Here is a 55,442-nt window from a genome sequence, read left to right as displayed (position 1 = left end):
GTGCGGAGGCGACGGTGTCCCAGAAGGCGCCCAGCCGGGACAGCGGCACATGGGAGAGCCAGAAGGCGAAGAAGACCGTGTCGTAGCGGCGCGGCGGCTGCCAGTCGAACACGTCGGCCGGGGCGAACCGGACGTTGGCGAAGGCGGCCCGTTCCCGGGCGATCTCCAGTACCTCGGGCGAGGAGTCGACCGCGGTCACCGAGCGCGCCCGCGCGGCCAGCACCCGGGTCCACTGACCCGTTCCGCAGGCCAGCTCCAGGACGTCCCCGGTGATCGGGAGGCCGTCGACCTCGGTCAGCAGCTGGCGCAGGTCCTCGCGCTCGGCGTAGACCCGGTCGTACTCGGGGGCGCGGGCCCGGTAGTAGGCAATCTGCTCGGCCAGAAGGGCTTCGTCCTCGATTGTCATGCCCTCGAAGCTAGCGGTTCCGGCAGACCGGGTTCCAGGCCGGCTACCGGCCGGAATCCAGGAAGGGGTTCACCGGGGTCGCGCGGGGCGGCAGCGTCGCCGCAGATGATCGCGGCGGCCGGGCCGCCGTAGTGCGAACTCGCCGCGTCGAGCACGAACCGCAGGGTCCTCGACCACCGGCAACCGCCACCGTGAACCGGTTGTCCAGATTTGCCAAGCCCCCCAGGCCCTCTGGATCACCTGGTCCTGCGGGCCACACCCCCGTAGATGCCGATCTCCTCGGACCCCTCCGTCGGCGGGCCGTCGGGGCGCCAGAACGGGACCTGGGTCAGGCCGGGTTCGACCAGTTCGAAGCCGTCGAAGAACCGCTCCACCTCCGCGCGCGGGCGCAGGTTCAGGGTGGCGGTGGCCTTTCTGCTGTACTCGGCCTGGGCGTCCGTGCGGTCCGCGAAGTCGCCCGTGGCGTGCGAGAGGACCAGGAAGCTGCCGGCCGGCAGTGCGTCGCGCAGGGTGGCGAGGATCTCCCCGGGCTTGTCCGCGTCGGCGAGGAAGTGGACCACGGCCACCAGGAGTAGCGCGACCGGCTCGGCGAAGTCGATGATCCGGCGGACGTCCGGGTGCTCCAGAACGGCTCGTGGGTCGCGCAGATCCGCGAGCGCCGTGCTGGTCCCGCCGCCCGAGCGGCTGAGCAGCGCGTCGGCGTGTGCCTTCACGATCGGGTCGTTGTCGACGTACGCGACCCGCACCTCCGGCACCAGCCCCTGGGCCACCTCGTGCACATTCGGTGAGGTGGGCAGGCCGGTGCCGATGTCGAGGATCTGGCGTACGCCGTTGCCGACCACGTGCCGGACCGCGCGCCGCATGAAGGCACGGTTGGCCCGCAGCCCGATCCGCACCTCGGGCGCGGCGGCGGCCAGCGCCTCCCCGGCCTGCTGGTCGACCACGTAGTTGTCCTTGCCGCCCAGCAGATAGTCGTAGATCCGGGCAGGGTGCGGCCTGCTGGTGTCGATGTCCTCGATCCGGACGTGATCCTGGCTCACCCTGCGGTCCTCCCGGTCGGCTTCGGTGTCGACTTCGGTGTCGGCTTCTGTATCGGCCTCGGCCTCAGTTTCAACTTCCGTTTTCGTGAGGGTAGTTCACGGCGACAGGGACTCGACGAGGCACGTCGGCATCGCTCCGGCCTCTCCCTGCCGTCGCCGTCTCCACCGCGCGCCGACGTATTCGATCGCCGTCGGCACCCGACCCGCTCGCAGCGGACCCGCTCTGCCCGGATCTCTTCGGGCGCCGTCTCGCCAGCCTCCGGCCCAGTGCCTGCCCCGGTGCCTCGATGTACCGGTAGCTCAGTACGCACAGCGGCAACAGGACGGCGAAGAAGGCCACTTCGAGCAGGGGAGTGTTGTGCCGCTGTCGGCCGATCGTGCCGTCGCTCGCCATCAGCAGCAGTGGGTGCAGCAGGTAGACCGAATAGCTGATCGTGCCCAGGCCGATCAGCAGGAGCGGTACACGGCGGTGGCGCAGCGCCAGTCCGGTGCCGAAGGTGAGGACGGCCAGCAGGAACGCCGTGATCCAGCCGCGCCGTGTGAACTGGGACCCGTCGCCGTGCCCGTACGCGCTCCCCACGGCGCAGACGACGACCACGACGGCCATACAGGCCGCGTACCACCAGCTGCTCCGGCCGTGTTCGGCCCGGTGGACGACCGTGCCGAGGAACATCACGGCGAGGATCACCAGGCCCTCCCACACCGGGACCGTGCCGTTGAAGAGGACCAGCACGAGGGCGAGGGCCGCGCCCACCCCGCCCCCGAACACCTGGAGCCGGGGCGACCTGGCGCTCGTACAGCAGATGGCTGCCGTCAGGGCGATCGCGGTGAGCGTGACCAGGGTGCCGGTGCCGACCGCGTCGGAGAGGGCGGAGACCGGGAGCACGACCCCGGTCGCCACGCTCACGGCGGCGAGCACGGCCAGGGTGACGGCGACCGGCGCCGGCCGTTCGTGCCGGCGGACCGTGAAGAGGGCGACGACCAGGAGGTAGAACGCCATCTCGTAGGAGAGCGTCCACAGCACGAGGAGGAGGTTGGGGGTGCCCAACAGCTCCTGGAACAGGGTGAGATGGGCGAGGGCGGTGGTGGCGGCGCCGAGGTCGGTACGCGGCTCCGCGATCCCGAGGAGGCCGAGGACGAGGACGGTCGCGATGGCCGCCACGCACAGGGGGTAGATGCGGAAGACCCGCCCGATCCAGAACGTCCGTACACTGCCCCGGCGTTCGAGCGACGCCGGGATGATGTAGCCGCTGACCAGGAAGAACACCATGATGCCGTACCGGCTGGTGTTGAACTCGGGGACCAGCTCCCGGCGGAACTCCGGCAGGAACGAGTACGCCGAGTGGTCGAACACGACGACGAGCGCCGCGATGCCCCGCAGGGCGTCCAGCCAGCCCAGTCGGCCCACCCGCCCCTGCGACGGGCTCGGCGGGGCGGTCATGGGGTGGGCTTCACGGGGACGCAGGGCTCGGACTCGGTCTCGGTCGTGGAGGAGTCGAGCGTGTACCGGTCGATCTCGTATGCGTGTACCGCCTGCGGTTCGGCGCTGCCCTCACTGTTCTCGAAGACCAGCACGTTCCCCCGGCTCAGGGTGACCCGCACGGGCACGGTCCAGGAGTGGACGGGTGCACTGACGATGTCGTCCTTGCCGACCGACACGAGCCGGAGGGCGGCGGCCTTGCCCCACGGCTTGCAGGTGTACCCGGGCGGGAGCAGCTCCACGTCCACCACGATGCCGTTCGGGCGCAGTTCCCGCGCGAGGTCGTACTGGGCATCGAGGTCGATCCCGCCCTGGAGGGTGAGCGTGACACTGCCGTCCCCGTGGCTCTCCACCGCGTACGCCACCGAGTCGGTCGGTGAACCGGGCACGACCACCGCGGCGAGCCCGGCCACCGCACAGACCGCTGCGGCGAGGGAGATCCGGCGGGGGGTGAGCAGACGCCGTACGGAGGTGGTCGCCCCGCCCTCACTCGTTTCGGCCTCCGTCGACACGCTCTCCCGCAGCTCGATCTCCCGCTGCAGCTCCTTCAGCAGCCGGTCCTCGAACGACGTCCTCCTCGTGTTCATGCCTCGCCCTTCCTGACGTACAGCAGTGATGTGTCCGGCGTCGTCTCTACAGCCCTCCGGCCCGCCTCCCCGCGCAGCGCCTTCCGCGCCCGGTGCAGTCGGACCCTGGCCGTGACCGGGCGGATGCCCAGCGCGGACGCCGCCTCCGGGATCGTGAGCTGGTCCACCACGATCAGCTCCAGGACGGCCCGCTCGCCCTCGGGGAGCCGTTCGAGAGCGGCCAGTGCGCGTCGACCCGGACTCTCCGCGTCGAGCCTGTCCTCGATGCGGGCGATGTCGTCGGCCTCCAGCAGCCGCCGCCCGGAGAACCGACGGTCCCGCTCCGCCTCCCGGGCGACCCGGCGCCGCTCCGACGACACGACGTTGCGCGCGATCCCGTACAGCCAGGCCGTCTCGCTGCCCAGGCGCGGTTTGTACGTGTGGGCCGAGTCGAGCACCGCGAGGAAGATCTCGGCCGTCAGGTCGGCCGCCGTGTGGGGGTCGTCGACCCGTCGGGCCACGAACCGCAGCACGGCGTCGACATGACGCCGGTAGAACGCCTCGAAGAGCGCCGGGTCATGGACGGCATCGGAGGGCCCACTCCGTAACCTTTCCGCCTCCGCACCATCCACTGGCATCTCCTTCGCGTCCTGCTCGTAGCGGCCTTCGCTCTTCACCTGTTCTTGGACGGAGATCCGAAAAGCGTTACAAGCCGCCCACCGGCAAACGCCCACCCACGCCGACCCACGTCCACCGACAACGCCCGTCGGCAAACGCCCACCGCCAACGCCCATCGACAGCACTCACCGGCAACGCCCATCAGCAATACGGATTCCGGCCGACATCCGACCGGTATCCGGCTGGCGTCGGACAGGCCCGGAGGCGGTGGATCCGCCCCGGATCCGTTCCGTTCCGCCCCTCGAACGAACCTGTCGATGACACCACGGGCCACTCTGGAATCCCGCGTTCCGATTCACTCGAACTGGATTCCGGTTAGCGAAATCCGGACCCCCGTGAAGGTCGATCTGGCGTTCGAAGGCGGTCTAATCGCCACTGCCGCACTTCGGCCGATTCCTGTCCATTAATGCCGCATATTCGGCAATTTCTGAAGTGCTCCTGGTCACTATTGGTTGATCCTAGAAGCACAATGGGCATCTTGATCATCATGACCACCGAGACACGCACACCCCATCCAGTCCTCGATCAAGCCACCATCACGAGCCTCCTCTTCCGCGACGGTTCGGACGGAAACAAGATCCACGGCCGCTGGCGCAAGGCGGTCTCGAACGACCTGTTCCGGTACCGTCCCGGACTCGGGACCCAGCAACGCTGGCAGCTCGCCTACGAACGGCTGCGAGCGCTGAACGACGAGGTTTCCTCGCCCGAGGAATTCGCCAGTGACCCGCGCGGACTTGCGGCGTTGCACGAGTGGACCTGCCCGGTGGACGGCGCCACCGTCACCGTGGCCGGGATTCACTACAACCTTTTCCTCGGCAGCGTCGTCGACGACAAGGTGTCCCCGCCCCGCGAGTTGACGGACTTCACCTCCATGACGCGCATGGGCACGTTCCTGTGCACCGAGCGCGCGCACGGGAACGACGTACCGGCGCTGGAGACCGTAGCCCGCTACGACCGGGAGAACGACGAGTTCGTGCTCCACACCCCGCACCCCGGGGCGCAGAAGTACATGCCCAACACCAGTTCCTCGGGCGGCCCCAAGACCGCTGTGGTCGCCGCGCGGCTCATCGTCGACGACAAGTACCTGGGCGCCTTCCTCTTCCTCACCCCGCTGAGCGACGAGTACGGCACCCTGCCCGGCATCACCGTCACCCAGCTGCCCGAGCGCATCGGCACCTCGGTGGACCACTGCGCCACCAACTTCGACCAGGTACGGCTGCCCCGCAGCGCCCTCATCCAGGGTGCCCACGGACAGCTCCTGCCCGACGGATCCCTCGTCAGCTCCGTCGGCAGTCCGCGAAAACGGTTCATCCACGCCATCAGCAGAGTCACGGCGGGCAAGCTGTGCATGAGTGCGAGCGGGCTCGGAGTGGCCCGTACGGCACTCGCCATAGCCGTCCGGTACTCCTACACCCGGCACATCTCCGGGCCGGTCGCCGGGCAGCGCGTCCCGCTCGCCGCCCATCGCAGCCACCACTCCCGCCTCCTCGACCACACCGCCACCGCCTACGCCATGACCTTCCTCCACCGGGCGGCCACCGAACGCTGGGTCACCCACACGCCCGAGGGCCGCGCGGACGCCGAACGGCTGGTCGCCGTCACCAAGGGGTGGGTCACCTGGCAGGCCCGCGAGATAGCGACCGAGAGCCGGGAACGGTGCGGCGCGCGCGGGCTGTTCCTCGTGAACGGGCTCGCCGACCTGGCCGGCAACATGGACGGCGCGATCACCGCCGAGGGCGACAACCTGGCGATCTGGTGCAAGGCCGGTGCCGAGATGATCTTCGGCCACGAGCTGGCGCCCGAGCCCGTCCCCGCCACCGGCGACGAACCGCTCACCGACCCCGGCCTGCTGCGCCGTGCCCTCACCGCCGCCGAGCGCTACTGGCACCTCGCCGCCCGGCGCGACCTGCGCGGCGGAGACGGCGGCGACGCCCTCGGCCGCTGGAACAACGCGTCCGACGCCGCCCTGAACCTCGTCGAGGTGTACGCGGTCGGCCAGGCCGCCGACGCCTTACTCACTGCTTGCGCCCGCGTCTCCGACCCGATCACACGTGCCGTCCTGGAGGACCTCGGCGCGCTCTTCCTGCTCCGCCAGGTCAGCGCCCGCAGCGGTCTGCTGCTCGCCGAACAGGCCCTCACCGCCGACCAGGTCCGCGCGATCCCGGCGACCCTGAACACCCTGACGACCCGGCTCGCCCCGCACCTCAGCACCCTGACGCAGGCCTTCGACGTCCCGGAGGAGCACCTGTCGTCGCTGCCGATGCTGAGCGGTGTGTGAGCCTTCCGGTCCGCGTTCTCGAACCGCGACGAGGCGGCTCCTGACCTAAGAATGACGTGCGCATGACTCTCGGTTGAGGCAGAGGCTCAATTGAGGCAGAGGCTCAGTTGGGGTAGAGGCTCAGTTGGGGTAGAGGCTCAGTCGGGGCAGACGCTCGACCGAGACAACCGATCAAGCGCGCCGGGCGTGTGGGGGATGTACGCCCGGCCGTTCGTGAGCGGAGCTCAGTCCGCCCGCCGCAGCACCCGGTACAGCGCCGCACTCACCGCGAACCCCACCAGGCACGTGATGTCACCGAAGGCCGGCCACTGTTCCGGCACCCAGCCCACGTACTTCTCCTGGTTCGAGAAGAGCGGCACCGACACCGCGATGCCCGCCAACAGGGCGCCGATCCCAGGCCAGTTGGCGAAGGACCGGTCGGACAGCCGCGCTTCCAGCGTCTCCACCGGCGTCCGCGCCTGAAGCCACCGCTCCACCAGCACCACACCGAGCCACGGCCCCACCCAGTAGGCGATCACCAGCAGAAACGCCTCGTACGCGTGCCCCGCGTCCTCCAGCGCCGACCAGGCCGCCGCCGTACCCGCGAGCCCGCACAGCACGACGATCGCGCTCCGTCCCAGCCAGACGGGCAGTCGCAACCCCAGAGAGGTGATCGACATCGCCGACGAGTAGACGTTGATGGCGTTCGCCGAGACCGCGCCCAGGATGATCGCGAGCAGCACCAAGTTGCTGAGCCAGCCCGGGAGATGACCCGTGAAGGCCCCCGTCGGGGACGCGCCCTCGGGAGCGACGATCGTCGCCGAGGCCGCGCCGATCAGCGCCACGACGGCGACGGACACGAACAGGCCCACCGCCGGGTAGAGCACGGTCCGGAAGCGGTCGGCCGTACGGGGAAGGTAGCGGGAGTAGTCCGAGGCACCCGGGTTCCAGCCGGCCGTGTACCCCCAGGCCGCGCTGAACGCCAGCAGGAACCCGCCGATACCGCCGCCCGCGCCCGGCGCGCCCAGGTCCGCCTCCTTGAACGTCCAGACACCGGCCAGCAGGAACACGACCGCCAGCGCCGGGAACGCGTACTTCTCGAAGGCGTGGACGAAGTTGTGGCCGATGAAGCCGATCACGATCTCCGCCGCCACCACCAGCAACAGAGAGGGGAGCGGACGCAGTCCGGTCAGCGTGTTGAGCGCGAAAGCGGCGCTCACACTGTTGACGGCGAACCAACCGACGCCCGCGACAAGCGCGTTCACACCGGCGGGCAGCAGATTCCCCTGGAACCCGAAGGCGAACCGGCCGATCGCCATCTGCGGTACGCCGAACCGGGGCCCGTCGAGCGAGAGGATCCCGTGCGTCAGCGAACCGAGCGCGGTGCCCAGCAGCAGGGCCGCGGACGCCTGCCAGAAGTTCAGCCCGAAGAAGAGGACCGAGATCACACCGATGTAGACGGTCGCGAACTCGATGTTCGGCGAGGCCCAGGTCCAGAGCAACTGGAGCGGACCGCCGTGCCGTTCGGCGTCCGGAATGGGTTCCGAGCCCGCCGTCTCCACGGCGATGACCTTGTCGCCGTACGCGGGGGCAGGTGGGGGACTGGTGGTGCCGGCGGGAGCAGTCGTCATGCGAGGTAAGTGTCCGGCCCCCGTCCCCTCTGGCCCAGGGGCGCATTGTCCGCTTCGGGGGGCTCGTCGGCGTACAGCTTGTACGGGGGCTGCCGGCAGCCCCCGTGGGCATCAGTCCTTCGGCTCCTCTCCGTTCTCCTTGCGCTTCAGTTCCTCCTCGCGGCGGCGCAGGTCGGCCTCCCAGTCGCGGAGGTGGGTGTCGTCGTCCTCCACCGGCTCGGCGGGGTCGGATTTCTCGGCCTTCTCGTCCTTGAGGGACTTCAGGAACTCCGGGTTGTCGTCCGGGGCGACCCACTGGCCGCCCGAGGCGGAGCCCATGCGCCGGGAGGTGGCGCGGTCGCGGCCGATGATCAGCCAGGAGATGGAGCCGACCAGCGGGAACAGCAGGATGAGCAGGGCCCATACGGGCTTGGGCATGAAGCGGACGTCCTTCTCCTGCGTGGTGACGCAGTCGATGAACGCGTAGATGCTCAGTGCGAGAGGCACCAGGATGAGCAGCACCCGGAGCATGTATCGGTCCCCTTGAGTCGCTGTCCGGGCGCGCTGACGGTCGCGTCCGGCCCCCGCTGACGGGTCCAGGGTAGTCCGTAACGGATACTGGAACGCATGGCTTACGACGATCTTCGCTCCCTGCTCAGGGCGCTGGAGCGCGAGGGTGACCTCAAGCGCATCAAGGCCGAGGTGGACCCGTACCTGGAGGTCGGGGAGATCGTCGACCGGGTGCAGAAGGCAGGCGGGCCCGCGCTGCTCTTCGAGAACGTGCGCGGGTCGGCGATGCCGCTGGCGATGAACGTGTTCGGCACCGACCGCAGGCTGCTGAAATCCCTCGGACTGACGTCGTACGAGGACATCAGCGACAAGATCGGCGGGCTGCTGAAGCCCGAGCTGCCGCACGGGTTCGTGGGCGTGCGCGAGGCCTTTGGCAAGCTCGGCGCGATGACGCACGTACCGCCGAAGAAGGTGAAGTCCGACAACGCGCCGGTGCAGGAGGTCGTCCTCAAGGGCGACGAGGTGGACCTCGACCGACTGCCCGCCCTGTTCACGTGGCCGCAGGACGGCGGCTCCTTCTTCAACCTGGGGCTGACGCACACCAAGGACCCGGAGAACGGCGTACGCAACCTCGGGCTCTACCGCCTCCAGCGGCACGACAAGCGCACGATCGGTATGCACTGGCAGATCCACAAGGACAGCCGGAACCACTACCAGGTCGCCGCGCGCAAGGGCGAGCGGCTGCCGGTCGCCATCGCGTTCGGGTGTCCGCCCGCCGTGACGTACGCGTCCACCGCACCCCTCCCCGGTGACATCGACGAATATCTGTTCGCCGGGTTCATCGCGGGCAAGCGGATCGAGATGGTCGACTGCAAGACGGTGCCCCTGCAGGTGCCGGCGCAGGCGGAGGTCGTGCTGGAGGGCTGGCTGGAACCGGGGGAGATGCTGCCTGAGGGTCCGTTCGGTGACCACACGGGTTTCTACACCCCGCAGGAGCCTTTCCCGGCGCTCACCATCGACTGCGTGACCATGCGGCGGCGACCGCTGCTCCAGTCGATCGTCGTCGGCAGGCCGCCGACGGAGGACGGCCCGCTGGGCCGGGCCACGGAGCGCTTCTTCCTCCCGCTCCTGAAGATCATCGTCCCGGACATCGTGGACTACCACCTCCCCGAGGCGGGCGGCTTCCACAACTGCGCGATCGTCGCGATCGACAAGAAGTACCCGAAGCACGCACAGAAGGTCATGCACGCGGTCTGGGGCGCCCACATGATGTCCCTGACCAAGCTCATCGTGGTCGTCGACTCGGACTGCGACGTCCACGACCTGCACGAAGTCGCCTGGCGGGCCCTCGGAAACACCGACTACGCCCGCGACCTGACGGTGGCCGAAGGCCCCGTCGACCACCTCGACCACGCCTCCTACCAGCAGTTCTGGGGCGGCAAGGCGGGCATCGACGCGACCCGGAAATGGCCCGAGGAGGGCTATACACGGGACGGCGGCTGGCCGGAGATGGTGGTGTCCGACCCGGAGACGGCGGCGACGGTCGACAGACGCTGGAAGGAATACGGACTGTGAGTTCTGCTTCTGCATCCGCTGCACTGCCCCAGCCGGGCCGGACCAAAGCGTTCCTGCGCCTGGTCATGATCGAGCACTCGATCTTCGCGCTGCCCTTCGCCTACATCGCCGCGCTCACGGCGATGTTCCAGGCGGACAAGAACATCCACTGGGGCAGGCTGCTGCTCGTCACGATCTGCATGGTCGGCCTGCGGACGTTCGCGATGGCCGTCAACCGGATCATCGACCGCGAGATCGACGCCCGTAACCCGCGTACGGCCCACCGCGAGCTGGTGACCGGCGCGATGTCGGTGAAGCACGCCTGGACCGGCGCGCTGATCGCCGTCGTGATCTTCCTGGGCTCGGCGGCCCTCCTGAACCCCCTCTGCCTGGCCCTCGCCCCCGTCGCCGTGATCCCGATGGTCGTGTACCCGTACGGCAAGCGGTTCACGAACTTCCCGCAGGCCATACTGGGTCTCGCCCAGGCCATGGGCCCGGTCGGCGGCTGGCTGGCGATCACGGGGGAGTGGTCCTGGGACGCGGTCATCCTCGGCCTCGCCGTCGGCATCTGGATCGGCGGCTTCGACCTGATCTACGCCTGCCAGGACGTCGAGACGGACCGCGAGACCGGCGTGATGTCGGTGCCCGCGCGCTTCGGCATCCCGGCGGCGGTGTGGGGCGCGCGCGCCTGCCACACCGTCACCATGACACTCCTGGCCTGGTACGCGGTCGCCACCGACGCCGGTACGTTCCTCTGGGTCGGCCTGGTGATCGTCGCGGGCGCGTTCCTGTACGAGCACAACATCGTCAAGCCGACCGACCTGTCGCGGCTCAACAGAGCGTTCTTCAGCGTCAACGGGTTCATCGGGATCGCTCTTTTCGTGTGTGCGCTGCTGGACCTGCTGGTCCGGGGCCTCACGCCGTAACGGTTGGCCTGCGCGCTGCCTACTCGGGTTCACGCGCCGCGTGTACGGCGGGTTCGCCGAGCAGCGCGCGCAGCTCCGCCGCCTCCCGGGTGCCGTAGCGCCGGAAGGCCCGTAGCGCCTCCCGCCGAAGCCCCCCGCCGCCGAAACACAACCGCCGCCCCCACCCCCGCTATCAGCCCGATCAAATGCCCCTGCCAGCTGACCCCCGTCTGGGTCGGAGCCAGGCCCGCCAGGAAAGTTGTGCCCCAGACGGCCGCCACGAGCAGACCGACCACGATGCCCAGTGGTCGGCGCTCCACGAAGCCCGTCACCAGCAAGTAGCCGAAGAGGCCGAAGATCAGGCCGGAGGCGCCCGCCGTGTTGGTGTGTGCCGGGGCTATGAGCCACACGCCCAGTCCGCCGACGACGATGATCACCGCGCAGACCACGGCGAACCGGCGCAGGCCGCCCAGGGCCGCGAGGAAGCCGAGGACCAGCAGCGGGACGCTGTTGGCGGCCACATGGGCGAAGCCGAAGTGGATGAAGGACGCCGGGACGACATCGACCAGCTCGGAGGCCGTACGGGGTGTGATGCCCAGGCCGTCCAGCGCATGGCCGCTCACCGCGTCGACGGCCTCCAGCAGCCACAGCAGCGCCACCCAGGCGAGCATCAGCTTGGCGGCGGCCTTCGCGCGGTCACCGCCGGACGGGCGGGTGTCGGAAAGACGGCCGCCGGGCAGGTCAGGGCCCGCACCGGACCGGCCCGTTCCCGCCGGATTCCACTTCTCCCACATGGCAGACCCCCGTCCCGCCCATCACGGACGAATCAACTCGTCCCTTCCAGGGAACGCCCGAGCGCCCTCCCCCGGTTCCCACCCCACGATGCCGGATAAGCTCGGACCCGTGAACCCACTCAAGCCAGGAGAGACGCCGCGCGCGCCTTGGATCGTGGGGGTGTCCGGCGCCTCCGGCACGCCATACGCCGCTGCCGTCCTGCGTGGCCTCCTCGACGCGGGCGAGAGCGTCGACCTCGTCGTGTCCCGGGCCTCCCGGCTGACGCTGCTCGACGAGACCGGGATCTCCTTCCGGGACGCCCACTGGCAGGACGACCTGCGCGAATGGCTGACCCGGGGCGCCGACGGCAAGCCGGGTACGTTCGATGTGGACCTCGGCGGCGTACGGCACTGGGCTGCCGGTGACCTCGCCGCGGGGCCGTCCTCCGGGTCGTACGCCACCAAGGGGATGCTGATCGTGCCCGCGTCCACCGCCTGCGTGGCCGGGGTCGCGCTCGGGCTGTCCAAGGATCTGTTGCAACGGGCGGCCAGTGTGACCCTCAAGGAGCGGCGCACGCTCGTCGTCGCCGTACGGGAGTCCCCGCTCAACGGGCAGACGCTGCGGCACCTGGTGACGCTGGACGACGCCGGCGCGAGCGTCGTACCGGCCTCGCCCGCCTTCTACGCCGGCGCCACCCACATCCAGGACCTGGTCGACTTCGTCGCCGGGCGCGTGCTCGACGCGGCGGGCGTCCCGCACGGGCTGTACCGCCGGTGGGAGGGCGAACTCGGCGGCGGGGCGTCGTCGCGTACGTCCCGTCCTGATAACGGCTGAGTCCTGGGCCGTATCAGTAATCCGCGGTGCCGCTCATCACTTCGAGCACCGTCAGCACCATCAGCACGACCAGTACTTTCAGCGGTTTCAGCAACATCGGCAAACTTCAAGATTCTTCATCGGAAGGCTCGATCGCATGGACGCGGTGGACAGGCAGCTCATCCAGGCCCTGAGGGAGAACGGCCGGGCCTCTTACGCCGAGCTGGGGCGCCTCGTCGGTCTGTCGGGACCCAGTGTCACCGACCGCATCAACCGGCTGGAGGCGGCCGGTGTCATCACCGGGTACCGCGCCACCGTCGACTCCGCCTCGCTCGGCCTCGGAGTCATCGCGCTCATCGGAATCTCGCTGTCCGACGCGGCCGACCACGAGGACGTGGCGCGCAGGCTCCGGGACCTCGGGGAGATCGAGGACTGCTGGTTCATCGCGGGCGACGACTCGTTCATGCTCAAGGTGCGGGCGAGTGACGTCGACGGTCTGGAGAAGACCATCCGGCGGCTCAGCGGGATCCAGGGCGTCTCCAGGACCCGTACGACCGTCGTCCTCTCCACGAAGTGGGAGAACAGGGTCGGAGACCTGCCCGAAGAGGTCTGAGCGGGCTGGTCGTACGGTTGGGCGTGTTGGCGGATTGTCGGGTTGCCGGAGAAGGGTGTGGGTCGGTATGGACGTCGGACTCAAGCGCGAGCTGGAGCAGAAGGTCAGGGCCGGTGAGCGGCTGACCCGCGAGGACGGCATCGCGCTCTACGAGTCGGACGATCTGGCCTGGCTCGGCGGGCTGGCGCACGAGGTGCGGACGCGGAAGAACGGTGACGTCGTCCACTTCAACGTCAACCGGCATCTCAACATGACCAACGTGTGCACCGCCTCCTGCGCCTACTGCTCGTTCCAGCGCAAGCCGGGCGAGAAGGACGCGTACACGATGCGCATCGAGGAGGCGGTGAAGCTCGCCAAGGCGATGGAGGGCGAGAACCTCACCGAGCTGCACATCGTCAACGGGCTGCACCCGAGTCTGCCGTGGCGGTACTACCCGCGCTCCCTGCGCGAGCTGAAGGCCGCACTGCCGGACGTCTCGCTCAAGGCGTTCACGGCCACGGAGATCCACCACTTCGAGACGATCAGCGGGCTGTCGGCGTCGGAGATCCTCGACGAGCTGATCGACGCGGGTCTGGAGTCGCTGACCGGCGGTGGCGCCGAGATCTTCGACTGGGAGGTCCGGCAGCACATCGTCGACCACCGCACCCACTGGGAGGACTGGTCGCGGATCCACCGCCTGGCGCACGAGAAGGGGCTGAAGACCCCGTGCACCATGCTGTACGGCCACATCGAGGAGCCCCGCCACCGCGTCGACCACGTGCTCCGGCTCCGTGAGTTGCAGGACGAGACGAACGGCTTCCAGGTCTTCATCCCGCTCCGCTACCAGCACGACTTCGTCGACATGAAGGACGGCAAGGTACGGAACAGGCTCCAGGCCCGTACGCAGATGGCGACTGGCGCGGAGGCGCTCAAGACCTTCGCGGTGTCGAGGCTGCTGTTCGACAACGTCCCGCACGTCAAGGTCTTCTGGGTCATGCACGGCGTCCAGACCGCGCAGCTGGCGTTGCAGCACGGCGCCGACGACATGGACGGCTCGGTCGTCGAGTACAAGATCACGCATGACGCCGACAACTACGGCACGCCGAACAAGCTGACGCGTGAGGATCTGCTGGACCTGATCCGGGACGCCGGGTTCCGGCCGGTGGAGCGCAACACGCGGTACGAGATCATTCGGGAGTACGAGGGGCCGGATCCGGCTCGTCGGGAGTCGCCGCAGCCGATGCGGGTCTGAGTCTGCGGGAGGTTTTCGGCCGCGGGTCCGGTGGGGGCTGGTCGCGCAGTTCCCCGCGCCCCTGGGGAGAGCGGGGCTGCGCCCCAGCTCTCCCCAGGCGCCCCCAGGGATGGGACGGGTAGGGGCGGCGGGGGCGAAAGAAGACCAAGGGTAATGGTTACTATTGCCATGTGGCTCTTACCTTCACCCTCGACCCCGCCATCGACACCCTCCTCCGCGACGGCATCCTCGACCTCTGGACCGATGTCACCAACGCCGGCGGCGCCGTCGGCTTCGTGGCGCCTGTCACGCGTGACGAGATACGGCCGGAGTTGGTGAGACAGTTCGTGAACCTCGCCGCGGGCGCCGCCCGGCTGCTCGTCGGGCACGACGAGGAGGGGCGGGTCGCTGCGACTGCGTTCCTCAGCTTCAACGCCCACCGCCTGCGGACACACTGGCTGTCGGTCTACACGGTGATGGTCCACCCAGAGCACCAGGGCAAGGGATACGGCCGCGACCTGATGGCGGCCGTCGCCGACGCCGCCCGTGGGCTCGACGGTATCGAGGCGATACGGCTCGGCTGCCGGGGCGGACTGGGCCTGGAGCGCTTCTACGGCTCCTGCGGCTACAAGGAGGTCGGTCGCGTGCCCGGTGCGATACGGGTCGCCCCGGGGGACGACCGCGACGACGTCACGATGCTGCTGCCGCTGCACTGAGGGCTCTGCTGGGTACTCCGCCGAGTACCCCACTGCAAGATCGTGACCTGGGCGTGTTTCACTGGATGACGCCCGTTATTGGCAATGTTCGGACCGGAAGAAGAGTGGATTGAGATGCTCCGCTACACGCTGATGCGCTTCGGGATCCTGGTGGCCTGTCTGCTGGTCGTCTGGGGCGCCGTCTACTCCGGTATCGCTCCGCGCGGCCTGGGCAGCTCCAACGGCATGTGGGTCATCCTGCTCTCCCTCGTGATCTCCGCGCCGATCAGCTTCGTGGTGCTCCGCAAGGAGCGGGACCGGGCGTCGGTGCAGATCGTCGAGAAGGTGGACCGCGTCAAGGCCAACCTGGACGCGAACCGCAGCCAGGAGGACGAGGCGGTCGACGAGGTCGCCCGCGCCCAGGCCCAGACTCAGACCCAGGGCCAGCCCTCCTGACCCACGCCACAACTACCCTTGCCCTCATGGGTGCTGTGAAGAACAAACGGATGCCGCGTGCCGTCCGTGAGCAGCAGATGCTGGACGCCGCCGTACGGACCTTCGGGCAGCGTGGCTACATGGCCGCGTCGATGGACGAGATCGCCGAACTCGCCGGTGTCTCCAAGCCGTTGGTCTATCTGTATCTGAACTCGAAGGAAGAGCTCTTCACCGCCTGCATCCGGCGCGAGGCGAGGAGACTCACCGAGGCCGTCCGCAGCGGCGTCGAACCGGCGCTCCCCGCCGACCGTCAACTCTGGGACGGCCTGCGGGCGTTCTTCACGCACACCGCCCAGAACCCGGACGGCTGGTCGGTACTGCACCTCCAGGCCCGCACCCACGGCGAGCCGTTCGCGGCCGAGGTCACCGTGATGCGCGAGGAGATCGTCGCGTTCGTCACGCAGCTGATCGTGATCGCGGCCCGCGAGGCCCACCGCGACCCTTCCCTCCCGGAACGAGAGGTCGCCGGCCTGGCCGAGGCCCTGGTAGGCGCCGCCGAGTCCCTGGCAGCCTGGGCCAACGCAACCCCTGGCGTCACCGCCAAACAGGCAGCGACAACCCTGATGAACTTCGCCTGGTCGGGCCTGAACAGCCTGATGGCAGGCACCCCGTGGACACCCCCGACCGAGACTTCCCACACGGAGGCCTAGCCGCCCTTGATGGGGCCGCAGGCCCCTCCAAGGGGCGCGGGGAACTGCGCGACCAGCCACGACGGCGCAGCACCGCTCCAAACAACCCCTCACACAGCCCGAACCTCCCCCAGCAAATGCACCCGCCCCCCACCCCGCAACTCAAAGCTCCCAAACCCGTCCGCCCCATAGCCCACCGCCCCCGGCAACAACACAGGCGCCCTGAACTCCCCCCGAACCAGAGCCGATTCAGGCGCACCATGGGCGGCAAGGCACCGCGCAACGGTCCACATGCCATGAGCAATCGCCCGCCGAAACCCGAACAGCCGCGCGGCGACCGCATTCAGGTGGATCGGGTTCCGGTCACCGGACGCGGCGGCGTACCGCCGACCGACATCCCCACCAAGCCGCCACTCGGCAACAAGAGGCAACGCCTCATGCTCACCGCGAGAGTCCAGCGCCCCGCCGGCCACGCCGCTCCGATGCCGAGCCAAATACGTACTCCGCGACTCCCACACCAACTCCTCCCCCTCCCGCACCTCCGTCTGCACCGCCGCCTCCGTCCCCCGCCGATGAGCCGCCAACTCATCGACGTACACGGAGAGTTCGTACAGCCCGGTGGCAGCCAGCGGCCGCCGGCGGACGATCTCCACCGACGTGTGCACCAGCCCCAGCAGCGGCAGCGGAAAGCTGCGGTCGGTCATCAGGCGCATGGCCAGGGGGAAGCCGAGGACGTGCGGATAGGTGACGGGGAGGGCGTCGTCGCCGACAGGGCCGGGGACCGGTCGAGGGTGCGAAGGGAACGGTCGGCCATGGTCAACTCCCACCTCGGTACCGTACTTACTCCGGAGTCAGGTTACCGGAGGTAAGCCTCCTAACGCCCATAGGTGCCGATGAGTAGAAGGTGTGAAGAAGGCCTAGGAAGGCGCATGGGGCGGGTGCTAACGTGAAAAACGCTCAGGACAGGGCAAGTTGACGCATCGGTAACCTGTATGACGCCTGAGCTTGCACACCCCCGCCGCCCCATCACCCCCGAACCCGCACGAACCCCACACGTGCGAGCCGTACGATCCGGTTCCTAACCAGCGGTAACCGCCGTCGTCGTACACCCGTGGCGAACGCCACCGGAGGTGCGCCCCGGAAGGCCGCTGCACGCCACAGGAGCCGCCCGTGTCCTCGTCGTTCCCGCCCTCTACCCCGTCCTCGCCACTGCCCGTGTCCGCCGTCGGCTACGACGGCGAACCCCTCCTGGTGGAGCCCGAGATACGGCGGTTGGACGGGGCCGTGCGCGAGGTGTCCGTGCCGGCGATCGTGACGTCTGTGACCTACGGCTCGCTCGCGGACATTCCGTTCGACAACGCGGACCAGGCGCCCGCGGCGACGGTCCTCAGCCGCCGTACGCCCGACGGGAGTTGGGCGCATCTGACGGCGGCCGAGTTCGCCGAGCAGGTGCTCGCGGTGGCCAAGGGGCTGATCGCCGAGGGCCTGATGCCGGGCGACCGGCTGGCCATCATGGCGCGGACGACGTACGAGTGGACGCTCATGGACTTCGCCGCGTGGGCGGCCGGTCTCGTCACCGTCCCTATCTACCCGACGTCCTCCGCCTTCCAGGTCCGCTGGATCCTCCAGGACTCCGGCGCCGTGGCCCTCGCCGCGGAGACGGTCGCCCAGGCCGCCGCCCTCGGCCCGGAGCGCGACCGCATCCCCGACCTCCAGCACATGTGGGTCTTCGAGAAGGGGCATGTCGAGCGGCTCGCGGAGCTGGGCAAGGACGTGCCGGACCAGGAAGTCGCCGTACGGCGTGGGGTGTTGGGGCCCGACACGCTCGCCACCCTCATCTACACCTCGGGCACGACCGGCCGCCCGAAGGGCTGCGCGCTCACGCACGGCAACTTCTTCGCCGAGGTCGACAACGCCATCGAACTCCTCTACCCCGTCTTCCGGGACCGGACGAAGGAGGAGGCGTCGGTGCTGCTGTTCCTGCCGATGTCGCACGTCTTCGGCCGGATGGTGGCCATCGCGTGCCTCCGGGCGCGGGTGCGGCTCGGCCACGCCCCGAGCCTCAAGTCCGAAGACCTGCTGGGGGACTTGGCGGAGTTCAAGCCCACCTGCCTGCTCGCCATCCCGTACATGCTGGAGAAGGTCTTCAACACGGCCCGCGCGAGGGCCGAGATGGGCAAGCGGCTCTCGTCCTTCGACCGCGCGGTGAACGTGGCCCGCCGGTTCAGCGAGGCGGTGGAGGACCAGCGGCACGGCACCGGGCACGGCCCCAGCCGTGCGCTGCGCACCGCGCGCACCTTCTACGACCCCCTGGTGTACCGCCGTATCCGCAACGCCATGGGCGGCAGGGTCCGTTACATGATCTGCGGCGGCTCACCCCTCGGCCGGCCGCTCGCCGGGTTCTTCGCCGGGGCGGGCATCGAGATCTACGAGGGGTACGGCCTGACCGAGTCCACGGGCGCGGCCACGGTCACGCCACCGCTCAAACCCCGGGTGGGGACGGTGGGTTGGCCCATCCCCGGCTCCCGGGTCCGGATCGCCGCCGACGGCGAGGTGGAGCTGGCGGGCGAGAACATCCTGCGCGGCTACTGGGACCCGAGCGCGGGCGGCGTCGTCCCGGCGGCCCCGGACGGCTGGCTCGCGACCGGTGACATCGGCTCCCTGGACGACGAGGGCTATCTGACGATCACCGGCCGCAAGAAGGAGATCCTGATCACGGCGGGCGGCAAGAGCGTGGCCCCGGCGCCCATGGAGAACTGGCTGCGGGCCCACCCCCTGATCTCCCAGGCGATGGTCCTGGGCGACGGCCGCCCCTACATCTCGGCCCTGATCACCCTCGACCAGGCGGGCCTCACCCACTGGCGCCAGATGCAGGGCAAGCACCCCGTACCGGCCGAACTCCTCATGGAAGACGCCGACTTGAGGGCGGTCATCCAACGCGCGGTGGAGGAGGCCAACAAACTGGTCTCCCGCCCGGAATCGATCCGCCGCTTCACCATCCTCCCCGTCGACTTCACAGAGGAGGCCGGCCACCTCACCCCCTCAATGAAACTCCGCCGCTTCGAAATCATGCGGGACTTCGCGGCGGAGGTGGAGGGCTTGTACGAGCGGTGAGGAGTCGCCTTTAGGGGCGCGGGGCGCGGGGCGCGGGGCGCGTGGCAACGGGGGCGACGGAAACGCCCTGCTTTTAGGGGCGCGGGGAACTGCGCGAGAAGCCCCACCGGCCCGCAGCCGACGAACGACCCCACCCAACCCCCTCCCACCTATCCCCGGCAACTGTCAGAGACAGTCTCCGCGAACGCCCGCGCCAGCGGACTGAGCGCATCCCACCTCCGCACAGCCCACCCCACCGCCAACGGCCGCAACCCCCGAAGCGGAAGCAACCGCACCGGCCCATCACCCCCCGGCACCGCCAAGTCGGGCACAGCAGGCACAACCGCATACCCAAGCCCCAACTCGGCCAACAACAAAGCCGTATCCCAGTCAGCGACACTCGTGTCGAACACCGGCCGCACCCCCACCTCAGCGAACGCCGCATCCAAATGCGCCGCAGACGTGGAGTTCGGCGGCAGCCGAATCAACCGCAGATCACGCAGATCCTCCACCTTCGCGAAGTCCCGCCGCGCGAGCGCCTCCCCCGCCCCCACAGCAAGCACCCACGGCAACTCCATCACCACCCGCTGCTCGATCCCCCGCACAGGCGCCCCGATGGTGATCCACGCAAGATCCAGCTCACTGTCGGCAAGCGCGGCGAAACACCCCCGACTGGAATTCTCCGTACGGAACTCCAAGCTCACCTTGGGGTGTTGACGCCGAAAAGCAACAACCGCCTCCGCCATGAAGTGCCGCACGGTCGTCGCACCGGTGGCAACCCGTACCGACCCGCTCTCCCCGTCCACGAGATCCTTGAGCTGCCGCAAGGCAAGATCCAGCCCGGCGATCCCCTCCGACGCGGCGGCCTGCAACACCCGCCCGGCCGCCGTCGGCACGACTCCCCGCGCATGCCGCTCCACCAGGCTGACGCCCGTCTCCCGTTCCAGCCGCTTCACATGCTGGCTCACGGCCGACTGAGTGCACGCGAGATCACGGGCCACCGCGCTCAGGTTCCCCGCCCGGCACACGGCCACGAAGACACGCAGGTCATCCAGGGTCACAACACCCAAGCTAGCACTTGGAGTTGGTGACAGAACCTTAGGATTGACTGGGTACGGGCGGTACGTCACGATCGGTGCAGGGCCCAGGCGGCAACCCGTCCCGCGCCCCCGCCGGGGTCCGGACCGAGGGCGGGAAGCGGACGGGTGCCGACCTTTCGCGCACCGAGAGGACGCCACCCCATGTCCGCTTCCCCTCCCTCACCCTCAACGTCTCTCCCTCCCCCCACTCCCACTCCCGCTCTCGCCCCGTCCCCAGCCGCCCAAGCAGTGGGATTCCTACGGGAGTTGGGCGCCGAACAGATCGCGCACCCTGGCGGCACCCTGCTCGCCCACCTCTGCCGGGTGTACCGACTGCTCGCCGCCTGGGAGGCCAGGCCGGCTCTCCGGCTGGCGGGCCTCTGCCATGCCGCGTACGGCACCGACGGCTTCCCCACCGCCCTGCTCTCCCTCGACCGCCGCGCCGAACTGGCGAGGGTGATCGGCCCGGAGGCGGAGGAGATCGTGCATGTGTACGCGGCCATGGACCGCAAGGCGACCTACCCGGGCCTGGCCGCCCCGGACGCCGTGTTCCACGACCGTTTCACCGGCCGCGCCCGGACCGTGCTCCGGAGCAGGTGCGAGGACCTCGCCGAACTGACGGCCGCGAACGAACTCGACCTGGCCCGCGTGAACCCGGTCTTCCGCGACCAGCGGGGCTCGGACCTGCTCGCCCTGTTCAACGGTTTCCGGCCACTGCTGAGCGGACGGGCGTGGGAGGAGGTGGGGTCGCTGCTGGGCCGCCGGGACCGCCGCCGGGAACACTGAGAATCACCCACTGTGAGCGGTTCGGTGCCGTAGTGCCAGGTTGTGCCTGGGTTGAGCCCGGGTTGTGCTCGGGTCATACGCCGGACGGAGTACCGTGGGTGCTACCGAGCGCACCTCGCATGCCGTCATCCATTTCGGCGTCGCCCTCGGGGAACGGCAATGCCGGAGCACCTCGTGCCCGGCCGGAAACGAGCCGCCCCACATGAGCCTCATGAGTCTCGGAGTACTCGCCTCCTCCCGCAAGGAGAACGAGTTCCGCCTTCCGCTGCACCCCCGTCACCTCGACCGGATCGCCCCGGACCTGCGCGGGAAGATCTTCCTCGAAGAGGGCTACGGCCGACGCTTCGGCATCGCCGACGACGCGCTGCGACCACTCGTGGCCGGGCTGCGCTCGCGTGAGCAGCTCGTCGCCGAGTGCGACGCCGTACTGCTGCCCAAGCCGATGCACGACGACATCGCCGAACTGCGCGAGGGCCAGGTCCTGTGGGGCTGGCCGCACTGCGTGCAGGACGAGAAGATGACGCAGACCGCCATCGACCGACGGCTGACCCTGATCGCCTGGGAGGCCATGAACCACTGGACCGCCGCAGGCGCCTTCAGCGTCCACGTCTTCCACAAGAACAACGAGCTGGCCGGCTACTGCTCGGTCCTGCACGCCCTCCAGCTCGGCGGACTGACCGGCCACTACGGCCGCCGCCTGCGCGCGGTCGTCATCAGCTTCGGCGCCACGGCACGCGGAGCGGTCACGGGCCTGGGCGCGATGGGGGTCACCGACGTCACGGTGCTGACCCAGCGCGCGGCGGCGGCAGTAGCCTCGCCGATGCCCTCGGTCGTCATGGCTCACTTCGAGGAAGAGCAGGACGACCCGACACGCCTACGGGCGGTGACGGCGGCAGGCTCGATGCCCCTGGCGGAGTACCTGGCCGGCTTCGACATAATCGTCAACTGCGTCCTCCAGGACACCGACGCGCCGCTCATGTTCGTCACGGACGAGGAACTCGCCCAGTTCCGGCCGGGCACCTTCTTCGTCGACGTCTCCTGCGATGAGGGCATGGGCTTCACCTTCGCCCGCCCGACCACCTTCGGCGAGCCCATGCACGAGGTGGGCCCCGGCTGCCACTACTACGGCGTCGACCACAGCCCGTCCCACCTCTGGAACTCCGCCACCTGGGAAATCAGCGAGGCGCTCCTGCCGTACCTGCGCAAGGTCATGAACGGCCCGTCGGCCTGGGACGCGGACATCACGCTCCGCAAGGCGATCGAGATCCGCGACGGCGTCGTACAGAACCCGAAGATCCTGTCCTTCCAGCACCGGTCGGCGACCTACCCGCACGGTCCCGAGGATCAGTAGGCGTTCCGGAGGAAGCCTGACCAGGCGGCGGGGGAGAGGGTGAGTTGAGGGCCGGTGGGGTGCTTGGAGTCGCGGATGTGGATGGCGTGGGGGCAGGTGGCGATCTCCAGGCACTCGCCGCCTTCGCCGCTGCTGTGGCTGGACTTGCGCCAGGTGTAGGCGACTTCGAGGCAATCGCCGCCCTCGCCGCTGCTGTAGCTGGACTTGAACCAACCGAGGACCTCGCTGCTCATAGCTCCTCCAGCTTCTTTTCGATCAACGACCGGGATTCGCGGGGCGAAAGCGCCATCGCCCGCATGATCCCATAGCGGTCGGCAATCTTCCTGACCTCTTCCTGGTCGGTGATCAGACGGGGGTAGCCCTGCGCTTCCGTGTACGCGACTTGGCCGCGCCCTTTGGGGGTCACGAGGTTGAACGCGCTGTCCAGGTTGGGGTGTTCTTCCCGGCGGGTGGACATCACCTGGATCTCGACGTTGCGCATGCTGCCGACGCGCAACAGATTGAGCAGCTGGCCCTTGAAGATGGCGTCCCCGCCGATCGGCCGGTCCAGCATGACCTCTTCGAGCACGTAGCTCACGGCGGGCGGTGGCCACCGGTCGAAGACTTGCTGCCGGTCGAGCCTGTCGGTCACCCGCTGCTCGATAGTCTCCTCGCTCAGCAGTGGGCGCCGGTTGCGGAACACGGCTCGTGCGTAGTCTTCGGTCTGCAGGAGCCCCGGCACGCCCTGGTTGGCGTAGAAGTGCAGCTCGATCGCTGTCTTCTCCATCTCGGCATGGCTCCGGTACCACTCGGGATGACGCGTCCGCGCCCTCCTCATCGCCTCCTCGACCTCGGGGATCGCCTGCTTCAACAACCCACCGGCGTCGAGGATTTCGTCCGCCTTCTCCAACAGTTCGGGCCTCGTGATCCGAACCCCCCGCTCCATCGCGGAGATGGCATCGGGCCCGTACCCCACCATCACCCCGAACTCCTTCTGCGTCAGCCCCGCCTTCTCCCGCAGAAGCTTGAGCATCTTGCCGAGCGCCGTGAACAGCCCCGTCGTACCCGCTTCCTCCGCCGGAGTCTCCGGCCTCCGCACCGCATCCTCAGTCACTCACGCCACCCACCTTCACGTCGTCCCAGTCACGGCCGACAACCCGTACCCCTAACCCACCGCACCCGTACGGATACCCGGAGTCCACCAGTCGCCCCTGGTCAGATTAGAACCGGACGACCACGCTCGGTAACGTGAACTCGGAAATCGCCACCCCCACCGACGAACTGACCCAGCGCCTGAGCTCAACTCCGCGCGGCGCCCGCCTCGCCAGAAGACTCGCCGCTCAGCAGCTCGCCGAGTGGGGATACCCGCACGACAGCGATGTGAACGACGCCGCCCAGCACGTCGTCGCCGAACTCGCTGCGAACGCCGTCACGCACGGACGCGTACCTGGACGGGACTTCGAACTGCGGCTCCTGCTGCTCCCGGAGGGCACCCTGCGTATCGAGGTGAGCGATACGCGCGGCGACCGGCAACTGCGGATCGTGCCCCGGTGGGAGGCCGAGGAATACGGCCGGGGACTGGTCATCGTGTCGGTGCTGGCCCGTACGTGGGGCGTGGCAGAGCGGGACATCGGCAAGACGGTGTGGGTGGACATGACCCTCAAGGGCATCAGCTCCAGCGTCGATGACCGGGACCGGCTTCCGGTTGAGTAGGTTGTAATACGCGTCATACACTGGCTTCATGCCTAGGACCAGAACCAGGATCAGCATCAGCCTTGAGCAGGAGCAGGCCGATCGCATCAGGCGGCACGCGGAGCGGGCGGGGCTGGATGTCTCGGCGTACCTCGTGCACGCCGCGACGCGTCAGATGGCGGAGACCGAGGCCATAGAGGAGCAGTTCTCCGGAGTCGACGCTCTCATCGCCCGCGCGGAAGCCGAAGCGGCGGCGCTGTCGGCCGAGCAGGACGACGCCGCCCCGGAACTGACCGAACAGGAACGTAGGGATGTCGAAGTCGCGCTGAATCTCGTCTACGGCGAAGACCGCAAGACCGCCCGCTCCGGGCACGCGGCGTGACGGTAAGGGTGCCGGTGTACGACACCGGAATGCTCATCGCCCTCGCGGACCGCAAGGCGAAGGCCGTCGCCCTGCACAGCGGTCTCAGGGTCACGCCCCATCGTGCACTCATCCTCGGTCCGGTCCTGGCCCAGGTCTGGCGCCCCCGTTCGGCGGTCATTCATGCCCTGGCCGGCGTTCTGAAGGACTGCACCGTGCCGGGGGCTCGCGCCTCCGAACCGTCCATGCGTGCGGCCAGGGCCGGTCAGCCCGAGTGCATGGCCTGCGCGATCGGCCCTGACCTCACCGACTGGCGCCGTGTCGGTGCGGCGCTGGGCGAGGCGCGGCTCCCCGCCAAGAAGAGACCGGACGCGGTGGACGCCTGGGTTGCGCTGTCCGCCGTCAAGCACGGCAGTGCGGTGATCTTCACCAGTGACCCGGAGGACATCGAGGCCTACCTGGGCGTACTCAACCCCAGAGATGTCCACGTCGAACGCGTGTGATCGCGAAGCGTGCCCCCGCAAAGGCAACTGGTCCCCGTCACATCCTACCAAGGTGACGCGACGTCACGACCGCCCACCGAACTGCCAGTCGTGCACCTCGACGTCGGCGTACCGGTCCGGCGTCAGGAGGACGGCGCGTGCCGTCTCCGCATCCGGGGCCCGGAGCAGCGCCGCCGTGCCCAGCCAGGTCGCGCCGTCGTCGGAGAGCAGCGGACCGTAAGCGATCAGGTCGTCCCGGTCGGCCGGTGGGGTGAGGTCGGCCGCCTGGCTCGTGTCGCGGCCGAGGCCGAGTACGAGGTACCGGTTGCCGTCGGTCGGGCCGCCCGGGAACTCCCATATCGTGCGGCCCAGCGTGTTGCGCCACCGGCGCAGCAGCACGTCCCGGTAGACGCCGGCCTGGTAGCCCGGCTCGTCGAAGGCGAACGCGCGGGCCGTGGCGGGGTCGGGCAGGTCGAGGATGTGGACGCTGCCGGTGGGTGTCTCGCCGTCGGCGGCGAGGGTCGGGCCCCGGGCGATCATCTCCTTCGCGTACCCGTCCATGTAGGACCAGTGGTCTTCGAGCAGTTCGTAGCGCAGGGCCAGAGAGTCGGGACGGTCGCGGTGGTAGCAGAGGAACTCCATGCGCCGAGGATCTCTCCATGGGGAGACGCGGTCGAGCGGTTTTCACCGTCAGTCAGGCATGGGCCTTGACTTCACAAGACCCAAGCAGGACATTCCCGCCCCATGAACCCAGAATCGGACTCCGCAAGACATACCCAACTCCCTTCCAGACGAGGCGTGTTGGCAGGCGCCGCCGCAGTGGCGGGTGTTGCGGTCGGGGCGGGCGGCACGGCCGCCCATGCCGACGCCCCGCCCCTCCTCGGCACGTACGACGTCGTCGTGATCGGCGCCGGTGCCGCCGGGATGACCGCCGCGCTGACCGCCGCCAAGCAGGGGCTGACCTGCGTCGTCGTAGAGAAGGCGCCCACCTTCGGTGGGTCCGCCGCCCGTTCCGGTGCCGGGATCTGGATACCGAACAACTCCGTGATCCTCGCCGCCGGGGTGCCGGACACGCCCGCCAAGGCCGCCGCCTACCTCGCGGCGGTCGTCGGACCGGAGATCCCCGCCGCCCGCCAACAGGCCTTCCTCGCCCACGGACCCGCCATGCTCTCCTTCGTCATGGCGAACAGCCCCCTCCGCTTCCGCTGGATGGAGGGATACAGCGACTACTACCCGGAGTTGCCCGGCGGGCTCCCCAACGGCCGTTCCATAGAACCCGATCAGCTCGACGGCAACGTCCTCGGCGCCGAACTCGCCCGCCTCAACCCGCCCTACCTCGCCGTCCCGTCCGGCATGGTCGTCTTCAGCGCCGACTACAAGTGGCTGGCCCTGTCGGCCGTGAGCGCGAAGGGCGCGGCCGTGGCTGTCGAGTGCCTGGCGCGGGGGACCAGGGCCGCGCTCCTCGGCCAGATACCGCTCACCATGGGGCAGGCCCTCGCGGGCGGACTGCGCGCGGGGCTGGCCTCGGCGGGAGTGCCCGTCTGGCTCAACACCCCCCTCACCGACCTCTACTCGGAAGCCGGTACGGTCACCGGCGCCGTCGTCACCCGCAACGGCACCCCCGGTCTCCTCCGCGCCCGGCGAGGCGTGATCGTCGGCTCGGGCGGCTTCGAGCACAACGCGGCGATGCGCGACCAGTACCAGCAGCAGCCCATCGGTACGGAGTGGACCGTCGGTGCGAAGGAGAACACCGGCGACGGAATCCGCGCGGGGGAACGGGCGGGCGGTTCCCTCGCCCTGATGGACGACGCCTGGTGGGGCCCGGCGATCCCGCTCCCCGACGAGCCGTACTTCTGCCTCGCCGAACGCACCCTCCCCGGCGGCCTGTTGGTCAACGCGGCCGGCTCCCGCTTCGTCAACGAGGCCGGTCCCTACAGCGACGTCGTCCACACCATGTACGAGCGCAACGCCACCGACCCCGACATCCCGGCCTGGCTGATCGTCGACCAGAACTACCGCAACCGCTACCTCTTCAAGGACGTCGCCCCGACCTTCGTACTCCCGGCGGACTGGTACAACTCCGGTGCCGCGTACAAGGCGTGGACCCTCGACGCCCTGGCGGCGGCGATAGGCGTCCCGCCGGCAGCCCTTCGCACCACCGTCAGCCGCTTCAACTCCCTTGCCCTGAACGGCGACGACACCGACTTCGGGCGCGGCGACAGCGCGTACGACCACTACTACACGGACCCGGCCATCCTCCCGAACTCCTGTTTGGCCCCGCTGTGGCTGCCCCCGTACTACGCCTTCCGGATCGTCCCCGGCGACCTCGGAACGAAGGGCGGCCTGCGCACCGACGCCCGCGCACGGGTCCTGCGCGCCGACGGCACACCCATCCCCGGCCTGTACGCCGCCGGCAACGTCAGCGCCGCCGTCATGGGCCACAGCTACGCGGGCGCGGGCTCGACGATCGGCCCGGCGATGACGTTCGGGTATGTGGCGGCACTGGCGGCGGCGGGGGTGCTGTGACCGTCGCTCCGTCACCGTTATTTCTGTGCGTTCGGCATGAACATGACCTAGGGTCATGCTGATTGCTGGGGAGGCAGGAAGTGCGAAACAGGGGGATGGCCGCGGTGTGTGCGGCGGCTGTGGTGGGCATGTCGCTCGTCGCGGGGTGCGGGCAGCGGTACGCGGAGCCGTACGACAGCCTGGCGCAGGTGCCGGAGAAGCTCGCGGCGAACGGCACGACCGTCACGGTCGGCGACCCGACCGCCGACGTGACCGTGCACCTGTACGAGGACATGCGCTGCCCGTACTGCGAGGAGTTGGAGACGACCGGCGGCGGCCCGGAACTCCAGCAGGCCGTGCTGCGGCGCGAGGTGAAGGCCGAGTACACCCTGGCCTCCTTCCTCGACGACAGACTCGGCGGCAGCGGCTCGAAGAAGGCGGCCAACGCGCTCCGGGCCGCCCTGGACGCCGACAGGTTCGCCGAGTACCACGAGGTGCTCTACGCCAACCAGCCCGAGGAGGCGGTCGACGGCTTCACCGACGCCCGCCTCCTCGAACTGGCCGAACAGGTCCAGGGGTTGCGCACCCCGGCCTTCGAATCGGCGGTGAGGACCATGAAGTACCGCTCCTTCGTGACCGCCTCCGAGCACGCCTACGAACGCGTCGGCACGGCGGAGCAGAAGAGGCAGCACAAGGGCCCGGGCACGCCCACCGCCGTGATCAACGACGTCCAGGTCCCCGAGGAGATCGGCGGGGTGCTGTACGACGGGAAACTCTTCGGCGAACTGCTGCAGGCGATCCAGGACCGGCCCGGGGAGTGGCAGGAGTACAAGGACTACCAGCCGCCCCTGGACCCGGAGGACTACGGCTACTGAGCCGGCCCCCTGACGCCTACGGTTTGCGGGCCATCAGGAACGCCTGTGGGGACGACTCCCCGGTCTCCTCGTTCGCCTCCCGCACGGTCTGCGAGGTGAGGGTGAACCCGGCCGCCGTCAGCAGTCCGGCGATCCGGTCGGGCCGGCGGCGCTGGAAGTCCATGGACACGGGGCGTCCGAAGGGCTGGTCGAAGTGCTTGGGCTCGTCCCCGACCTGGAAGCCGAGCAGCAGATGCCCGCCCGGTGCTAAGACGCGGCGGAACTCGGCGAAGAGGGCGGGCAGGCGATCGACCGGGGTGTGGATGGTCGAGTACCAGGACACGACCCCGGCGAGTGCCCCGTCCGCGAGGTCCAGCTCCAGCATCGAGCCCTGCTCGAACCGCAGCCCAGGATGCTCCCGCCGGGCCACCGCGAGCATCGACTCCGACAGGTCAAGGCCGAACACCGACAGCCCGAGCGAGTCGAGGAACGCGGTGACCCACCCCGGCCCGCACCCGAGATCGGCGACCTGTCCACCACCGCCCCCTGAACCCCGTACGAACTCGGCGTACGCGGCGAGCACGGCCCGCTCCAGCGGCTGGTCGGCGAGCCCGGAACGGAAGCGGGAGAAGTAGTCCTCGGCGATGGCGTCGTAGAAGACGCGGGTCGCGGCGACGAAGTCGGTGTCAGTGGTCATGGGCGGGAGGTTAGCGGGACCCACTGACAATGCGGCCGGGGGAGGGACTGGGGCAAGGGCTGGGGGAAGGACTGGGGGAAGGAAGGGCCGGAAAGGGCAGGAGCTCCGATGCCGGATGGCTCGGAGCTCCTTGGGTACTGCACACGTTCCGGATCAGAGTATCTGGCTCAGATGAGCCGGGGACTCAGATGAGCCGAAGACCTACAGGGGGGTGACGTTCTCCGCCTGCGGGCCCTTCGGACCCTGCGTGACGTCGAAGGAAACCGCCTGGTTCTCTTCGAGGGAGCGGAATCCGCTCGCGTTGATCGCGGAGTAGTGGACGAAGACGTCCGGGCCGCCGCCTTCCTGGGCAATGAAACCAAAGCCCTTTTCGGCGTTGAACCACTTCACGGTTCCGGTAGCCATAAGCCCTCCTTGGGCCCAAAGGGTTGCCCTGCTCCAGAACCTGCAAGGTGTAAACAAAAACTTGTAAACAACTGCATTCATCTGAAAACGACGAGAGCCCGCGGTCACATGCTCCGCAGGCTCTGTACTGCAAGGGAAACCAAACTGCAACTTGCGGTGAGCTTAGCACTCGGGCAGGCGAATGCAATAGAGGGCAAGATCACGTCACCCGGACGTTTGAGAGGCGGCGCGCGGTCTTGACAGCCCTACGGGCAACCCCCGAGAGGGTGCACCGTACCCCACGCCCGTTAGCCTCGCGATGTGGACAATTCTCGCACCCGGCCGCGCGTCGGCCACATCCAGTTCCTGAACTGCCTGCCCCTGTACTGGGGGCTCGCGAGAACGGGCACGCTCCTCGACTTCGAGCTGACCAAGGACACCCCCGAGAAGCTCAGCGAGCGGCTGGTGCGCGGCGAGCTCGACATCGGGCCCATCACGCTCGTCGAGTTCCTCCGCAACGCCGACGACCTGGTCGCCTTCCCTGACATCGCCGTCGGCTGCGACGGCCCGGTGATGTCATGCGTGATCGTCTCCCAGGTCCCGCTGGACCGCCTGGACGGCGCACGGGTCGCGTTCGGCTCGACGTCCCGTACCTCAGTACGCCTGGCCCAGCTGCTCCTTGCCGAGCGGTACGGCGTACAACCTGACTACTACACGTGTCCGCCCGATCTCAGCCTGATGATGCAGGAGGCGGACGCGGCGGTCCTCATCGGGGACGCGGCCCTGCGCGCCAACCTCCTCGACGGCCCGCGCTACGGCCTCCAGGTGCACGACCTGGGCGCGCTGTGGAAGGAGTGGACGGGCCTGCCGTTCGTCTTCGCGGTCTGGGCTGCGCGGAGAGAGTATTTGGACCGTGAACCGACCCTCACCCGGAAGGTCCACGAGGCGTTCCTCGCCTCCCGCGACCTCTCCCTGGAGGAGGTCGGCAAGGTCGCCGAACAGGCGGCCCGCTGGGAGGAGTTCGACGCGACGGTCCTGGAACGCTACTTCACGACCCTCGACTTCCGCTTCGGCGGCCCGCAGCTGGCGGCCGTACAGGAGTTCGCCCGCCGGGTGGGCCCGACGACGGGCTTCCCGTCGGACGTGAAGGTGGAGTTGCTGGAGCCGTAGGCTGCTGGTCGCGCGCGGTACCGCGAGGTGTTGTACGGGGGAGAGGTGGGGGTCATGCAGCCGCTTGACGTCGGTGAGTCGGCCGTCGTGGGGCCCTACCGGCTGCTGGGGCGGCTCGGTGCGGGCGGGATGGGCCGGGTCTATCTGGGGCGCAGCGCGGGCGGCCGTACCGTCGCGGTCAAGATCGTGCACCCGCATTTCGCGCTCGACGAGGAGTTCCGGGCCAGGTTCCGCCGCGAGGTCGAGGCGGCGCGGCGGGTGGGCGGGGCGTGGACGGCTCCCGTCCTGGACGCGGATCCGGACGCCCCGGTGCCGTGGGTGGCGACGGCGTACGCGGCCGGCCCCTCGCTGACGGCGGCGGTCACGGAGGACGGCCCACTGCCGCTGGATTCCGTACGGGCACTGGGCGCGGGGCTGAGCGAGGCGCTCGCGGCTGTTCACGCGCTGAACCTGGTCCACCGGGATGTGAAACCGTCGAACGTCCTCCTGACTCTCGACGGTCCACTCCTCATCGACTTCGGGATCGCGCGGGCGACGGACGGTACGGCGTCCCTGACGTCGACGGGTGTGTCGGTGGGCTCGCCGGGCTACATGTCCCCGGAACAGATCCTCGGCAAGCCGGTGGAGGGAGCGGCGGACGTCTTTTCGCTGGGCGCGGTACTGGCGTACGCGGCGACGGGCAGATCTCCCTTCCCTGGCGATTCGTCGGCGGCGTTGCTGTACAAGGTCGTGCACGAGGAGCCCGAACTCGACGGCTTGGGTGGGGAGTTGCGGGAGGTGCGGGAGGTGGTGGAGGGGTGCCTGGCGAAGGATCCGGCGTCCCGGCCGACCCCTGGTGAGGTGGCTCGGCGGCTCGCTCCGGAGGGGGCGGCGCGGCTGGTGGCGGGTGGGTGGCTGCCGGGGGCGGTGGTGGAGCGGGTCAGCAGGGGTGCGGTGGCGTTGCTGAACCTGGAGGTTGCGGAGACGGAGGTGTCATCGGCGGGAGGGGCAGGAGGGCTGGGGGAGTTCGGGCCGCCGCCGGTGATGCCGGGGCAGGTCCTGCCGGGGCCTCGGGACGCGGAGCCGGAACGGGAGCCTGTGCTTGTGCCTGAGCCTGAGCCGTCCGACCGTACGCCTGGCAAGGTTTCCGTGAGCGTGGCGGCGGCCTCGGTGCCGGTGGCCGGCGGGCGTGGACGGAGGCTGAGCTGCACGGTCGCCCTCGCGGTGGCGGGCGCGCTGGCGGCGGTGACGGTGGGTTCGGTGTTCGTGTTCGACCTGCTGCCGGGCGGAGACAAGAAGGGGCACTCGGTGAGCGGCTCCGACTCGGCGGCCGACAGCGACTCCGGCCAGGCCGAGAGCAGCCCGGCACCGAGCACGGTGCCGGATCCGGCGAGCGGCACGATGACCGTCCCCACGTCCTACGTCGGCACCTGGGAGGGGCCGGCCGTCGCGCTCGACGGCACGCTGCCGATGGGGACGTTCCGGGTGACGGTGCAACAGGCCGCCGTGGGCGCCAAGTTGGGCACCTTCCGGCAGACCGACCAGATCGGCGGCATCTGCGACGACGAACTGATCCTCAAGGAGGTCACACCGACCCACCTGGTCGTCACGTCGATCGCCGACGAGTCGAACAGGGACGTGTGCACGACGGGTTCACACCAGGTGCTGCTCACTCCGGTCGGCGACGACCTGAAGTACGAGACGGACAACCCGGAGGCGGGGGATCCGGTGGCTCGGATGTCGCGGGTGGAGTAGGGGACGTCCCCTGGGGGCTGCGCCCCCAGACCCCGCTACGGCCCTGAACGGGCCTTGTCCTCAAACGCCGGACGGGCTGAGTCACTCAGCCCGTCCGGCGTTTGAGGACAAGGGGGTTCGGGGGCGGAGCCCCCGAGGATGGGACGGGTAGGGGGGGCGGGGGCGAAAACCCTTACCGCCCGCACCCCCCACCTCACCCAGGGATGACGACCGTACGCAACTCCCCATCCCCCAGATGCAACATCCCCTTACCCGGCGCGACCTGCCCACCCACCATGCTCCGGTTGATGCGCACCCCGATCAGATCCCCACTCGACGACTCCTGCGGAGACAGCAGAATCCCCCGCCGCCCCTTCTTCGCATCGACCTGCCAGCCACTGAACCCGCTGCAGACGTCCTCCTCGTCACCAGCGATGACCAGCCCGAGCCCCCGCTCCGCCCCCCGCGACACGATCTTCTTCATCTGGCTCGCCGCGTCGCAGTCCTCCAGGATCTCCCCGTCGTCGATGAGGACCACGATCGGCTCCTCCAGCGACGCCTGGTCGATGATCTCCTCGAAGTCGTCCTCGTCGATGTCGTCGCCGGTGTACATCTTCAACACCCCATCCATGCCGTCCAGTTGACGGAGCGGCGACTGACGCGGCGCGGCGATGACCAGACGTACACCCTGCGACAGATACGACTGCGCGAAGTTCATCAGCACCGTCGAGCGGCCCGATTTCGCAGGCCCCGCGATGACGAACGTCGGTACGCCCGCCGCGAGATCGGGCCCGAAGCCCGTGATGTCGTCGCCGCCGATGCCCACGAGGCCCCACAGGCGGGAGCCTGACGTCTCCGGGTCGCGCATGCCCCACGCGTCCGCGAACGAGATCCGCGACGGCAGGCTGTCGACGCGGAACGGCCGCCGGGAGCGCGGGACTTGGGCGTCCCGGGCAGCCGCGGCTTCGCCGATCGCCGTGATCGCCGCCGCCTGCCCCTGCCCGGTCGTGTCCTCCGACAGCAGCGCGAACTGGGTCTCGATACCGGACTCGTTCTTGTAGCCACGGCCCGGCGGAATCTCCTCCGGAACCTTGCGGTGCGGGATACCGAGCGTCGAGAAGTCGCTGCGGTCGGCGAGCCGCAGCCCGTACTTGTCCTCCGTGAGAGTCGCGATCCGGCCGACCAGCAGCGTGCGGTCACCGGTCAGGACGAGATGGATACCGACGCTCGCACCCTCACGCATCATCGTCGTCAACTCGTCGGTCAGCGACCCGTGGTCGACCTCGCCGAGGGTGGGCACCCAGCCCTCCCACCGGTCCAGCAACACCACGATGTGCGGCAGACGCTCCTCCTCCGCCGACGCGGCCCGCTGCTCACCGATGTCCGCGAACCCCTTCTCCGCCAACAGGTCCTGGCGGCGCGCCATTTCACCCTTCAGCCGGTTGACCAGCCGAATCACCCGCTCGGTCTGGTTACGGCTGACGACAGCCCCGCAGTGCGGCAGCCGGCTCAGCGCGTTGAGCGCGCCGTTGCCGCAGTCGATGCCGTACAGGTGGACGTCGGCGGTGGAGTGGGTGCGGGCCAGCGAGGCCGCGATCGTACGGAGGATCTGCGAGCGTCCGCTGCGCGGGGCGCCGCCGATCATCAGATGGCCGAAGGTGGAGAAGTCGACGACGACCGGGCGGCGCGCCTGGGCGGCCGGCAGGTCCTCGATGCCGTACGGGACGGGCGCGAGCTTGCCCGTGCCGTGGTCGGCGAAGGCCGGGACCTCGATCTCGTCGAGCAGCAGCGTCTCGGAGAGCGCGGGCAGCCAGGGGCTGTGCTGGGGCGGGATACCGAGCGACCGGTTGGCGTCGCGTACGGCGTCGACGAGCACCTTGAGGTCGGTGATCTCCTCTTCCTCCCGCGCCTCGACCTTGGGCTTCTTCAGCGCGGCTCGCCCGAGATCATCCCAGGCCAGCGGCCCCGACCAGGGCATGAGCACCGCCGGGTCGGCCGCTCCGGGGCGGCGTCCGCCGACACGTCCGGACTGGAACGGGACGAGGGAGGCGTGGCCGAGTCGGACGTACGCGCGACCGGGGGTGTTCTTGGAGATGTGCCCGGCCTCGGGCGAGTCGATGACGTCCGACGACTCACCACCATCGGTCACCCGCAGCGCGATACGGAGGTTGGTGTTGGCGCGGATCTCGGGGGACACGACACCGGAGGGCCGCTGAGTCGCGAGGAGCAGGTGAATACCGAGGGAACGGCCTCGCTGGGCGATGTTGACGAGCCCGGTGACGAAGTCGGGCAGGTCACGCACCATCGACGCGAACTCGTCGATGACGATGAGGAGTCGGGGGACGGGAGCGTGGGACGACGGATCCCGACGCACGAGATCCTGGTAGTCCTCGATGTCCTTGGCGTCGGCGGCGGCCAGGATGTGCTCGCGGCGGTGCAACTCGGCGCCCAGCGACTCCAGGGCGCGCTCGACGAGGTGGGCGTCGAGGTCGGTCACCATGCCGACGGTGTGCGGGAGATGCACACAGTCCTTGAACGCGGCGCCACCCTTGTAGTCCACGAGCACGAACGTCATGTTCTCGGGGGTGTTGGCGACGGCCAGCGCGGCCACGATGGTCTGCAGCAGCTCCGACTTACCCGAACCGGTCGTACCCGCGATGAGCCCGTGCGGCCCGTCTTTCCGAATATCGATGCCGAAGGGCCCGTCGTACGACTCCCCGATGACCGCCATCGTCGACTGCCCGCCCATCCGCCAGCGCGCGGAGATCGCGTCGGGCGTAGGCGGCTCCAGCTGAAGCACGTCGAGCAGCCGACTCGACCCGGGCAGCGCCGAGTCCTCGGTCTCGCCGCTGATGTCGCGGAGGGCGGACAGGGACCGGGCCAGGCGCAGACACCAGGCGGCGGAGACGAAGTCGGGCCGTACGTCGGCCAGTCGCTCCGCGCTCTCCTCCTCGACGCGCAGCCGCAGCTTGTCGGCCCGGGCACGCTGATCGGGCTCGCTGCCGGTGTTGTGCCAGGCGTGGAAGGAGGGGAACCCGCCCGCGACAGCCTGCGGTTGAGACTGGGCCTGGTGTGCCTGGTCGGCGTACTCCTCGGCCTTGGGCTCCGCTACGACGAAGGCCTGGCACTCACCGGGCAGGAACCGTTCCTCGGCGTCGAGGCAGAGGGCGTACATCGCCACGTCCGGCCCCTCGCGCAGCAGCTTCACGACGCCGGGCAGCGACCGCAGCCGCCGGGACCCGTCCCACACCACAACGATGTCCGGGTCGCTGAACGACGCCCGCTGCCGCTTGTTCTGCTCCAGGGCCTTCTTGCGCGCGTCGAGGATCTGCGTCAGCTCGCCGATGCGCGCGCCGACGGTCTCCGCGTCCGTCCCGATGAGGACGTTGACGTCCTGCCCGCCGGACGGCCTGGTGTGCGGCAGCCAGCGGACCCAGTCCCAGCTCTCCTGCGCCGTACTCTCGCTCAGCACATAGAACTGGACGTCCATGGGGCTTTGGAGGGCCGCGGTCTGGGCGATGGCCCACCGCCCGAGGGCGCGCGCCGAATCGCCGGGCCCGGCCATGCCAATAACACCCAGCGACCTGAGCGACAAGGCAACAGGCGCATCCTCGATCTTCCAGGTCACCTGACGCCGGTGGTCGTCCTGCTCCGGGTCGTCGAGCACGACCTCGGACGGCATCTGCCCGGTACCGACCCGCAGCAGCAGATGGTCGCGATCGGTACGCCGCCGCTCCCACAGCCGCGTACGGGGCCCGGTGCCGAGGGAGAGGACGGTGGCCGGGTCAGGGATGGCATGCCGCCGGTCCTGCCTCTCAGCCACAAGGGCGTCCTGAGCGTCCTTCTCGATCCGCTCCTTCTGCTCCTTGTACTCCTTGACCTGCTTGGCATGGGACTTGCGCCCGTGCTTCTTGTCCATGAAGTAGTTGGCGAAGAGCATGATCGGGCTGAGGCCCGCCATGATCAGGTAGTACCAGCGCCCGAAGATGGCCACGGCCACGATCGCCCCGACGAGCGGCGTGAGTGCCATCAGCCAGGGCAGCGGCCGGGCCTCGAAGTCACGCGGCGGCGACGGCAGCCGGAACTTGGTCTGCCGGTCGGGGGCGCGAAGGCGGGGCGGCCGGTTGTAGTCGAGTCCGACGCCGTCCTCGGACCACTTGAGGGCGGCGTTGGGCGGGGTGTAGCGGGCGAGTTCGACGAGGGAGTTGCCGATGGCGATCTGTCCGCCGAGGGGCCAGGAGTCGCCTTCGACGTCGGCGATCGCCTTGCCGTCGAGAGTGACGCTTTCCTTGTCCCCGTGGACGGCGACTTGGCAGGTGCCATCGGTTGCAACTGACAACGTGAGGGCACGGGCGTCGACCTCGGGATCGTCGATCCTGATGTACGAGGCGGGCCCGCTGCCGATGTCGTACCGCCCGACCCCGAGCCGGTGCACGAACCCGGCGACGGGCCCGCCGACGACCCGCAGCTCGACGAGCCCGGTCGGCTCCCCGGGCAGACACCCGGCCGGATCCTGCAGGCTGACGACGGCACCTTCGCGCAGGGGCGACCCGACGACGTTGGCGGCCGGATCGACGGCGTACCCATCGACATACACAAGTGGGGAGTTGTTGGCGGGCACCTGTCCGTGATGCCCGAGCGGAATGATCTGGGCACCGCTGTGACCGACCTGTTTGGCCAGTTCCTGTGCGATGTCCCCGACGGTGGACTCGGGATCCGCGTCGAGCACGACGTCGGCGGTACCCCCGCCGAACGGATCGACGACGGTCAGAGTCAGGCGCACGGTTGTCCTCCCCAACGGCCCCCGTGGCCGCTTCCGCAACGCCGGCCACCGTAGGGAGTGACGATATCCGCTCGGTATGACAGAAGGGCAACGGGTAGGGACTGGGCTCTTCCCTGGCTCTTCCCTATGGTGAATCGGTGACGGAACGGTGTTGAACAGTCTTGTTCCAGAACCGAGATGTCTCCACTCGTGCCACACCCGTAAGCTGCTGCCTCAGCCAGTTGGAACAGGGAAGCCACGGGGGTTGGCCCTGCGGCACTTTCACGAGGGAGCGGCTTCATGGCCAAGGACCTTGATGTCACATATCAGGACATGCGGGATGCTGCCAAGCATGTCGTGAAGGAGAAGGAAAGGCTCCAGGAGAAGCTGGACGGCCTGCGCAAGTACATCGCGAACCTGGTCGAGTCCGGCTACGTCACGAAGAGCTCGTCGAAGGCCTTCGACGAGAACTTCGAGGAGTTCACGCGCGGCGCCAAGGACACGCTGGACGGTCTGGACGGCATGGGCGACTACCTGACCATGGCCGCGGACAAGTTCGAGCAGATCGACGAGGAACTGGCGAAGTCGGCGAAGAAGTAGCAGTAGCCGAAGCGCGGTTCAGGGGCACGTCCCGCGAGGCGCCGTCCTGGTGCGGCAGCGTTGCTGTACGCACCGGGCCGGCGCCCGGCCGTGTTCCTGCTCCCGTCAGCTGAGGGGCTGCCGGAGCACGTGCATGTGGAGTTCGCTGCGGAGTTCTTCCGTCTCGACCCGCAGCCAGGACCCGTCCCGAAAACGGATCAGCAGCAGCCTCGTCTCGAACTCACCGGAGAACGGGTCGACGAGCGTCGCTTCGTCGGCGGCCAGTCGGGCGACGATCTCCATGTGCTTCTCCCGCCCCACGCTGACCCGCTGCGGCGGAGCCGCCAGCACGATCCCGTCCTCGGTGGTGAGCAGCAGTCGCTGGTGGTGGGTGGAGGCCGTACCAACGCAGCAGGAACTGCCCGGCGTTGGCGCCCCAGTCCCCGTCGAAGACCTTGTCGAGGCATTGCTGGACGATGAGGGCGTCCCGACGCTCACAGTCCTTCTTCCTGGCCCGCCGCCGCTCCTTCTCCTCCTTCGAGCCCAGGGCCCGCTTGACGGCTTCCTCCGCGTCGGACAGCAAGCTCAGTAGCATGACGAGGAGTATGAACGGCGCACCGAGCACCGCTCCGACCATGCCCAATGGGGGCAATCCGGCGGGGCGGAGGCGGGGGTTGGGGGCGGCCTGGAGCACATCCGTCGGCGGGCGCGGGATCTTGTCGATCCAGCACCAATCGGCTGCTTCGGCGTGGATGCCGAGGCGGTCCGTAAGCAGGCGCTGCTTGCCTCTGGATGTCACGTTGCGGGGTCTCCTTGCCGACGTGGACGGGCTGCCCACCGCCACGATCCTGCTGTCGCGCAGGCCTGGGAACCAACAGTCCCACCCGTAAGATCCTGCTCATATGGATGGCTGAGAGACGCACGCAACGCAGCCATGGAGGACGCGGGAAGTCGGCTCCGGTCGCGCTCCGCGAGGCTTCTCAACAGGGGGAACCATGTCGGACCAGACTGCCGATGTCACGCGCATCAAGGAGAGCGCACGATCACTCTCCAAGATCCACCGGGAGTTCACCCGGAACGCGAATCCGGCTGACGGTCTCGGTGTCGATGTGATCGGCGATCGGAGTCTGGTCGAGACCTTCGATGACTTCGGCGACAACTGGAAGATCCATCGAGAGCGACTCACGGACGAGATCGAGAAGCTCTCGAAGATTCTTTCCACTGCGGCCCAGGCCTACGAGGACATCGATCACCAGCTCGCAGAGGCACTCCGCGGCACGGACAAGCAGGGTAAGAGCGGTAGCGGGGGTGCGAAGTGACGCGCCCTCGGACTGATGAGTGGACGGTGATCGGGGAGTCGTCGGATCCGCTCCCCGGCGATCCGGAGCAAGTCGCCAGCCTTGGCCGCGACTTCCGTAGGACCGCAGAAGCGATCAAGAAGCAGGCGGACGAGATCAAGGCGCTTTCGTCTGTCGCTGCCTGGACGGGCAAAGCGGCCGACGAGTTCCGTGGGCAGGCCGAAGAGGCCGAAGGGAAGCTGCGGAAGGCTTTCAAGCGGTACGACGCGGCGGCGGACGCTCTCGGTGAGAAGGTGATGGAAGGCGGCTCCTCGAAGGAGTACGCCTCGGAGCTGCATCGCGCACAGACCATGGCGGACAAGGCCCTTCGTGACGCCCAGGACGCGGACGCAGATCAGAAGGCGAACACCGGCGCGATCGACGGGCTGCCCAAGGACACGGCGGACGACGACCCCGACCGCAAGAAGCTGGAGAAGCGCCAGGAGGCGGCGACTTCGGCGATGGAGCGGGCGAAGAGAGATCTCGAAGCGGCCAAGGATGTCCGCGATGCCGCGGTCAAGCGTGCGCGTGAGGCCATTCGGACCGCGATCGACAATGACGGTCTGAAGGACGGCACCTGGGACAAGTTCAAGGACTGGGTGCACGACAATGCCGGCTGGATCAAGCAGTTGGTCGACGTTCTTGGCTGGGTGGCGACCATCTGTGGAACTCTGTCCCTTGTGGTGGGATGGATTCCCATTGTTGGGCAGGCGCTTGCGGCAGTTCTCGGCACGATCGCACTGATCGCCACAGTTATCTCCCTGGTTGGCCACATCGTGCTAGCCCTTGCGGGAGAGGGGAGTTGGTTCGACGTCGCGCTGGATGTCGTGGGGCTGGCCACATTCGGCATCGGCCGGGGGGCCATCGCCGGGGCGCGGGGAGCCGCGGCGGGAGCGAAGGGCGTCGCTCGCTCGGCTGCGTTCCGAAACGCTATGGCGGGGGTGACCGCGAAGCGGGGGACTGCCGCGTACAACAAAGCAGTTCAACGGGCGTGGAAGGAAGCCAACCGGCTGAGCGGCGGCGCTTTGCGCGGCAAGGCGGGTGCGGAAGCGATCGCCAATGCTCCCAAGGGATGGTTCCCGGGCGCGGGGCGGTTGGCCGAGGCGTTCAGCCCCAAGGCTATCGGCAAGGAAATGGTCGACAGTTTCAAGGATCTCAAGGCGTTCAAGGATGCTGGAGATCTCTTCAAGGGGAATACCTGGACCGAGGCGTGGAATCGCGGTATGCGTCCCAAGTTGGGCGATGCGGGACTTGACTCCCTGAGCAGAGGGATTGACGATATCGGCCAGTCCTTGCGGTCCAGCGACGGGGTTTCGAGTCTGTCTGATGTCTTCAAGACGCAGACGCGAATCTGGTTTGGTTCGACTGGTATAGCCTCGGCCACAGACGCAATGGACAAGGGCGAAATTACGGGCTGGGTCGGTGACCGTCTCGGCATCGACGGACTGGATGACGGTGTTTGGTCGGCAACCGGGATCAAGGATGCGTGGGCCACAAGTGATGGCTGAGCAGTCGAAGAGCACGACGGCGCCCCGAGAGCCGGTGCTACGGCCCAAGGGCATGAGAGCCCCCGGCCTCGACGTCGTGCGCAACGCGCGTGTCTTCGCCGACGGAAACAACCTGGTCGTACGGAATCGGCGCGGACGCGAGCGCCGCTACCCGGTCGGCGACGGTGGAATCCGGCAAGCCGTCTTCTTTCCGCCGGCTGACATCTGGGAAACCACCACGAAGTGGCCCACGGCACGTTGGGGCGTTGTCGTCTTCCAGGACGCTGAGGGACGCTATGTACTTCGGGTTCCCCTCGCGCAGTGGCTACCCGAGGCGGCATCCACGGGGACGGCGGATCTGAGTCCACAGGACTGCCTCAGCCGTACCGGAATCAAGCAACTGTCCGACCGTCTCGGAATTCCCCTGTCGGAGAGCGCGAAGCCCTGGGGCCGAGAAGTGATAGGAAGCCCCGGAGGCGGGCGCTACGACTCGGCGAGCGAAGTCGATCTGCCGTTGTGGAACGGCTGGGCCCGAGGGATCGGCATGTTCGGCTGGCTCATCGCTCTGGTCGTCTCGTTTACGCTGGAAGGCACCGGCAGTTGGGGCCTCGTCGTCGCGGCGGCGGCCCTTTTTCTCCTGCCTGCCAGTGATGTCGTCGTGCGTGCTCTCGCCTGGTGGCGCAAGCGAGGCGACGCGCGGCTCGCCGATGCCGTCGTCATCACACCTTCACCTGAACCGGGCGCCGGTGCTACTCGTCGGTTCCTGGAGACTGCGGCCGTGCGGGTACTGCCCGGCGATGTGGTGCTGACCAACACCTTGGGCGAGGAGCGATGGTATGCGCGGCGTGGGGCCCATGGCATCGCCCGGCTGGTGCGGCTGACACATCCGAAGACGGGCGCCCACTTGGGCGTTGAGCTGCGGGACGGTGCCGGCCAAGCGCGCGCGCTGTTGCCATGGCGGTACTGGTTCGCGGGTCCGGACGGTGAACGGCGCTGGTCCGAGCTTGTGGCGGCCCTCGAACTCCCTGTGTCCGAGGAGAAGTTCAAGCCTGCGGGAAACGTGGGGCGGCGCACGGGCACTCCGGAACTCTGGTACCGAGCACATGAACTCGCGGGCGATGCCAGGAAGATGGCGCCGATCGACAGCAAGGCTGCTCGCAGGGCGACCAGTTGGAACGAGTCGGTGATCGGTGGCGGCGAGGTGATTGTGCTCCCGATGTTCAGTGCGCTCCTCTTGGCCGGCCTTTTCTCCGACAGAGCGCCTGGTCAAGCCGCGGGAGTCCTTTCCGCCCTGACCATTGTCGCCGTGTGGGGCCCGGCCGTCGCACACCAACTCGCCAGCCGCCTCACCCAGGATCGTCCCTGTGTATCGGAGACGTCATGACCTTGACGCCTCAGAGCGAACTCGGACCACCTGCGGACTACCAACTGCTTCTGCCGGAAGGCTGGTTCCGGGTTGATATCGAGCCGGACAGACGTCGGCAGTCTGTCGATGCCCTGGTGGAGAGACAGTTCAAGGGCATCGACAACGCTCCTCAGCTCAAGGCACAGCTCCGACAGGAAATGACGGGGCAGGCGACCAGGGCCTTCGAGGAAGGCGGCATCGAGCTCTATCTCAGCCTCCAGCAAGCAGGCCAGTTCACTGTTCCGGCTTCATTGCTGGTCGCCTTGGGTCTTCCGCCTCAGGGCGGGCGACTCCCGGCTTTGGATGACATCGCCGCTCGACTGGCCGCTGAGGAGAAGATCGGCCGGGAGATGTCGGTCGTCGAACTTCCCGTAGGACCGGCGCTTCGAGTCCGCGAAGAATTCGATCCGGCCCGTGACCGCCCGGCGGCAGAGGCGCAGAAGGAAGCCGACTACGCGCTGCCGTCCGTAACGCTGGACTATCAGGTGCAGGTACCGAGAGCCGAGGCGATCCTGCTCCTCACCTTCTCCACTCCACTGGTCCAGATCGCCGATGCCATGGTTGACCTCTTCGACGCGGTCGCCGGATCTCTCAGTTGGACGGACGCGGCATGAGTGAGCTACGGGAATGCGGAATCGTCTGCCCCACGGACTGGGTGGAGCTCGCGATCGAGCCGACCGACAACGTCAAGCACTGGGCCAGGAGTACGGCTGCCGATCTTCGGGAGCGGAGCAGGGCAGCGGGACACGAGATCGACGCGAAGGTGCTGGAGAAGGATCTCCGAAGGCAGGCCGAGGACAGCCGACGACGCGACCCCTTCTACGCCTTCGCCCTCTACCCCGACGGCTTCGACAACGCGTTGGCCACCCTGGAGATCGACCTCATCCACCCTGACGCCTCCGTACCCCGGATCACCCTGGACTGGCTGGCCGAGACCTTCAGCGCCCACGACTTCGGGCCGCCACTGATCACCCGTACGGAATTGCCCATCGGGCCCGCTGTCCGCATCCGGCAGAACTTCGCCGCGGGCGGCGCCTCACCCGGCGGCCCCGGCATCCTGCTGGAGACGCTCATGTACGGAGTGCTGCCGACCGGTGCCGAGAGCGCGGTGGTCTTCCTCATGTCCTGGACCGTGCCGGGAATCGCCGACGAGATGGAGCAGGCCGCAGCCGACATGGTCAAGACGCTGTCTGTGGCGTTCTGAACGGACCGTCGATGGGTCTGTTCCACATACAGGGGGAGAACATGACAGCGAACATGTCGCGGACCGAGGTACAGCCAGGGCCCGGGGAGGAGGTTTCCTGGCGACGGATCGCGATGATCCGCTGGTCGCTCTGCAGCCTTGCGTGCGCCGGCGGCTCCGCAGGACTGGCTTGGCTCGTCCCCGCAGCACCTCTGCCGAACCCCTTGGGCGCTGCGGCACTGCTACTGGCCTGGATCGTGCTGCCGCTCGCGACGGTCCTGGTCCCCGTGCTGTGGCTGCGCGGGGTTCCGCGCAAGCGGCGAAAGGTCGCGTGGCAGTTTCTCGTGCCCGTGATCGCGGGGGTGGTACTGGGCGTGCTCGGCAAACTGGCGGGCGATCAGGCCGCTCTGGCGGACCGCGGCCGGTGGACCGAAGCCGTGGTCGTGCACAAGGACGAGGGCAAGACCGACCAGTGCACGATGCGGGCGCCCGGCGGGCAGGAGATCTCGCCCTCGCTGTCGGAGGGAGACGGCTGCGGAGAGTGGGTGTCGGAGGGGGACACCCTGCGCGTCCGGTACGACCCCGAGGGCGTCGCGAGCCCGGTCGAGGACGTGGACACGACCTCATACGGGATGCTGCTCGCGTATCTCATCGTGGCGGCCGTGGTGATGGGTACGTGGGGTGGCGTACGGCAGAGCCGATGGGACCGCGAGTACGACGCCGGGGGCGGGCGGGGCTGACGCGTCTGCGATCAGCACGTCACGCTGCGACGAGGTCGCCCCACACGTATTTGCCCTTGATGCCGCTCCTGCTCAGCGGCTGCCAGCCCCACAGGTCGGCGCAGGAACTGACCAGGGCCAGACCGCGCCCCTCCTCCAGGTGCGTGAGCTGCGTCAACTCCCCTGCCGAGGGCGGCGGTTCGGGCGGTTCGGGGTCGGCGTCCCACGCTCCGACCCGCAGGAAGCCGTCCCGCATGTGCAGGCGGAGGGCGACGGGGCCCTTGGTGTGGCGTACGGCGTTGCTGACCAGTTCCGTCGCGAGGAGCTCGGCGACGTCGGTGAGGCGGATCAGGCCGTGCATCGTGAGGACGAGGCGGACGGTACGGCGGCAGACTGTGACGGCGCGGAGGTCGTGGGGGATGTGGAGGACGTACTCCCAGGTTTCGTTCGCGGTGGGGGTGGCGATTCCTTCGAGTTCGGGCATGCGTGAACTCCGTTTGTGGGGAGGGGAGTTGAGGTGAGGTCGGCGGGTGTCGGGCGGTGGCAGTGCCGCAGCCGTCGTGGCAGGACGGAGTGGTGCGCTTCCGGAGGTCCCGGGTCCGCAGGGTGTGCGTTGCGTCACTGACAGTAGAGACCAAAATTGGTCTCACGCAACTCGTTGTCGTAATCTGCCCTCGAACGAGGCCACCGTCCAAAGCCGTTGAAACGAGGAGAGGCCCATGGCAAGGAGGCGGCAACCCACCGCGCGTCAGATGCGCCTCGGTGCTGAGCTGCAGAAACTGCGCGAGGCCGCGGGACTCAAGGGGCGCGAGGCCGCTGCGGCCTTGGGGACGGACTCGGCGCGGTTGAGTCAGATCGAGTCCGGGGTCGTGGGTATGAGCGAGGACACCGTGCGCCGCCTTGCCGCCAACTACGTCTGTACCGACGAGGAGTTGACGGAGGCGCTGGTGGCGATGGCGACCGACCGGACGCGTGGTTGGTGGGAGAAATACCAGGGCCTGCTACCGGTCTCGTTCCTGGACATCGCCGAGCTGGAACACCACGCCACGTACCGCTTCGACATCGAGTTCCTGCATGTCCCTGGCCTCTTTCAGACGGAGGCCTACGCTCGCGGCGTCTTCTCGTACCGTGTACCCGAACTCCCCGACAACGACCTCGCGTTGCGCGTCAGTCACCGCATGGAGCGCAAGGCGGTCATCACGGGCCCCAGCCCCGTCCCGTACGAAGCTGTGATCCATGAGGCTGCTCTGCGCATCAGGGTCGGCGACCGGGTCACCGCGCGCGCCCAGCTCACCAGCATCCTGGAACTCTCCGAGGCGGACCACATCACCGTGCGCGTCATCCCCTTCGACCTGGACGACTTCGGCGGAGCCTGGAGCACGATGACGTACGCGGGTGGCGTCGTACCCAAACTGGACACCGCACTTCGCGACACGGCTCACGGCACGGCCTTCATCGACTCCGATGCCCAACTCGCTGCCTTTCGAACGCTCTTCCGTAAGGTGGAGGCTGTGTCACTCGAACCGGCAGGTTCGCGTGACTTCATCCACAGGCTGGCGAAGGAACTGTGAGGCGCGCTGTGACCACCCCAGACATCTGGCAGAAGTCGTCTTACTCCGGCGGTGCCGACGGCAACAACTGCGTGGAGATAGCCCCTCTGCGCACGCAGGTGGCCATACGCGATTCAAAAGCCCCGGCCTACGCCACACTCACCGTCCCGCTCGGAGCCTTCACAGCGTTCGTCGGGGCACTCAAGGCCGACATTTCACGCGCGGCTGCCTGACCGCGACGCTGTGGCGTCTCAGATCAGGGAATCCAGATCGCCAGGGAGTGCGCGAGGTTCTCCAGGTCCTCGGAGGCGCTCATGAGACGGGGGATGTCCTCGGTCGCGGTCCACATCACGACGTCGGCTCCGTGCTCCTCGACCTGCCACGCGTACCGCACACAGGCAAGCAGATGCGGCGAGTCGTCCTGGGGGACGTACCGGAAGGTCGTCAGGCCTTCCCCCAGCCGCTCCGCCTTGAAGCGCTTGACGACCGGAGGTTCGACCGCATCCGGGTCGTCCGCCAGGGTCAGCGCCCGAAGAGTCTCCTCGCGGGGGCATTGCGCCGGCCCGATGGCCGCGCAGACGGGGATCGGGAGGTCGGTGGGGTGGTCGAGGTGGAGGGAGAGTCAGTGCTCCGAACCGGGTGGGCAGAAGGATTCGGCGCAGCGGGTGAGGGTGGTGCCGACGAAGTCCACGCCGTTGGGACCGGGGTCGAGCTCGCGGTCCAGCCACAGGTCTTCGGCTCTTTCGTGGCACCACGCCTGGATGTCGTCCCACTCCTCCATCGGGGCCAAGGGCCCGCCGCGCGGCGGAAGAATGACCCACGGATAGGCATCGACGTACTCGATGTCGATGATGGGCCAGAACTCGCTCATTCCTGTCTCCAGCGGTAGTTGGCCATCACTGCGTCGAACCGTTCGGCAACGGCCTCGGCTCGCGCGCGGGACACCGCCCCCCCCTGTTTTCCCTGCCGAATCAGTTCAATGCGGTCCGGGACGACTCCTCGGCAGGGTCTACGAAGGACACCGTCTGCAGGATGGCCGCCGTCATGTCGCAGAGTTCCCCCCAGTGATCCATGGCTGCCGTGTCCAGAGTGAAGACCGCCACGAAGGGAGCTTTCGGGAAGGGGACGAAAACCTGGATCTGACCGGTGAGGAGTCTGCCTTCCTCGCCCGTGGCAGTGAGTTCCGGGCCGATGGTGATCTCGCGGAGCGTGATGTTCGATACGGCGGGGCCGCAGGGCAGCGTCATGCGGCGGCTGTCGGTGAGCGGATCGCGGGAGAGGCCCTGCTCGATCACCTCGGCGGCGTCCTCAGGCCTGGTGTGTGAGGATTCGACGGCCCCCACGGTGAACGAGCAATGCACTACGCCGCCGTTGTCGTCGCCGAACACACACATGGCTGAGTACACGATGCCAACGTCCGCGAAGACTTCGGTGAGGCCGGCATAGAAGGGCGCTGCGGACTCCCAGAGGTTGGCGTCGCCCTCGGGGAACAGCCCACGTGCGAACTCGGTGGCGGCGGCTGACCTGTCGTCCGGGTCCGCGTCGACGGGTAGGGAGTGGAATCCGTCCGGTGCTACGAACCACATGGGTGGGACGGTCGGATCGTCGATGACCGTCGGGGTGTCTGACGAGCCTGCGCTGCTGGTGTTCACGATCAGGCCTTGCCCTGTCCTATGTCTCCGGAGTGCGGCGTCGCGTCCCGACCGGCGTCGTCCATCACGAATCCCCGTGACTCGGAGACCACCCCCGGTTTGCTGCCGGCCACAGTCGATCGGACCCGCACGAGTCCGCTGGGCAGCCGGGTGAGGACGGGCGGCGCGGCCCCCGAGGGCAGGGTCGCCGTGAAGCGGGAGATCCGTTCCTGCTGTTCCGCCGAGAGCTCGGCCCCGGACAGGCGGCGATGGCTTCCCGTGAGCAGGCCGAGCAACTCCGTCGTGTGGTCGGAGACGCGCGTGGTCAGCCGTACCCAGGACCCGTCCTGGAAGAGGATCCGGAAGTCCGACTGACCGATGCTGAACCGGCGGGGTGTCGCTTCGGCGATGCTTTCTCGGGATGTTTCCCACAGCATCGTGCCCGAGCCCGTGACGAGAAGGCGTCGCGTGGTCAGCACGATCTCCGTGGAGTATCCCGAAGGACGTCGGGAGGGGTCGAGCTGCCAGGGCAGCGTACGGGCGGTGTCGCCGGCGTCCGCCCACATGACCGGGAAGTCGTCGACCTCGTTCTCCCGCTCCTCCAGCTTCCCGCGCCCCGGCTCGGGATTGACCGTGCTGCCGCCCAACAGGTCGGAGAGGATGCCTCCGACCACGGCGAAGACACCTGAGACTCCGGTGCCCACATGTACTCCGGCTTTCCCCGGGAGCCCGCGGACCGAGAACGTCGGTCCGGCAGGCCAACCCGGCAGCTCGGGCTCGATGTCGTTGCGCCGACGGTCGCGGAAGGAGCGTCTCCCTTCCACGGACGCGGCGGTGCCGGTCGCGAACGAGACCGGGTAGCGCGCCAGTTCCGTCTCACCGGATTCCGGGTGCCAGTCCACAGGGTTGTCCGTTCTCATCAGGAGGCGACCGCCGATTCGAAGCGGTCGCCGGGGTGAATGGCGTCACCGATGTGTGTGGGTATCGACCAAAGCTTGGGAGCGATCTTGATACCCGCGTCGATACCACGGCCCAGGTTACTCATGGGGTCGATCGACCACCTGCCCCCGCTCGCAAGACGCAGACCACGGGTCCCGAGCCACTGGCCGTTGTGGACGGTCTGCTCGGCAACCATGGTCATGCGCCCCATGAGCCCCTCAGCCTTGATCAGGCCGCCATGCTTGAGGCCCCACAGGCCGATGGTCTTGCCCCTGACGGTGTAGTTCACGGCGCCTGCGACGTTGTCGCCGATACCGACGATGTTCCGGCCGATCGTGGTGACACCGCGGACCCCCGAACCCAGCCGCGTGGCCCGGGCAGCCGCAACCGCTCCATCGGCGACCTTGACTCCCTTCGCGAACGCGCCGACGCCCGGGATGGAACCGAGCGCGTCCAGGCCGATGCTCAGCCAACTGACGTCGGCACCGCCCGCCTTGGCCGTGAGATGACTGAGGAGTGCGAGGCCGCTGGTGATGACGGCCGCAGTCGCGAAGATCGCTCCGAGGGGCGGGAACGGCATCGTGATGATGGCCAGCATGCCGAGGATTCCGCTCAGATCGCCGAGGAAGTCGCCGATCATCTTGAAGAGCTCGGCGTTGTCGGAGACCCATCCCTTCACGTCGTCCCAGAAGCTGTCCTCGATGGCGTCGTCGAGTTGGTCACGGATCTTGCTCGCGAAATGGTCGCCCCGCTCGTCCCGCTCCGCCTCTATGCGGAAGAGCTGAAGTCGGTACTCGCTCAGCGGATCATGGTCCGTACCGCTGGGGGAGGGACTCGGCTCGCCCGGCTTGGCCTTCTCGGAAGCCTTTCTTTTCTCGGCATCCGCCTCGTCCTGTGCCTGCTTCGCATTGGCGAGGACCCTGTCGGCCTGTCTTTGGAAGTCCTCCAGCTCGTCGGCCCAGCTGTGCAGATATCCGTGCACGCGCTCGTAGCGCTCCGCCACTTCGCGCAGCTTCTTCTCCAGCCCTTCGGACTCGCTGCGCAGGGCGTTGACGTACTCGCCCTTGAGCTCGTTGTCGTCGCCGATGCCCCGGAGCAGCCGGGCCTGTTCGCGGAGCGAGCTCGCGACGCCCTTGATGTGCCTGACCTCGGCGCGTATCTCGTCGGGATCCCCCGGGACCGGGTCCGATTCCGCAAGCGGATGCCAGTCGCGGGGGCGAGCCTTTGGGGCCGTCGTCACTTCTTCTTTCCCTTGCGTAGTTGCTTGGCGAGCTCGGCGTCCAAGCCCGTGAATCCGTCGATGGTGGCCTTGACCAGTTTGCCCACGACATCGATGTTCTCGAGCAGGGCTTTGCGGTAGTCGTCCCAGTTGTCCACGAATTCATCCATGGCATCGGTGATACCGCTGCTGCCCCAGTGCTCACGTATGCCGTCGTTGCGTGCTTCCAGGTTGCCGAATTCCTTCTTCAGTTTGCGGAGTCGGGACTCCGACTCCACGAGAAGGTCGACATTCACCTTGAGGTCTGAGTCGTTCGCCATCTTGATCTCTCCGGCGGGGCTGGTGATCCCGAGCTGACAACTCGGCTCTCAACGGTTGACGGCCTGGATCTCCTGGACGGCGATCGCCTGTTCGCTGCCGAATGTGCCGTTCGGGAGGTCGCCGCCCGTGCCGCCGGTTCCGGTCCAGGCGATGTCCCAGGTGATGGTCGCGCGCAGGTTGTAGGTGCCGTCGCCTGAGGAGCGGAGGTACTTGAGTCCGCACGGTGGGGTCTGGCTCGCCTTGCCCTGGGTGTAGGGCTCGCCGATGGAGCCGTCGGCGTTGATGACGCACTCGCCGGAGGCCGGGTAGGTCTCGGCGTCCGTCGTGCCCGGTTCCAGTTTCAGGGACACCGGCTTGGCGGTGGTGGTGGCCTGGATGTTGAAGCCCGGGACGTTCAGGGCCGCCGTGGCCTGGACCTCGTCGAAGACGGCCTTGTCGAGCCAGGCCCAAGTCGGCAGGTTCACCTTGGTGTTGGCCGCCGGGGCGAGGGTGACCTTGGTGTCGGGGAGGTGCATGTGCTGGTAGGCGAGGCCCGCGAGTATCTCCGGGCTGATGGCCTGTTCGTGCTGGGGCGGCGGGGCTTCGCCGTTGTCGACCCAGAAGGGGAGGTCGGTGCAGGACGTCCGCTTGAGTACGTCCGGCTCGTTGGGGTTCTCGACAGCGGCCCAGAACATCCCCTCGCCGTCCTTGTCGACGTTGTAGTCCTTGTAGCCGGGGGTGTCGGTCCAGCCGTAGTCGTCCTCGTAGTGGCGCTGGACCTCACCGATCGCCGAGCTGGCGGTGCCGCCCATGCCGGGCTTGTTCAGGGCTTCGTCGAGGCTCCCGGACATTTCTTTTTTGAAGTCCTTGGCGCCGAGGTACGGGGCGTACCAGCAGGGCGGAGGCGTCCAGTTGACGTCGGCGGACGTCACGTTGCCGGTGGCGCCGCCCTTGGCGACGGATCCGGAGTACTGGATCTTGGCGGCTGCGTAGATGCCTGTGGTGTCGCTGCCGCCCTGCTGTTCCGAGTCGGCGCCGTCGTCGAAGGCCGATGGTTCCTCGGAGTAGGCCGGATGCGCGAGGGCGACGATGCCGAGGGCCAGCGTCAGCGCTGTGGCGCGGAGAAGGATGCGTCGCGACCTGCTCACTGGCACTGAGCCGCCTTCGTCTCGACGAATACCTTGGACGCCTGCCACAGGCTGTCACCCGTAGGGAACTTGACCATAATGATCTTGAAATAGGCGAAGTCCGAGATGCTGGGCGTGGTCTCCAGGACCTTCCCGGTCTTGACCTCCTTGCCGTAGAACTTGCTTGAGTCCACGCAGAACGCGACCTCCACGGCGTTGCCGTTTGAGGTGGCCCTGGTGGTGGCCTGGTACTGGCGCCGGGTGCCGGTGGCCGTCCAGTCGCCCTTGAGTCTGCTTTCGATCTGTGTCTTCGCGTAGGTCAGTCCGCCACCGGTGGAGTAAGTGGTCACGGCCGCGTCGTCGGCCGTTCGCTTGTCGACGCCGTGGTAGATCGCGCGGATGAAGTTCGCGGCGTCGTCCATCGCCGCCGCCTCGTTATTGTTCGTCGACTTGGTCCAGTCGAAGACCAGGTTGATGTCCTTGGGCAGAGACAAGTCCACCCCGTCCGGGTTGTTATCTGCCGCCGCCGCTGACGGTTCCGCCGACTTCGTCGGTGTCGCCGTGCTCTGTTCGGCGCCGACGATCTTGTCATTGGCGGTGGACTTGTCGTCACCGCTGCCGCAGGCCGTCAGCAGTAGGGCTGCGGTCGCGGTGAGCGCGGCAGCAACGGGCAAAGGGCGGCGCTTCAAGGTGGGCTCCCCGTGAGATGTCGATACAGCTGAGAGCCCTGACGGTATCTGTGGGGCTTGTGGTCTCGCCAGGCAGGACTTCCTTCAGAGCGCGGGTGTTTGTGAATCTTCTGGTGCAAATTCGATGCGTCCTGTGTCCTGATCGTGTCCACCTGGAGATGCACTTGGCCACGGATGGTGGGGCAGGGTACCGGGGCCACACTGTCTCGCCTGCCTTCGCGGCAGCTATCAGGGCCGGTGGGGTGTGCGGCACCTCAGGCACACGCCGACTGGGAAGGCCAAGGTCTGTCCCCTCACGCTTCCCGCGTCGGGAAGGTGCTGGTGTCGATCTTCACGCGTTCTCCGGTGGCCAGGGTGAAACTGACCGGTTCCCCGTATGGAGTCTCGACGGCACGCCCGTAGCCGGAGGCGTACGGCTCCGACAGCAGCGTGACCGTCTTTTTGAACGGGTCGGCGATCATGTAGAAGTCGATGCCGAACCGCCCGTACTTCTGTACGTTCCTGACGTAGTCCTTCTCGTCCTCCGGCTCGGACGGGACTTCGACGACGGCGAGTACGTCGATGCAGGAGTAGCTGTTCTTCCGGCGCTCGGCGTCGAAGCCGACGATCGTCAGATCCGGCGCCGCGTCGTTCTCGCCCGGGAAGGTGACCAGGACGTTGCCGAAGACGCGCTCCCGCGCGATGCCTGCGGCTTTGACCGCGTCCTTGACGTCAGACACGGTCCAGTCCTGCTCCGGGCTCTGCGGGGTCATGATCACCCTTCCGTCGAAGATCTCAACCTTGTACCCCTCGGGGATACCGCCTCGCTCGATCAGATCGCTCATGACGGTCATGGCAGCTCACCTCCTGTGAGCATTATGGCTGGCCGGAGCGGAGCCGCGTCGACGTATCGGCACCCCGGTCGGCACATCGAGATCGCGCGCTCCACCCCAACTTTCAGGCGTGCACTTCCTGCGTATCCTACAAACTGTAGGATTTGCTCCATGGACGCCTCTTACACGCTCACGGATGCCCGGAACAACCTGGGCAAGGTCGTCAATGAAGTCCGTCACGGTGGTCGGACTGTGGAGATCACAGATCATGGCACTCCCGTAGCAGCTGTGATCCCCATAGAGTTGCTCGACTACTTCCAGCAACTCGAAGACGAGCGTGATCTTGCCGCTGCGGAGGAGAGCAAGGCCAGCGCCACGCGCTGGGCGTCCCACGCGGATGTGGCTGCGCGATTCGGCCTGAATCCTGACGGGACGCGCAAGCAGTGACCTACGAGATCGTCTGGTCGGACGGTGCCATCGACCAGCTTGCCGCTCTCAACGAGAGGTATGAGGACGCGGCGATGCTGATCACGGCTGCGGTGTACGACCTCGCGGACAACCCACACCCCACCAACTCCACCCGCCTCGGAACCAGCGGCATCTGCCGGTTGCTTCTCGGCTTCTACCGCGTCATGTACGAAGTGCGGGACAAGACAGTGACCGTCCTCGGCAAGTCGGTAAGTCGGTAAGGCTGTTGAGGCTCGGCATCCGCTAAAGGAACGGCGTCCCCGCGTCCAGCCCCGACAGCACCCGCCCGTACAGCTCCAGGTTGGTCGTCGGGTTCACGAACGAGTGGAGGCTCAGGGCGTGGATGTCACGGACCGTCCGCTGGATGGGGACCTCGCGGTGCAGGGAGGACGCGCCGGAAGGCGGAGGCTAGGAGGTCCACGGCCTCCTTGCAGAGGCGGGTCGTGTAGCCGCTCTGCTCTGATCCTGGCTTGTTCCTCCGGGGTGTACGGCGTCCCTGTCGCTGCCCTTGACTCGATCTTCGCTACGAAGTCGGCCGTCAGGAGTTCGGCGCACGAGATCTTCATCGCCGCCTCGGCCGCCTGGAGGTGGGTGACTGTCGCCTCGTTCTGGCGTTCGTGGAAGGTGTACGTGATGCCCCGGTGGTGGATGCGTTCCGTGAACTCGGTCAGCGCCGAGCGGGCCAGGCCGAGGGCGTTTGGGGGCGTCCAGGCGCAGAAGAGGAGCAGTACCGGCATGCCGTAGAAGGGGTCGTCGGCGTTGGTCTTCGACGCGATCGTGCCGTCCAGCAGGGGGCCAACCGACAGGACGCGGTGCGCCGGAACCACGACGTCGCGGGCGACCACGCTGTTGCTGCCGCTGCCCGCCAGCCCCGACACGTACCAGTCGTCCAGGATCTCCAGGTCGGTCATGGGGATCGCGGCCCAGAGGAGGGCCGGAGGCTCGGGTGGGTTGTCGGACGTCGCCCTGGACTCCGGCTCGACGCGGACCGTCAGCAGGTGCCAGTCCGCGTCCTGGTAGCCGGTCGCGAAGGCCGAGGTGCCGTTCACGATGTAACTGCCGTCGGGGCGCGCGACCGCCGTCGCGTCAGGGATGAGGGTGCCGCCGACCCGTACGACGGGGCTGGTGAAGATCTCGTCCTGGGCCTCGTCCGGGAAGAGCGCCGCGATGTACGCGCAGCCGACCTGGATCAGGGCCATGAAGGCGGCCGAGCCGCACGCGGCCGCTATCTCGGTCAAGGCGTCGACCTGGGTGCGCAGCGGGGACTGGTAACCGCCGTACCGCCGGGGGACGTTCATCCGGTAGACGCCGGCGTTCGTCAGGGCCACGACCACCTCGGGCGTCACCCGCCGCTCCTGCTCCGTGCGGGGCGCGTGTTCGCGGATGAGCGGCTGTAGCGCCCGTACGCGGTCTACGAGGCCGTCGGCAGCGGGGCCAGAGGTTGCGGGCGGAGCCATGGGCGACCTCCGGGTGCTCCTGGTACTCCGGGCACGACGAAGTTCTCACCGTCGCGCGGGGTGGACTGGCTGTCAACAGGCCCTGTTGCGGCAGTAGTTGACGCTGCAGTCACTCGTGTGATCAAGGGGGCATTTACTCAGCCCGCCATTCGGCGCGCCGCATTGACATTCTTTGCTATCGCTGTGGAAGCCGTACTGCGTAGAAGATTGGTGGTTGAAGGCTCGTCTCAACGCAATAGGGATCAGGGCGAGTCGAATTCCCGCCCCTGCGGCATTTCAGAGATTCTGAATGGATAACAACTTGATAACGTCACTGATTCAATGGCGGGCGAGTTGGCGTAAACGGAATATTTCGGGCCTTGATCTCCGAGTGACATGTACATCAAAGTTTCCCCACAGGTCGTGCGCTGAGTGACCAGCGATGCGCACGATGTATCTGGGGTGGGGGAAGCGTGTTGACCTCTGTGCATTCACGTGCGCGCATTTTGATCATGGCGTTGGTGCTGTCCGTGGTCGCGGGCGGTGGCTGGCTGAGTCAGGTGGAAGACGCGGTATCCGACGAGGGTTTGACAACCGTCGCGTACCGGGGGCCGCAGCCTGCCGCGCATCAGAAGCCGGTGTCCCTTGCGGAGCGGCGGGAGCAGACTCGCGGCCGGGCGAAGCCGACGAAGCCTCATGACCTGCCGACCACGCGGAGCAAGCCGGCCACGGCTGAGCAGATCGCGCTGCTCCGGCAGAACCAGCGGCAGTTGCACGCTGCGGGGCCGAAGGCCGCTGGCATGCCTGCTGGTTCTGGTGACACGGTCAGCCAGGCTTCCTTCACGACAGGTGCCGCCGAGGCGGCTGCGGCTTCGTATTCGAGTGGTGCCCTGTACCAGGTGACGGCCGATCCGTTCGGCAGCACCGCCGCGCAGCAGGGCGGGTTCCTGATGACCCTGGGCAACTACATCGGTGCGGCGGTGCCGGGTGAGCCCTTGCAGATGTCGGCTGCGATCTGGCAGACCGGGGGCACGGACGAAGAGGTGCATCCGGTCAAGGTGCGCTGGAAGGTCGACTATTACGGCTGCCGTCTGAGCAATGACGACGTTCAGTACGTCGACTTCGGGCAGACAGTGCAGGCGCCGACGTTGAACACCGACAAGGTATTCCCGGTGGTGAACGCGTCGTTCACCGTGCCGACCACGGAGTGCACGCAGCAGGTCCCCTCCTACACCGTTTCGGTCTGCACGACGGTGACGGACGATGCCACGGACACCGAGAGCTGTGGCTCGTACAACATGTTCTACATCGTTCCGGCTCTGCCAGAGGGCGCCGAGTGCAGCGCCACCTGCGGGGACGCGAGCGATTCGGCGGGTACGACGGTGATGCGTGCCGACCCGGTCAACACGGCGACGGGC

General features: G+C 68.2%; 60 protein-coding genes (2 of these 60 running past the window's edge). 31 read left to right on the top strand and 29 right to left on the bottom strand.

From position 1 onward, the window contains the following. From LUX31_RS17445 to LUX31_RS17425, 5 genes are all read right to left on the bottom strand, one after another. Positions 1–406 carry the 5' portion of a class I SAM-dependent methyltransferase gene (locus LUX31_RS17445; RefSeq protein ID WP_235475704.1) on the bottom strand. 245 nt of this gene lie to the left of the window's left edge, so only the first 406 of its 651 coding nucleotides appear in the window; the start codon lies at positions 404–406; the stop codon falls past the left edge of the window. A 236-nt stretch (positions 407–642) separates the two neighbouring features. After that, positions 643–1,446, bottom strand: a complete 804-nt coding sequence (locus tag LUX31_RS17440; protein WP_235475703.1) for an SAM-dependent methyltransferase — start codon at positions 1,444–1,446, stop codon at positions 643–645. Positions 1,447–1,516: 70 nt separating this feature from the next. Then, positions 1,517–2,887: an acyltransferase family protein gene (locus tag LUX31_RS17435; RefSeq protein WP_235475702.1), complete on the bottom strand. Its 1,371-nt coding sequence runs from the start codon at positions 2,885–2,887 to the stop codon at positions 1,517–1,519. Continuing rightward, complete coding sequence (locus LUX31_RS17430) at positions 2,884–3,513, bottom strand: hypothetical protein (protein WP_235475701.1); 630 nt, start codon at positions 3,511–3,513, stop codon at positions 2,884–2,886. The genes LUX31_RS17435 and LUX31_RS17430 overlap by 4 nt, the downstream gene beginning before the upstream one ends. Beyond that, entirely contained in the window at positions 3,510–4,130 is a 621-nt protein-coding gene (locus tag LUX31_RS17425; RefSeq protein WP_235479955.1) for an RNA polymerase sigma factor, read from the bottom strand. The genes LUX31_RS17430 and LUX31_RS17425 overlap by 4 nt, the downstream gene beginning before the upstream one ends. Positions 4,131–4,657: 527 nt before the next feature. Between LUX31_RS17425 and LUX31_RS17420 the strand changes: the two genes are divergently transcribed. Beyond that, positions 4,658–6,448, top strand: a complete 1,791-nt coding sequence (locus LUX31_RS17420; protein WP_235475700.1) for an acyl-CoA dehydrogenase family protein — start codon at positions 4,658–4,660, stop codon at positions 6,446–6,448. A gap of 224 nt (positions 6,449–6,672) precedes the next feature. On the opposite strand, the gene LUX31_RS17415 is transcribed toward LUX31_RS17420, so the two are convergent. Both LUX31_RS17415 and LUX31_RS17410 read right to left on the bottom strand, forming a co-directional pair. Then, positions 6,673–8,058, bottom strand: a complete 1,386-nt coding sequence (locus LUX31_RS17415) for a purine-cytosine permease family protein (protein WP_235475699.1) — start codon at positions 8,056–8,058, stop codon at positions 6,673–6,675. A gap of 111 nt (positions 8,059–8,169) precedes the next feature. Next, positions 8,170–8,568 carry a PLD nuclease N-terminal domain-containing protein gene (locus LUX31_RS17410; RefSeq protein WP_235475698.1) on the bottom strand — a complete coding sequence of 133 codons (399 nt, stop codon included), beginning with the start codon at positions 8,566–8,568 and terminating at the stop codon, positions 8,170–8,172. Positions 8,569–8,664: 96 nt separating this feature from the next. Between LUX31_RS17410 and LUX31_RS17405 the strand changes: the two genes are divergently transcribed. Beyond that, the gene (locus LUX31_RS17405; protein WP_235475697.1) at positions 8,665–10,122 is read left to right on the top strand and encodes a menaquinone biosynthesis decarboxylase; all 1,458 of its coding nucleotides are present in this window, start codon (positions 8,665–8,667) and stop codon (positions 10,120–10,122) included. Beyond that, positions 10,119–11,027: a menaquinone biosynthesis prenyltransferase MqnP gene (gene mqnP / locus LUX31_RS17400; protein ID WP_235475696.1), complete on the top strand. Its 909-nt coding sequence runs from the start codon at positions 10,119–10,121 to the stop codon at positions 11,025–11,027. Before LUX31_RS17405 ends, mqnP begins: the two co-directional genes overlap by 4 nt. Before the next feature lie 29 nt (positions 11,028–11,056). On the opposite strand, the gene LUX31_RS17395 is transcribed toward mqnP, so the two are convergent. Next, positions 11,057–11,677, bottom strand: a complete 621-nt coding sequence (locus tag LUX31_RS17395; RefSeq protein WP_235479954.1) for a rhomboid family intramembrane serine protease — start codon at positions 11,675–11,677, stop codon at positions 11,057–11,059. Positions 11,678–11,888: 211 nt separating this feature from the next. Between LUX31_RS17395 and LUX31_RS17390 the strand changes: the two genes are divergently transcribed. The 6 genes from LUX31_RS17390 to LUX31_RS17365 all read left to right on the top strand — a co-directional run bounded on the left by LUX31_RS17390 (position 11,889) and on the right by LUX31_RS17365 (position 16,256). Continuing rightward, positions 11,889–12,614, top strand: a complete 726-nt coding sequence (locus tag LUX31_RS17390; RefSeq protein WP_443045972.1) for a UbiX family flavin prenyltransferase — start codon at positions 11,889–11,891, stop codon at positions 12,612–12,614. A 136-nt stretch (positions 12,615–12,750) separates the two neighbouring features. After that, positions 12,751–13,206, top strand: coding sequence for an Lrp/AsnC family transcriptional regulator (locus LUX31_RS17385; protein WP_105972321.1), 456 nt, complete (start codon positions 12,751–12,753; stop codon positions 13,204–13,206). 67 nt (positions 13,207–13,273) lie between these two features. Then, positions 13,274–14,437: an aminofutalosine synthase MqnE gene (gene mqnE, locus LUX31_RS17380; RefSeq protein ID WP_235475694.1), complete on the top strand. Its 1,164-nt coding sequence runs from the start codon at positions 13,274–13,276 to the stop codon at positions 14,435–14,437. Between the two features lie 170 nt (positions 14,438–14,607). After that, positions 14,608–15,132 (top strand): GNAT family N-acetyltransferase, encoded by a 525-nt coding sequence (locus LUX31_RS17375; protein ID WP_235475693.1) that lies wholly within the window; start codon positions 14,608–14,610, stop codon positions 15,130–15,132. 114 nt (positions 15,133–15,246) lie between these two features. Continuing rightward, on the top strand, positions 15,247–15,567 hold the full coding sequence (locus LUX31_RS17370) for a DUF4229 domain-containing protein (RefSeq protein ID WP_235475692.1): 321 nt from the start codon (positions 15,247–15,249) through the stop codon (positions 15,565–15,567). 26 nt (positions 15,568–15,593) lie between these two features. Further along, on the top strand, positions 15,594–16,256 hold the full coding sequence (locus LUX31_RS17365; RefSeq protein WP_235475691.1) for a TetR/AcrR family transcriptional regulator: 663 nt from the start codon (positions 15,594–15,596) through the stop codon (positions 16,254–16,256). Positions 16,257–16,345: 89 nt separating this feature from the next. On the opposite strand, the gene LUX31_RS17360 is transcribed toward LUX31_RS17365, so the two are convergent. After that, complete coding sequence (locus tag LUX31_RS17360; RefSeq protein ID WP_443045971.1) at positions 16,346–17,062, bottom strand: MaoC family dehydratase; 717 nt, start codon at positions 17,060–17,062, stop codon at positions 16,346–16,348. Between the two features lie 343 nt (positions 17,063–17,405). Between LUX31_RS17360 and LUX31_RS17355 the strand changes: the two genes are divergently transcribed. Then, positions 17,406–19,349: an AMP-dependent synthetase/ligase gene (locus LUX31_RS17355; RefSeq protein WP_443045970.1), complete on the top strand. Its 1,944-nt coding sequence runs from the start codon at positions 17,406–17,408 to the stop codon at positions 19,347–19,349. A gap of 149 nt (positions 19,350–19,498) precedes the next feature. Here the strand turns inward: LUX31_RS17355 and LUX31_RS17350 are convergent, their stop codons facing one another. Beyond that, positions 19,499–20,389 (bottom strand): LysR family transcriptional regulator, encoded by an 891-nt coding sequence (locus tag LUX31_RS17350; protein ID WP_235475690.1) that lies wholly within the window; start codon positions 20,387–20,389, stop codon positions 19,499–19,501. Between the two features lie 267 nt (positions 20,390–20,656). Here LUX31_RS17350 and LUX31_RS17345 point away from each other — a divergent pair, with 267 nt between their 5' ends. Beyond that, the gene (locus LUX31_RS17345) at positions 20,657–21,193 is read left to right on the top strand and encodes a DUF6817 domain-containing protein (RefSeq protein WP_235475689.1); all 537 of its coding nucleotides are present in this window, start codon (positions 20,657–20,659) and stop codon (positions 21,191–21,193) included. Between the two features lie 202 nt (positions 21,194–21,395). Beyond that, a complete protein-coding gene (locus LUX31_RS17340; protein ID WP_235475688.1) occupies positions 21,396–22,544 on the top strand; it encodes a N(5)-(carboxyethyl)ornithine synthase in 1,149 nt (382 codons plus the stop codon). Here the strand turns inward: LUX31_RS17340 and LUX31_RS17335 are convergent. Both LUX31_RS17335 and LUX31_RS17330 read right to left on the bottom strand, forming a co-directional pair. Then, a complete protein-coding gene (locus tag LUX31_RS17335; RefSeq protein ID WP_235475687.1) occupies positions 22,538–22,777 on the bottom strand; it encodes a DUF397 domain-containing protein in 240 nt (79 codons plus the stop codon). The two genes, LUX31_RS17340 and LUX31_RS17335, sit on opposite strands and share 7 nt — an antisense overlap. Continuing rightward, on the bottom strand, positions 22,774–23,556 hold the full coding sequence (locus LUX31_RS17330; RefSeq protein ID WP_235479952.1) for a helix-turn-helix domain-containing protein: 783 nt from the start codon (positions 23,554–23,556) through the stop codon (positions 22,774–22,776). The genes LUX31_RS17335 and LUX31_RS17330 overlap by 4 nt, the downstream gene beginning before the upstream one ends. A 215-nt stretch (positions 23,557–23,771) precedes the next feature. Here LUX31_RS17330 and LUX31_RS17325 point away from each other — a divergent pair, with 215 nt between their 5' ends. From LUX31_RS17325 to LUX31_RS17315, 3 genes are read left to right on the top strand one after another with little or no spacing between them, the layout of a single operon-like run. Continuing rightward, positions 23,772–24,236: an ATP-binding protein gene (locus tag LUX31_RS17325; RefSeq protein ID WP_235475686.1), complete on the top strand. Its 465-nt coding sequence runs from the start codon at positions 23,772–23,774 to the stop codon at positions 24,234–24,236. Positions 24,237–24,264: 28 nt separating this feature from the next. Next, on the top strand, positions 24,265–24,597 hold the full coding sequence (locus LUX31_RS17320; protein ID WP_235475685.1) for a plasmid mobilization protein: 333 nt from the start codon (positions 24,265–24,267) through the stop codon (positions 24,595–24,597). Positions 24,598–24,611: 14 nt separating this feature from the next. Continuing rightward, positions 24,612–25,079: a hypothetical protein gene (locus LUX31_RS17315; RefSeq protein WP_235475684.1), complete on the top strand. Its 468-nt coding sequence runs from the start codon at positions 24,612–24,614 to the stop codon at positions 25,077–25,079. 63 nt (positions 25,080–25,142) lie between these two features. On the opposite strand, the gene LUX31_RS17310 is transcribed toward LUX31_RS17315, so the two are convergent. Continuing rightward, positions 25,143–25,700 (bottom strand): YciI family protein, encoded by a 558-nt coding sequence (locus LUX31_RS17310; protein ID WP_235475683.1) that lies wholly within the window; start codon positions 25,698–25,700, stop codon positions 25,143–25,145. A gap of 102 nt (positions 25,701–25,802) precedes the next feature. Between LUX31_RS17310 and kstD the strand changes: the two genes are divergently transcribed. Both kstD and LUX31_RS17300 read left to right on the top strand, forming a co-directional pair. Continuing rightward, positions 25,803–27,584, top strand: a complete 1,782-nt coding sequence (gene kstD / locus LUX31_RS17305) for a 3-oxosteroid 1-dehydrogenase (protein WP_268828168.1) — start codon at positions 25,803–25,805, stop codon at positions 27,582–27,584. 95 nt (positions 27,585–27,679) lie between these two features. Continuing rightward, on the top strand, positions 27,680–28,438 hold the full coding sequence (locus tag LUX31_RS17300; protein ID WP_443046058.1) for a DsbA family protein: 759 nt from the start codon (positions 27,680–27,682) through the stop codon (positions 28,436–28,438). 16 nt (positions 28,439–28,454) lie between these two features. Here LUX31_RS17300 and LUX31_RS17295 read toward each other — a convergent pair whose 3' ends face one another. Together LUX31_RS17295 and LUX31_RS17290 are read right to left on the bottom strand one after the other, a co-directional pair. Next, positions 28,455–29,114, bottom strand: coding sequence for a class I SAM-dependent methyltransferase (locus tag LUX31_RS17295; RefSeq protein ID WP_235475682.1), 660 nt, complete (start codon positions 29,112–29,114; stop codon positions 28,455–28,457). A gap of 201 nt (positions 29,115–29,315) precedes the next feature. Further along, positions 29,316–29,519, bottom strand: a complete 204-nt coding sequence (locus LUX31_RS17290; protein WP_148009945.1) for a cold-shock protein — start codon at positions 29,517–29,519, stop codon at positions 29,316–29,318. Positions 29,520–29,819: 300 nt separating this feature from the next. Here LUX31_RS17290 and LUX31_RS17285 point away from each other — a divergent pair, with 300 nt between their 5' ends. Both LUX31_RS17285 and LUX31_RS17280 read left to right on the top strand, forming a co-directional pair. Further along, complete coding sequence (locus tag LUX31_RS17285) at positions 29,820–30,668, top strand: menaquinone biosynthetic enzyme MqnA/MqnD family protein (protein ID WP_235475681.1); 849 nt, start codon at positions 29,820–29,822, stop codon at positions 30,666–30,668. 54 nt (positions 30,669–30,722) lie between these two features. Next, positions 30,723–32,402, top strand: coding sequence for a serine/threonine-protein kinase (locus tag LUX31_RS17280; RefSeq protein WP_235475680.1), 1,680 nt, complete (start codon positions 30,723–30,725; stop codon positions 32,400–32,402). A gap of 193 nt (positions 32,403–32,595) precedes the next feature. Here the strand turns inward: LUX31_RS17280 and LUX31_RS17275 are convergent, their stop codons facing one another. After that, the gene (locus tag LUX31_RS17275; RefSeq protein ID WP_235475679.1) at positions 32,596–37,164 is read right to left on the bottom strand and encodes an FtsK/SpoIIIE domain-containing protein; all 4,569 of its coding nucleotides are present in this window, start codon (positions 37,162–37,164) and stop codon (positions 32,596–32,598) included. A gap of 279 nt (positions 37,165–37,443) precedes the next feature. Between LUX31_RS17275 and LUX31_RS17270 the strand changes: the two genes are divergently transcribed. Then, a complete protein-coding gene (locus tag LUX31_RS17270; protein ID WP_235475678.1) occupies positions 37,444–37,743 on the top strand; it encodes a WXG100 family type VII secretion target in 300 nt (99 codons plus the stop codon). A gap of 105 nt (positions 37,744–37,848) precedes the next feature. Here LUX31_RS17270 and LUX31_RS17265 read toward each other — a convergent pair whose 3' ends face one another. Beyond that, on the bottom strand, positions 37,849–38,073 hold the full coding sequence (locus tag LUX31_RS17265; protein ID WP_235475677.1) for a hypothetical protein: 225 nt from the start codon (positions 38,071–38,073) through the stop codon (positions 37,849–37,851). 644 nt (positions 38,074–38,717) lie between these two features. Between LUX31_RS17265 and LUX31_RS17260 the strand changes: the two genes are divergently transcribed. The 6 genes from LUX31_RS17260 to LUX31_RS17235 all read left to right on the top strand — a co-directional run bounded on the left by LUX31_RS17260 (position 38,718) and on the right by LUX31_RS17235 (position 43,874). Beyond that, entirely contained in the window at positions 38,718–39,041 is a 324-nt protein-coding gene (locus tag LUX31_RS17260; RefSeq protein ID WP_235475676.1) for a hypothetical protein, read from the top strand. 26 nt (positions 39,042–39,067) lie between these two features. Further along, a complete protein-coding gene (locus LUX31_RS17255; protein ID WP_235475675.1) occupies positions 39,068–40,567 on the top strand; it encodes a putative T7SS-secreted protein in 1,500 nt (499 codons plus the stop codon). A 523-nt stretch (positions 40,568–41,090) separates the two neighbouring features. Then, positions 41,091–41,930, top strand: a complete 840-nt coding sequence (locus LUX31_RS17250; protein WP_235475674.1) for a hypothetical protein — start codon at positions 41,091–41,093, stop codon at positions 41,928–41,930. Beyond that, complete coding sequence (locus LUX31_RS17245) at positions 41,927–42,565, top strand: hypothetical protein (RefSeq protein ID WP_235475673.1); 639 nt, start codon at positions 41,927–41,929, stop codon at positions 42,563–42,565. Before LUX31_RS17250 ends, LUX31_RS17245 begins: the two co-directional genes overlap by 4 nt. Continuing rightward, the gene (locus LUX31_RS17240) at positions 42,562–43,155 is read left to right on the top strand and encodes a hypothetical protein (protein ID WP_235475672.1); all 594 of its coding nucleotides are present in this window, start codon (positions 42,562–42,564) and stop codon (positions 43,153–43,155) included. The genes LUX31_RS17245 and LUX31_RS17240 overlap by 4 nt, the downstream gene beginning before the upstream one ends. Positions 43,156–43,196: 41 nt before the next feature. Then, positions 43,197–43,874, top strand: coding sequence for a hypothetical protein (locus LUX31_RS17235; protein ID WP_235475671.1), 678 nt, complete (start codon positions 43,197–43,199; stop codon positions 43,872–43,874). Between the two features lie 19 nt (positions 43,875–43,893). Here the strand turns inward: LUX31_RS17235 and LUX31_RS17230 are convergent, their stop codons facing one another. Then, a complete protein-coding gene (locus LUX31_RS17230) occupies positions 43,894–44,337 on the bottom strand; it encodes an ATP-binding protein (RefSeq protein WP_235475670.1) in 444 nt (147 codons plus the stop codon). Positions 44,338–44,572: 235 nt separating this feature from the next. On the opposite strand from LUX31_RS17230, the gene LUX31_RS17225 reads away from it, so the two are divergent. Beyond that, a complete protein-coding gene (locus tag LUX31_RS17225) occupies positions 44,573–45,424 on the top strand; it encodes a helix-turn-helix domain-containing protein (RefSeq protein WP_235475669.1) in 852 nt (283 codons plus the stop codon). Positions 45,425–45,432: 8 nt separating this feature from the next. Next, positions 45,433–45,636, top strand: a complete 204-nt coding sequence (locus tag LUX31_RS17220) for a DUF397 domain-containing protein (protein WP_235475668.1) — start codon at positions 45,433–45,435, stop codon at positions 45,634–45,636. A gap of 23 nt (positions 45,637–45,659) precedes the next feature. Here the strand turns inward: LUX31_RS17220 and LUX31_RS17215 are convergent, their stop codons facing one another. The 9 genes from LUX31_RS17215 to LUX31_RS17175 all read right to left on the bottom strand — a co-directional run bounded on the left by LUX31_RS17215 (position 45,660) and on the right by LUX31_RS17175 (position 52,141). Next, a complete protein-coding gene (locus LUX31_RS17215; protein ID WP_235475667.1) occupies positions 45,660–45,797 on the bottom strand; it encodes a hypothetical protein in 138 nt (45 codons plus the stop codon). A 228-nt stretch (positions 45,798–46,025) separates the two neighbouring features. Continuing rightward, a complete protein-coding gene (locus tag LUX31_RS17210) occupies positions 46,026–46,274 on the bottom strand; it encodes a hypothetical protein (RefSeq protein WP_235475666.1) in 249 nt (82 codons plus the stop codon). Between the two features lie 100 nt (positions 46,275–46,374). Next, on the bottom strand, positions 46,375–47,055 hold the full coding sequence (locus tag LUX31_RS17205; protein WP_235475665.1) for a hypothetical protein: 681 nt from the start codon (positions 47,053–47,055) through the stop codon (positions 46,375–46,377). 2 nt (positions 47,056–47,057) lie between these two features. Beyond that, positions 47,058–47,954, bottom strand: a complete 897-nt coding sequence (locus tag LUX31_RS17200; protein WP_235475664.1) for a hypothetical protein — start codon at positions 47,952–47,954, stop codon at positions 47,058–47,060. After that, the gene (locus tag LUX31_RS17195) at positions 47,954–49,213 is read right to left on the bottom strand and encodes a putative T7SS-secreted protein (RefSeq protein WP_235475663.1); all 1,260 of its coding nucleotides are present in this window, start codon (positions 49,211–49,213) and stop codon (positions 47,954–47,956) included. Before LUX31_RS17195 ends, LUX31_RS17200 begins: the two co-directional genes overlap by 1 nt. Continuing rightward, complete coding sequence (locus LUX31_RS17190) at positions 49,210–49,512, bottom strand: hypothetical protein (protein ID WP_235475662.1); 303 nt, start codon at positions 49,510–49,512, stop codon at positions 49,210–49,212. The genes LUX31_RS17195 and LUX31_RS17190 overlap by 4 nt, the downstream gene beginning before the upstream one ends. 48 nt (positions 49,513–49,560) lie before the next feature. Next, on the bottom strand, positions 49,561–50,640 hold the full coding sequence (locus tag LUX31_RS17185) for a hypothetical protein (RefSeq protein ID WP_443045969.1): 1,080 nt from the start codon (positions 50,638–50,640) through the stop codon (positions 49,561–49,563). Continuing rightward, the gene (locus LUX31_RS17180; protein WP_235475660.1) at positions 50,637–51,308 is read right to left on the bottom strand and encodes a hypothetical protein; all 672 of its coding nucleotides are present in this window, start codon (positions 51,306–51,308) and stop codon (positions 50,637–50,639) included. Before LUX31_RS17180 ends, LUX31_RS17185 begins: the two co-directional genes overlap by 4 nt. A 293-nt stretch (positions 51,309–51,601) precedes the next feature. Next, positions 51,602–52,141, bottom strand: a complete 540-nt coding sequence (locus tag LUX31_RS17175) for a Uma2 family endonuclease (protein ID WP_235475659.1) — start codon at positions 52,139–52,141, stop codon at positions 51,602–51,604. A gap of 150 nt (positions 52,142–52,291) precedes the next feature. Between LUX31_RS17175 and LUX31_RS17170 the strand changes: the two genes are divergently transcribed. Both LUX31_RS17170 and LUX31_RS17165 read left to right on the top strand, forming a co-directional pair. Then, positions 52,292–52,567, top strand: a complete 276-nt coding sequence (locus LUX31_RS17170) for a type II toxin-antitoxin system Phd/YefM family antitoxin (RefSeq protein WP_235475658.1) — start codon at positions 52,292–52,294, stop codon at positions 52,565–52,567. Then, on the top strand, positions 52,564–52,809 hold the full coding sequence (locus LUX31_RS17165) for a type II toxin-antitoxin system RelE family toxin (RefSeq protein WP_235475657.1): 246 nt from the start codon (positions 52,564–52,566) through the stop codon (positions 52,807–52,809). Before LUX31_RS17170 ends, LUX31_RS17165 begins: the two co-directional genes overlap by 4 nt. Before the next feature lie 22 nt (positions 52,810–52,831). On the opposite strand, the gene LUX31_RS37690 is transcribed toward LUX31_RS17165, so the two are convergent. Continuing rightward, the gene (locus tag LUX31_RS37690) at positions 52,832–52,954 is read right to left on the bottom strand and encodes a hypothetical protein (RefSeq protein ID WP_328285731.1); all 123 of its coding nucleotides are present in this window, start codon (positions 52,952–52,954) and stop codon (positions 52,832–52,834) included. After that, positions 52,921–54,045 (bottom strand): acyl-CoA dehydrogenase family protein, encoded by a 1,125-nt coding sequence (locus tag LUX31_RS17160; RefSeq protein ID WP_328285665.1) that lies wholly within the window; start codon positions 54,043–54,045, stop codon positions 52,921–52,923. Before LUX31_RS17160 ends, LUX31_RS37690 begins: the two co-directional genes overlap by 34 nt. A 491-nt stretch (positions 54,046–54,536) precedes the next feature. Here LUX31_RS17160 and LUX31_RS17155 point away from each other — a divergent pair, with 491 nt between their 5' ends. Next, a protein-coding gene (locus LUX31_RS17155; RefSeq protein ID WP_235475656.1) for a DUF6531 domain-containing protein crosses the window boundary here: on the top strand, positions 54,537–55,442 show its start. It continues 4,554 nt past the right edge of the window; 906 of the gene's 5,460 nt are visible here — the first part of the coding sequence; its start codon is at positions 54,537–54,539; the stop codon falls past the right edge of the window.

Origin of the sequence: Streptomyces sp. GQFP (assembly GCF_021545335.1) — a bacterium.
Taxonomy (GTDB): domain Bacteria; phylum Actinomycetota; class Actinomycetes; order Streptomycetales; family Streptomycetaceae; genus Streptomyces.
Note: the sequence above shows the minus strand (reverse complement) of the source record. Positions and strands in the feature narration are given on the sequence as shown.

Bases quoted from the DNA above. Each gene is read 5' to 3' on its own strand.
- LUX31_RS17160 (WP_328285665.1), bottom strand. From the start codon at position 54,045: ATGGCTCCGCCCGCAACCTCTGGCCCCGCTGCCGACGGCCTCGTAGAC.
- kstD (WP_268828168.1), top strand. From the start codon at position 25,803: ATGAACCCAGAATCGGACTCCGCAAGACATACCCAACTCCCTTCCAGA.
- mqnE (WP_235475694.1), top strand. From the start codon at position 13,274: ATGGACGTCGGACTCAAGCGCGAGCTGGAGCAGAAGGTCAGGGCCGGT.
- LUX31_RS17390 (WP_443045972.1), top strand. From the start codon at position 11,889: ATGCCGGATAAGCTCGGACCCGTGAACCCACTCAAGCCAGGAGAGACG.
- LUX31_RS17415 (WP_235475699.1), bottom strand. From the start codon at position 8,058: ATGACGACTGCTCCCGCCGGCACCACCAGTCCCCCACCTGCCCCCGCG.
- LUX31_RS17270 (WP_235475678.1), top strand. From the start codon at position 37,444: ATGGCCAAGGACCTTGATGTCACATATCAGGACATGCGGGATGCTGCC.
- LUX31_RS17240 (WP_235475672.1), top strand. From the start codon at position 42,562: ATGAGTGAGCTACGGGAATGCGGAATCGTCTGCCCCACGGACTGGGTG.
- LUX31_RS17310 (WP_235475683.1), bottom strand. From the start codon at position 25,700: ATGGAGTTCCTCTGCTACCACCGCGACCGTCCCGACTCTCTGGCCCTG.
- LUX31_RS17235 (WP_235475671.1), top strand. From the start codon at position 43,197: ATGACAGCGAACATGTCGCGGACCGAGGTACAGCCAGGGCCCGGGGAG.
- LUX31_RS17385 (WP_105972321.1), top strand. From the start codon at position 12,751: ATGGACGCGGTGGACAGGCAGCTCATCCAGGCCCTGAGGGAGAACGGC.
- LUX31_RS17200 (WP_235475664.1), bottom strand. From the start codon at position 47,954: ATGAGAACGGACAACCCTGTGGACTGGCACCCGGAATCCGGTGAGACG.
- LUX31_RS17210 (WP_235475666.1), bottom strand. From the start codon at position 46,274: ATGAGCGAGTTCTGGCCCATCATCGACATCGAGTACGTCGATGCCTAT.
- LUX31_RS17290 (WP_148009945.1), bottom strand. From the start codon at position 29,519: ATGGCTACCGGAACCGTGAAGTGGTTCAACGCCGAAAAGGGCTTTGGT.
- LUX31_RS17370 (WP_235475692.1), top strand. From the start codon at position 15,247: ATGCTCCGCTACACGCTGATGCGCTTCGGGATCCTGGTGGCCTGTCTG.
- LUX31_RS17260 (WP_235475676.1), top strand. From the start codon at position 38,718: ATGTCGGACCAGACTGCCGATGTCACGCGCATCAAGGAGAGCGCACGA.
- LUX31_RS17175 (WP_235475659.1), bottom strand. From the start codon at position 52,141: ATGACCGTCATGAGCGATCTGATCGAGCGAGGCGGTATCCCCGAGGGG.
- LUX31_RS17410 (WP_235475698.1), bottom strand. From the start codon at position 8,568: ATGCTCCGGGTGCTGCTCATCCTGGTGCCTCTCGCACTGAGCATCTAC.
- LUX31_RS17425 (WP_235479955.1), bottom strand. From the start codon at position 4,130: ATGCCAGTGGATGGTGCGGAGGCGGAAAGGTTACGGAGTGGGCCCTCC.
- LUX31_RS17405 (WP_235475697.1), top strand. From the start codon at position 8,665: ATGGCTTACGACGATCTTCGCTCCCTGCTCAGGGCGCTGGAGCGCGAG.
- LUX31_RS17190 (WP_235475662.1), bottom strand. From the start codon at position 49,512: ATGGCGAACGACTCAGACCTCAAGGTGAATGTCGACCTTCTCGTGGAG.
- LUX31_RS17225 (WP_235475669.1), top strand. From the start codon at position 44,573: ATGGCAAGGAGGCGGCAACCCACCGCGCGTCAGATGCGCCTCGGTGCT.
- LUX31_RS17320 (WP_235475685.1), top strand. From the start codon at position 24,265: ATGCCTAGGACCAGAACCAGGATCAGCATCAGCCTTGAGCAGGAGCAG.
- LUX31_RS17335 (WP_235475687.1), bottom strand. From the start codon at position 22,777: ATGAGCAGCGAGGTCCTCGGTTGGTTCAAGTCCAGCTACAGCAGCGGC.
- LUX31_RS17250 (WP_235475674.1), top strand. From the start codon at position 41,091: ATGTTCGGCTGGCTCATCGCTCTGGTCGTCTCGTTTACGCTGGAAGGC.
- LUX31_RS17295 (WP_235475682.1), bottom strand. From the start codon at position 29,114: ATGACCACTGACACCGACTTCGTCGCCGCGACCCGCGTCTTCTACGAC.
- LUX31_RS17430 (WP_235475701.1), bottom strand. From the start codon at position 3,513: ATGAACACGAGGAGGACGTCGTTCGAGGACCGGCTGCTGAAGGAGCTG.
- LUX31_RS17230 (WP_235475670.1), bottom strand. From the start codon at position 44,337: ATGCCCGAACTCGAAGGAATCGCCACCCCCACCGCGAACGAAACCTGG.
- LUX31_RS17170 (WP_235475658.1), top strand. From the start codon at position 52,292: ATGGACGCCTCTTACACGCTCACGGATGCCCGGAACAACCTGGGCAAG.
- LUX31_RS17330 (WP_235479952.1), bottom strand. From the start codon at position 23,556: ATGCTCAAGCTTCTGCGGGAGAAGGCGGGGCTGACGCAGAAGGAGTTC.
- LUX31_RS17395 (WP_235479954.1), bottom strand. From the start codon at position 11,677: ATGCTCGCCTGGGTGGCGCTGCTGTGGCTGCTGGAGGCCGTCGACGCG.
- LUX31_RS17340 (WP_235475688.1), top strand. From the start codon at position 21,396: ATGAGCCTCATGAGTCTCGGAGTACTCGCCTCCTCCCGCAAGGAGAAC.
- LUX31_RS17280 (WP_235475680.1), top strand. From the start codon at position 30,723: ATGCAGCCGCTTGACGTCGGTGAGTCGGCCGTCGTGGGGCCCTACCGG.
- LUX31_RS17365 (WP_235475691.1), top strand. From the start codon at position 15,594: ATGGGTGCTGTGAAGAACAAACGGATGCCGCGTGCCGTCCGTGAGCAG.
- LUX31_RS17420 (WP_235475700.1), top strand. From the start codon at position 4,658: ATGACCACCGAGACACGCACACCCCATCCAGTCCTCGATCAAGCCACC.
- LUX31_RS17300 (WP_443046058.1), top strand. From the start codon at position 27,680: ATGGCCGCGGTGTGTGCGGCGGCTGTGGTGGGCATGTCGCTCGTCGCG.
- LUX31_RS17435 (WP_235475702.1), bottom strand. From the start codon at position 2,887: ATGACCGCCCCGCCGAGCCCGTCGCAGGGGCGGGTGGGCCGACTGGGC.
- LUX31_RS17245 (WP_235475673.1), top strand. From the start codon at position 41,927: ATGACCTTGACGCCTCAGAGCGAACTCGGACCACCTGCGGACTACCAA.